This window comes from Streptomyces sp. NPDC001822 (assembly GCF_042892135.1).
Classification (GTDB): Bacteria; Actinomycetota; Actinomycetes; order Streptomycetales; family Streptomycetaceae; genus Streptomyces.
On the sequence record NZ_JBIATW010000010.1, the window covers coordinates 227,563 to 284,305 of the forward strand.

Annotated in this window: 49 protein-coding genes (2 of these 49 running past the window's edge); 33 read left to right on the forward strand and 16 right to left on the reverse strand. The window is 71.7% G+C overall.

Annotated elements, in window-relative coordinates:
* The 6 genes from ACFYY2_RS23540 to ACFYY2_RS23565 form a co-directional block, all read left to right on the forward strand.
* On the forward strand, positions 1 to 861 hold the 3' portion of the coding sequence (locus ACFYY2_RS23540) for an alpha/beta hydrolase (RefSeq protein ID WP_388745954.1). It extends 360 nt beyond the left edge of the window; 861 of the gene's 1,221 nt are visible here — the last part of the coding sequence; the start codon falls outside the window, past its left edge; it ends in the stop codon at positions 859 to 861.
* Between the two features lie 97 nt (positions 862 to 958).
* Complete coding sequence (locus tag ACFYY2_RS23545) at positions 959 to 1,861, forward strand: DUF4429 domain-containing protein (RefSeq protein WP_388745956.1); 903 nt, start codon at positions 959 to 961, stop codon at positions 1,859 to 1,861.
* A gap of 143 nt (positions 1,862 to 2,004) precedes the next feature.
* Positions 2,005 to 3,369 (forward strand): sensor histidine kinase, encoded by a 1,365-nt coding sequence (locus ACFYY2_RS23550; RefSeq protein WP_388745958.1) that lies wholly within the window; start codon positions 2,005 to 2,007, stop codon positions 3,367 to 3,369.
* A complete protein-coding gene (locus ACFYY2_RS23555) occupies positions 3,366 to 4,046 on the forward strand; it encodes a response regulator (RefSeq protein ID WP_388745960.1) in 681 nt (226 codons plus the stop codon). Before ACFYY2_RS23550 ends, ACFYY2_RS23555 begins: the two co-directional genes overlap by 4 nt.
* 167 nt (positions 4,047 to 4,213) lie before the next feature.
* The gene (locus ACFYY2_RS23560; protein WP_388745962.1) at positions 4,214 to 5,257 is read left to right on the forward strand and encodes an alpha/beta hydrolase; all 1,044 of its coding nucleotides are present in this window, start codon (positions 4,214 to 4,216) and stop codon (positions 5,255 to 5,257) included.
* A gap of 11 nt (positions 5,258 to 5,268) precedes the next feature.
* Entirely contained in the window at positions 5,269 to 6,462 is a 1,194-nt protein-coding gene (locus ACFYY2_RS23565) for an acyltransferase (RefSeq protein ID WP_388746078.1), read from the forward strand.
* Positions 6,463 to 6,543: 81 nt separating this feature from the next.
* Here the strand turns inward: ACFYY2_RS23565 and ACFYY2_RS23570 are convergent, their stop codons facing one another.
* Together ACFYY2_RS23570 and ACFYY2_RS23575 are read right to left on the reverse strand one after the other, a co-directional pair.
* Entirely contained in the window at positions 6,544 to 7,560 is a 1,017-nt protein-coding gene (locus ACFYY2_RS23570; RefSeq protein ID WP_388745964.1) for an aldo/keto reductase, read from the reverse strand.
* Positions 7,561 to 7,565: 5 nt separating this feature from the next.
* The gene (locus ACFYY2_RS23575; RefSeq protein WP_388745966.1) at positions 7,566 to 8,021 is read right to left on the reverse strand and encodes a MerR family transcriptional regulator; all 456 of its coding nucleotides are present in this window, start codon (positions 8,019 to 8,021) and stop codon (positions 7,566 to 7,568) included.
* Between the two features lie 69 nt (positions 8,022 to 8,090).
* On the opposite strand from ACFYY2_RS23575, the gene ACFYY2_RS23580 reads away from it, so the two are divergent.
* Positions 8,091 to 8,909, forward strand: a complete 819-nt coding sequence (locus ACFYY2_RS23580; RefSeq protein WP_388745968.1) for a serine hydrolase domain-containing protein — start codon at positions 8,091 to 8,093, stop codon at positions 8,907 to 8,909.
* 17 nt (positions 8,910 to 8,926) lie between these two features.
* Here ACFYY2_RS23580 and ACFYY2_RS23585 read toward each other — a convergent pair whose 3' ends face one another.
* On the reverse strand, positions 8,927 to 9,598 hold the full coding sequence (locus ACFYY2_RS23585) for a pirin family protein (protein ID WP_388745970.1): 672 nt from the start codon (positions 9,596 to 9,598) through the stop codon (positions 8,927 to 8,929).
* Positions 9,599 to 9,676: 78 nt separating this feature from the next.
* Between ACFYY2_RS23585 and ACFYY2_RS23590 the strand changes: the two genes are divergently transcribed.
* The 5 genes from ACFYY2_RS23590 to fabF all read left to right on the forward strand — a co-directional run bounded on the left by ACFYY2_RS23590 (position 9,677) and on the right by fabF (position 14,578).
* On the forward strand, positions 9,677 to 10,876 hold the full coding sequence (locus ACFYY2_RS23590; RefSeq protein ID WP_327118978.1) for a helix-turn-helix domain-containing protein: 1,200 nt from the start codon (positions 9,677 to 9,679) through the stop codon (positions 10,874 to 10,876).
* Between the two features lie 89 nt (positions 10,877 to 10,965).
* Positions 10,966 to 11,880, forward strand: a complete 915-nt coding sequence (locus ACFYY2_RS23595; protein WP_388745972.1) for an ACP S-malonyltransferase — start codon at positions 10,966 to 10,968, stop codon at positions 11,878 to 11,880.
* Between the two features lie 13 nt (positions 11,881 to 11,893).
* Positions 11,894 to 12,925 carry a ketoacyl-ACP synthase III gene (locus ACFYY2_RS23600; protein ID WP_147963269.1) on the forward strand — a complete coding sequence of 344 codons (1,032 nt, stop codon included), beginning with the start codon at positions 11,894 to 11,896 and terminating at the stop codon, positions 12,923 to 12,925.
* A 62-nt stretch (positions 12,926 to 12,987) separates the two neighbouring features.
* The gene (locus tag ACFYY2_RS23605; protein ID WP_028439857.1) at positions 12,988 to 13,236 is read left to right on the forward strand and encodes an acyl carrier protein; all 249 of its coding nucleotides are present in this window, start codon (positions 12,988 to 12,990) and stop codon (positions 13,234 to 13,236) included.
* Between the two features lie 79 nt (positions 13,237 to 13,315).
* Positions 13,316 to 14,578 carry a beta-ketoacyl-ACP synthase II gene (fabF, locus tag ACFYY2_RS23610; RefSeq protein ID WP_388745974.1) on the forward strand — a complete coding sequence of 421 codons (1,263 nt, stop codon included), beginning with the start codon at positions 13,316 to 13,318 and terminating at the stop codon, positions 14,576 to 14,578.
* Positions 14,579 to 14,831: 253 nt separating this feature from the next.
* Here fabF and ACFYY2_RS23615 read toward each other — a convergent pair whose 3' ends face one another.
* On the reverse strand, positions 14,832 to 15,326 hold the full coding sequence (locus ACFYY2_RS23615; RefSeq protein WP_329037019.1) for a DUF3145 domain-containing protein: 495 nt from the start codon (positions 15,324 to 15,326) through the stop codon (positions 14,832 to 14,834).
* Positions 15,327 to 15,689: 363 nt separating this feature from the next.
* Here ACFYY2_RS23615 and ACFYY2_RS23620 point away from each other — a divergent pair, with 363 nt between their 5' ends.
* Together ACFYY2_RS23620 and ACFYY2_RS23625 are read left to right on the forward strand one after the other, a co-directional pair.
* A complete protein-coding gene (locus ACFYY2_RS23620; protein WP_388745977.1) occupies positions 15,690 to 16,601 on the forward strand; it encodes an SGNH/GDSL hydrolase family protein in 912 nt (303 codons plus the stop codon).
* Between the two features lie 11 nt (positions 16,602 to 16,612).
* On the forward strand, positions 16,613 to 17,605 hold the full coding sequence (locus ACFYY2_RS23625) for an aldose epimerase family protein (RefSeq protein WP_388745979.1): 993 nt from the start codon (positions 16,613 to 16,615) through the stop codon (positions 17,603 to 17,605).
* A gap of 11 nt (positions 17,606 to 17,616) precedes the next feature.
* On the opposite strand, the gene ACFYY2_RS23630 is transcribed toward ACFYY2_RS23625, so the two are convergent.
* A complete protein-coding gene (locus ACFYY2_RS23630) occupies positions 17,617 to 18,402 on the reverse strand; it encodes an EI24 domain-containing protein (RefSeq protein WP_388745981.1) in 786 nt (261 codons plus the stop codon).
* Between the two features lie 111 nt (positions 18,403 to 18,513).
* Here ACFYY2_RS23630 and ACFYY2_RS23635 point away from each other — a divergent pair, with 111 nt between their 5' ends.
* From ACFYY2_RS23635 to ACFYY2_RS23665, 7 genes are all read left to right on the forward strand, one after another.
* Complete coding sequence (locus tag ACFYY2_RS23635) at positions 18,514 to 19,668, forward strand: mandelate racemase/muconate lactonizing enzyme family protein (protein WP_388745983.1); 1,155 nt, start codon at positions 18,514 to 18,516, stop codon at positions 19,666 to 19,668.
* Complete coding sequence (locus tag ACFYY2_RS23640; protein WP_388745986.1) at positions 19,665 to 20,684, forward strand: zinc-binding dehydrogenase; 1,020 nt, start codon at positions 19,665 to 19,667, stop codon at positions 20,682 to 20,684. The genes ACFYY2_RS23635 and ACFYY2_RS23640 overlap by 4 nt, the downstream gene beginning before the upstream one ends.
* A 111-nt stretch (positions 20,685 to 20,795) precedes the next feature.
* Positions 20,796 to 21,779: a hypothetical protein gene (locus ACFYY2_RS23645; protein WP_388745988.1), complete on the forward strand. Its 984-nt coding sequence runs from the start codon at positions 20,796 to 20,798 to the stop codon at positions 21,777 to 21,779.
* Between the two features lie 130 nt (positions 21,780 to 21,909).
* A complete protein-coding gene (chvE, locus tag ACFYY2_RS23650; RefSeq protein ID WP_388745990.1) occupies positions 21,910 to 23,019 on the forward strand; it encodes a multiple monosaccharide ABC transporter substrate-binding protein in 1,110 nt (369 codons plus the stop codon).
* 32 nt (positions 23,020 to 23,051) lie between these two features.
* The gene (gene mmsA / locus ACFYY2_RS23655) at positions 23,052 to 24,602 is read left to right on the forward strand and encodes a multiple monosaccharide ABC transporter ATP-binding protein (protein WP_388745992.1); all 1,551 of its coding nucleotides are present in this window, start codon (positions 23,052 to 23,054) and stop codon (positions 24,600 to 24,602) included.
* The gene (gene mmsB / locus ACFYY2_RS23660; RefSeq protein ID WP_388745996.1) at positions 24,599 to 25,843 is read left to right on the forward strand and encodes a multiple monosaccharide ABC transporter permease; all 1,245 of its coding nucleotides are present in this window, start codon (positions 24,599 to 24,601) and stop codon (positions 25,841 to 25,843) included. Before mmsA ends, mmsB begins: the two co-directional genes overlap by 4 nt.
* A 28-nt stretch (positions 25,844 to 25,871) precedes the next feature.
* Positions 25,872 to 27,029, forward strand: a complete 1,158-nt coding sequence (locus ACFYY2_RS23665) for an aldose epimerase family protein (protein WP_388745997.1) — start codon at positions 25,872 to 25,874, stop codon at positions 27,027 to 27,029.
* Positions 27,030 to 27,118: 89 nt separating this feature from the next.
* Here the strand turns inward: ACFYY2_RS23665 and ACFYY2_RS23670 are convergent, their stop codons facing one another.
* Positions 27,119 to 27,547, reverse strand: coding sequence for an organic hydroperoxide resistance protein (locus tag ACFYY2_RS23670; RefSeq protein ID WP_388745999.1), 429 nt, complete (start codon positions 27,545 to 27,547; stop codon positions 27,119 to 27,121).
* A gap of 89 nt (positions 27,548 to 27,636) precedes the next feature.
* Complete coding sequence (locus ACFYY2_RS23675) at positions 27,637 to 28,659, reverse strand: NADP-dependent oxidoreductase (RefSeq protein WP_388746002.1); 1,023 nt, start codon at positions 28,657 to 28,659, stop codon at positions 27,637 to 27,639.
* Positions 28,660 to 28,774: 115 nt separating this feature from the next.
* On the opposite strand from ACFYY2_RS23675, the gene ACFYY2_RS23680 reads away from it, so the two are divergent.
* On the forward strand, positions 28,775 to 29,209 hold the full coding sequence (locus ACFYY2_RS23680; protein ID WP_388746005.1) for a MarR family winged helix-turn-helix transcriptional regulator: 435 nt from the start codon (positions 28,775 to 28,777) through the stop codon (positions 29,207 to 29,209).
* Positions 29,210 to 29,221: 12 nt separating this feature from the next.
* Here ACFYY2_RS23680 and ACFYY2_RS23685 read toward each other — a convergent pair whose 3' ends face one another.
* Entirely contained in the window at positions 29,222 to 29,950 is a 729-nt protein-coding gene (locus tag ACFYY2_RS23685; RefSeq protein WP_388746007.1) for a hypothetical protein, read from the reverse strand.
* Between the two features lie 123 nt (positions 29,951 to 30,073).
* On the opposite strand from ACFYY2_RS23685, the gene ACFYY2_RS23690 reads away from it, so the two are divergent.
* From ACFYY2_RS23690 to ACFYY2_RS23700, 3 genes are all read left to right on the forward strand, one after another.
* Entirely contained in the window at positions 30,074 to 30,646 is a 573-nt protein-coding gene (locus ACFYY2_RS23690; RefSeq protein WP_388746009.1) for a hypothetical protein, read from the forward strand.
* A 132-nt stretch (positions 30,647 to 30,778) separates the two neighbouring features.
* Positions 30,779 to 31,816, forward strand: coding sequence for a rod shape-determining protein (locus ACFYY2_RS23695; RefSeq protein WP_388746012.1), 1,038 nt, complete (start codon positions 30,779 to 30,781; stop codon positions 31,814 to 31,816).
* An 18-nt stretch (positions 31,817 to 31,834) separates the two neighbouring features.
* The gene (locus ACFYY2_RS23700) at positions 31,835 to 33,331 is read left to right on the forward strand and encodes a GAF domain-containing protein (RefSeq protein ID WP_388746015.1); all 1,497 of its coding nucleotides are present in this window, start codon (positions 31,835 to 31,837) and stop codon (positions 33,329 to 33,331) included.
* On the opposite strand, the gene ACFYY2_RS23705 is transcribed toward ACFYY2_RS23700, so the two are convergent.
* Complete coding sequence (locus tag ACFYY2_RS23705) at positions 33,309 to 33,740, reverse strand: Lrp/AsnC family transcriptional regulator (RefSeq protein ID WP_073747141.1); 432 nt, start codon at positions 33,738 to 33,740, stop codon at positions 33,309 to 33,311. The genes ACFYY2_RS23700 and ACFYY2_RS23705 overlap by 23 nt on opposite strands.
* 228 nt (positions 33,741 to 33,968) lie before the next feature.
* Between ACFYY2_RS23705 and ACFYY2_RS23710 the strand changes: the two genes are divergently transcribed.
* The 4 genes from ACFYY2_RS23710 (at position 33,969) to ACFYY2_RS23725 (ending at position 38,860) form a co-directional block, all read left to right on the forward strand.
* Positions 33,969 to 35,108, forward strand: a complete 1,140-nt coding sequence (locus ACFYY2_RS23710; protein ID WP_388746080.1) for a nitrate/nitrite transporter — start codon at positions 33,969 to 33,971, stop codon at positions 35,106 to 35,108.
* A gap of 52 nt (positions 35,109 to 35,160) precedes the next feature.
* Positions 35,161 to 36,618 carry an acyl-CoA synthetase gene (locus ACFYY2_RS23715; protein WP_388746017.1) on the forward strand — a complete coding sequence of 486 codons (1,458 nt, stop codon included), beginning with the start codon at positions 35,161 to 35,163 and terminating at the stop codon, positions 36,616 to 36,618.
* A 16-nt stretch (positions 36,619 to 36,634) separates the two neighbouring features.
* Positions 36,635 to 37,963: a carboxyl transferase domain-containing protein gene (locus ACFYY2_RS23720; protein WP_388746082.1), complete on the forward strand. Its 1,329-nt coding sequence runs from the start codon at positions 36,635 to 36,637 to the stop codon at positions 37,961 to 37,963.
* Between the two features lie 108 nt (positions 37,964 to 38,071).
* The gene (locus ACFYY2_RS23725) at positions 38,072 to 38,860 is read left to right on the forward strand and encodes a VOC family protein (RefSeq protein WP_388746019.1); all 789 of its coding nucleotides are present in this window, start codon (positions 38,072 to 38,074) and stop codon (positions 38,858 to 38,860) included.
* A 32-nt stretch (positions 38,861 to 38,892) separates the two neighbouring features.
* Here the strand turns inward: ACFYY2_RS23725 and ACFYY2_RS23730 are convergent, their stop codons facing one another.
* Both ACFYY2_RS23730 and ACFYY2_RS23735 read right to left on the reverse strand, forming a co-directional pair.
* A complete protein-coding gene (locus ACFYY2_RS23730) occupies positions 38,893 to 40,065 on the reverse strand; it encodes an LLM class flavin-dependent oxidoreductase (protein WP_388746021.1) in 1,173 nt (390 codons plus the stop codon).
* A 415-nt stretch (positions 40,066 to 40,480) separates the two neighbouring features.
* Positions 40,481 to 41,752, reverse strand: a complete 1,272-nt coding sequence (locus ACFYY2_RS23735) for an MFS transporter (RefSeq protein ID WP_388746023.1) — start codon at positions 41,750 to 41,752, stop codon at positions 40,481 to 40,483.
* A gap of 362 nt (positions 41,753 to 42,114) precedes the next feature.
* On the opposite strand from ACFYY2_RS23735, the gene ACFYY2_RS23740 reads away from it, so the two are divergent.
* The 3 genes from ACFYY2_RS23740 to ACFYY2_RS23750 all read left to right on the forward strand — a co-directional run bounded on the left by ACFYY2_RS23740 (position 42,115) and on the right by ACFYY2_RS23750 (position 48,306).
* Entirely contained in the window at positions 42,115 to 42,498 is a 384-nt protein-coding gene (locus tag ACFYY2_RS23740; RefSeq protein WP_388746025.1) for a hypothetical protein, read from the forward strand.
* A 693-nt stretch (positions 42,499 to 43,191) separates the two neighbouring features.
* The gene (locus ACFYY2_RS23745) at positions 43,192 to 43,641 is read left to right on the forward strand and encodes a DUF2690 domain-containing protein (RefSeq protein WP_388746027.1); all 450 of its coding nucleotides are present in this window, start codon (positions 43,192 to 43,194) and stop codon (positions 43,639 to 43,641) included.
* Between the two features lie 240 nt (positions 43,642 to 43,881).
* Positions 43,882 to 48,306 (forward strand): hypothetical protein, encoded by a 4,425-nt coding sequence (locus tag ACFYY2_RS23750; protein ID WP_388746029.1) that lies wholly within the window; start codon positions 43,882 to 43,884, stop codon positions 48,304 to 48,306.
* A gap of 88 nt (positions 48,307 to 48,394) precedes the next feature.
* Here ACFYY2_RS23750 and ACFYY2_RS23755 read toward each other — a convergent pair whose 3' ends face one another.
* From ACFYY2_RS23755 to ACFYY2_RS23775, 5 genes are all read right to left on the reverse strand, one after another.
* On the reverse strand, positions 48,395 to 49,006 hold the full coding sequence (locus ACFYY2_RS23755) for a hypothetical protein (protein ID WP_388746031.1): 612 nt from the start codon (positions 49,004 to 49,006) through the stop codon (positions 48,395 to 48,397).
* Positions 49,007 to 49,239: 233 nt separating this feature from the next.
* On the reverse strand, positions 49,240 to 49,761 hold the full coding sequence (locus tag ACFYY2_RS23760) for an SMI1/KNR4 family protein (RefSeq protein WP_388746033.1): 522 nt from the start codon (positions 49,759 to 49,761) through the stop codon (positions 49,240 to 49,242).
* 225 nt (positions 49,762 to 49,986) lie between these two features.
* Positions 49,987 to 50,700: a hypothetical protein gene (locus ACFYY2_RS23765; RefSeq protein WP_388746035.1), complete on the reverse strand. Its 714-nt coding sequence runs from the start codon at positions 50,698 to 50,700 to the stop codon at positions 49,987 to 49,989.
* Positions 50,697 to 51,326, reverse strand: a complete 630-nt coding sequence (locus ACFYY2_RS23770; RefSeq protein ID WP_388746037.1) for an RNA polymerase sigma factor — start codon at positions 51,324 to 51,326, stop codon at positions 50,697 to 50,699. The genes ACFYY2_RS23765 and ACFYY2_RS23770 overlap by 4 nt, the downstream gene beginning before the upstream one ends.
* Positions 51,327 to 51,780: 454 nt before the next feature.
* Complete coding sequence (locus ACFYY2_RS23775) at positions 51,781 to 54,084, reverse strand: N-acetylmuramoyl-L-alanine amidase (protein ID WP_388746039.1); 2,304 nt, start codon at positions 54,082 to 54,084, stop codon at positions 51,781 to 51,783.
* 1,340 nt (positions 54,085 to 55,424) lie between these two features.
* Here ACFYY2_RS23775 and ACFYY2_RS23780 point away from each other — a divergent pair.
* On the forward strand, positions 55,425 to 56,743 hold the 5' portion of the coding sequence (locus tag ACFYY2_RS23780; protein WP_388746041.1) for a DNA cytosine methyltransferase. It continues 31 nt past the right edge of the window; only the first 1,319 of its 1,350 coding nucleotides appear in the window; the start codon lies at positions 55,425 to 55,427; its stop codon lies beyond the right edge, outside the window.

The following is a 56,743-nucleotide window of genomic DNA, read 5'->3' on the forward strand; positions in this document are numbered from 1 at the left end:
CAGCGCGCGAAGGACGTGCGGCTCTCGCCGGACGGACGCCGGCAGGCCGTGCTCCGGCTGGAACGCTTCCGTTCCCTCCTCGCGGGGGACCGCCAGATCCTGGCCTTCGACCCCTCGGGGCGCGGCCGGGCGGCCGAGGTCTTCGGCGACCTGGACCGCGCCGACCGGGTCTCGGTCGTGGTGCCGGGGGTCGACACGAATCTGCTGACCCTGGAGCGCACCGGCCCCAAGACCAACGCGGCGCCCGTCGGCATGGCGCGGTCGCTGTACGGCGCGGAGCGCTCGGCGCGCCCCGGTTCCCGTACGGCGGTCATCGCATGGGCGGACTACACGGCACCTGCCGGCATCGGCATGGACGCGGTGCTGGGAGGACTCGCCAAGGAGGGTGCCGAGCGGCTGAACGCGCTGGTGAGCGGGCTGCCGGGGCTCTCGGACGTGACGCTGGTCTGCCACAGCTACGGTTCCGTGGTGTGCGGGGTGGCCGCCCGTCACCTGCCGTCCAGGGTGTCCGACATCGCGGTCGCGGGAAGCCCGGGGATGCGCGCGGACAACGCGGCCGCGCTCCACACCCGGGCGAGGGTCTGGGCGATGCGGGACAGCGGTGACTGGATCGCCGACGTGCCCAATCTGGAGGTCGGCGGACTGGGGCACGGTGCCGATCCGGTCGATCCGGACTTCGGCGCGCGGATCGTGTCCGCGAACGGCGCGGTCGGGCACAGCGGCTACTTCGAGCCGGGCACGGAGAGTCTCGACAACTTCGCCGCGATCGGCGTGGGCGCCTACGACTCCGTCAGTTGTGCGCGCAGCGATCAGGCGTGCCACCGGGAAATCTCCGGCGACGCGGACGGCCGACGCGCGTAGAAACTCGTGCGACGCGCGTGACGACGGCGAACGGCCTGCCCGATTTCGCCTGTACAGAGGGGGGACGTGCGAGGCCGTGCCACATACGATGAGGCACATGGGTGATGTGCTGGCCGGAATTCATGCCACCTGGGAGTTCGACACGGACTCCTTGCTCATCCGCTTCGAACGGGGGATCCGCACGCCGAGGCTCCTGCAGAGCCTGCGTGAGCGCCGCATTCCGTACGCGGCGCTGTCGTCGGTGACGCTGACCCCCGGCAAGCGGAGCACGGTGGTCCTGCACGCGGTGCCGAGACCGGGTGCCGATCCGCTGCTGGAGGCCGCGGCCGGGCAGCTCAAGGAGGCCTGCGACCCCTACCGCCTGGTGCTGCCCGCCGAGCGGGAGACGCTGGCCGACTACTACGCCGACGAACTGCGGGCCCTGCTGGGCCCCGAGGCGTCCCGGCCCGCGGAGCGCTTCATGGTGTCGGCCCCCGAGGCGCCGATGCACTTCAAGGCGTACGACGGCCGGGCGGGCTTCGACGGGACCCTGGTCTCCTTCCGCTGGTACTGGACGGGCGCGTCCAGCGCCAAGTGGAAGGCCGGCGACCAGACGTTCCCGGTGGCGGACCTGGGCGGGATCGAGTGGCGCTCCCCCGAGGCGTTCGAGGGGTATCTCCGGCTGCTGCCGCGCGGCACCGACGCGGGCACCTCCGGGGCCGACGAGGCACCGCACCCGGCCGCGCCGCGCGTGCAGCCGGACCAGGACCCCGCCTCGGTGGTGTTCGGCCTGGGGTACGGGCAGGTCCACGAGTCGCTGCCGTTCGCCGCGGCGGTCCTCGAGTCGGTCCGCCGGACCCAGTCGGTGCCGGTCGCGACGGCGCCCGTGCCCGTGGGCGGCCGGCGCGACCCGGCGGACATCGCGGAGCGCATACGCCACCTCGGCGACCTCCACCGGGCGGGTCTGGTCACGGATGCCGAGTACACCGCGAAGAAGACGGAACTGCTCGCCGAGCTGTAGACGGGCGCCGTCGGCCGCCCGGTAGCGCCGGCACCCCGGCTCCGGGCCCCGGAACCCCTACTCAGGTAGGGGTGCCGGAGCCCGTGGAACGGGCCCGGGGCAGGACGCCGGCCATGGTGCTCCGCGCCTACCCTGACCGGATCATGACCACGTCTCCCCCCGGGCCGACGCCCCAGCCCCAGCCCCCCGCAGGCGCTCCGCCGAGCGCGGCCCTCCGTCATCTGCGCGAGCTCGCCCACGGGCTGTCCCACGCCTCCCGTCCACCGGTGCCGCCGTTCGCGGACTCACCGAGCCGCTGGCTGCGCCTGCTGCCGTACGCGGTGGTGACCGCCCTCGCGGCCGTGTTCATCCCCGTCACGATCCAGGTGCTGGCCAACGACTACCACGTGGGCGGCGGGGTCGCCGGGGCGCTGGCGGTCGGGCAGGCCGCACCCCTGCTGATGCTGGCGCACCGCCCGCTGCAGGCCTGGTGGATCGTCTTCACCGCCGATGTCGTGGGTGCCCTGGTACTGCTGGGACAGCCCCGTGACCCGGGTGTCATCTGGCCGTGGCCCCCGCCGACGCTGATCGGATACCTGTTCGTGCTGCTGGCCCTCGGGCTGCGCGAGCGCCGGCCCACGGTGATCGGCGTCTGGCTGGTGACGGCACTGGCGGGGCTGCTGCTGCACCTGTCCGCGCCCGCCCGCAGCGACGGCGGCGCACTGCTGCTCCTCGTCCTCGGCGGGGTCGTGCTGGTCATCGGCGCGGCGGTGCGCGAGCGGAGCGACGCCCAGCGCAGGCTCGTGGAGCAGGAGGTCATCAGCGAGGCCGAGCGCGCGCAGCGCACCCTGCTGGAGGAGCGCACCCGGATCGCCCGTGAGCTCCACGACGTGGTCGCGCACCACATGTCGGTGATCACGGTGCAGGCCGATTCGGCGCCGTACCGGGTCGCCGGGCTCTCCGACGAGGCGCGTGCCGAGTTCGCGTCGATCGCGGCCGGCGCCCGGGAGTCCCTGGCCGAGATGCGGCGGCTGCTGTCGGTGCTGCGCAGCGACGGCAGCCGGGGTGAGCTTGCCCCGCAGCCGGGGCTCGACCGGGTGCAGCAGCTGGTGGAGGCGACGGTACGCACGGGGCTCCCGGCCGAGCTGTCGCTCGCCGCTCGGGTGCGGGAGGCGGTGGAGCGGGGCGAGGTGCCGCAGGCCGTGGATCTGTCGGCGTACCGCATCGTGCAGGAAGCGCTGGCCAACGTGGTGCGGCACGCCCCGGGTGCGCGGACCCGGGTGTCGGTCACGGCGCGGGACGGCCACCTGACGGTGCTGGTGGTCAACGGCCCCGCACAGGGGCCGGGTTCGCCCCTGGAGGCGTCGGGGACGGGACACGGGCTGGTGGGCATGCGCGAACGCGTACGGTTGACCGGCGGCAGCCTCGACACCGGCCCGCTGCCGGACGGGGGTTTCCGGGTGGCCGTCCGGCTCCCGCTGCCGCCGTCCCGGCCGCCCTCGGCGGCACCGACCCCGGAGGACCTGTGAGCATCCGCGTGATCATCGTCGACGACCAGGCCATGGTGCGGGCGGGTTTCGCCGCCCTGCTGGCCGCCCAGGCCGACATCGACGTGGTGGGCGAGGCCCCGGACGGGCGACGGGGCGTGGAGGTCGGCAGGACCACGCGTCCCGACGTGGTGCTGATGGACGTCCGGATGCCGGAGATGGACGGACTGGCCGCGGCCCGCGAGCTGTTGAGCCCGCCCGCCGGGGTGATCCACCGGCCGAAGGTCCTCATGCTCACCACGTTCGACGTCGACGACTACGTCTACGAGGCGCTGCGCGCCGGAGCCTCGGGCTTCCTGCTGAAGGACGCCCCGCCGGCGGACCTGATCTCGGCGGTGCGCGTGGTGGCGGCGGGCGACGCGCTCCTCGCGCCGTCCGTGACCCGGCGGCTCATCGCGGACTTCGCGCGGCAGCGCCCGGCGGTGGCGGCCGGCGGCCCCGCGCTGCGGCTGAACGGCCTGACACCCCGGGAGAGGGAGGTCCTGGAGCTGATCGCCCGGGGCCTGTCGAACCAGGAGATCGCGGCGCGGCTGGTGCTGGCCGAGCAGACCGTGAAGTCGCACATCGGCCGGGTGCTGGCCAAGCTCGGCCTCCGGGACCGGGCGCAGGCGGTGATCTTCGCGTACGAGTCGGGGCTGGTGGCCCCGGGCGAGCGGTAGCCGGGGGCCACTCCCCCGCGCGGTGGTGGGGGTCTCCCCCCGTACGCCCCCTACCCCGGTATCACCGCACAGTTGGCTCCCCGGGGTGACGCCCTGTCACCCGTCGCCCTCCTACCTTCCTCTCCGGCACGCCGACCGGTGTGCTCACACCGGAGGGGGAGGGCACGATGCGACGGTTCGCGAGGACGCTGACCACGGTCGCGCTGGCGGCCGCAGTGGTGGCGGGGACGGCGGGATGGGCGTCCGGAACCGCCCAGCGGGCGGTCACGGGGCCGCCGCCCGGCAGCGCCGCATGGCGTGCCGACGGGTCGCTGGGGCGGGAGCTGCCCGACCCCGGGGACGCGACACCGGCGCAAGTGGCGCTGTTCTTCGCCGGGTTGAGTGTGCGGGAGCAGCATCTCCTGACGGAGCGGCACCCGTTGGTCGTCGGCAATCTCGACGGGGTGCCGCTGGAGCTGCGCTACCGCGCCAACGCCCGTGCGCTGGGGGCCTCCCCCGACCCACGGCTCGCCCGTCTCGCCGCGCCCGGCCGGCGGATCCTCGCGTTCGATCCCCGAGGGCGCGGCCAGGTCGCGGAGGTGTTCGGGGACCTCCGCTCCGCGAGGCACGTGTCCGTCGTCGTACCCGGGTCGGACATCGACGCGGGGACCTTCGACCGGAAGAACGACGTGTACGGCACCCCGGCGGGCATGGCGAAGTCGCTGTACGCCGAGACGGGTCCGGGCAGCGCGGTGATCGCCTGGGCGGGTTACACCACCCCGGTCGGACTCGGCCTGGACGCGGCGACCGGCGGGCTGGCCGAGGCCGGTGCCGGACGGCTGACCCGGTTCACCGAGGGGCTGGCGGCCGACGGCCTGCCCTCGCCCGTCGTGTTCTGCCACAGCTACGGCTCGGTGGTGTGCGGGCTCGCGGCCCCGCGGCTCGGCGCCACCGATCTGGTGGTGCTCGGCTCCCCCGGGATGCGCGCCGACGACGTGGCCGGTCTGCACACCGGGGCGCGCGTCTGGGCCGCCAAGGACGACACCGACTGGATCGACGACGTGCCGCATGTCCGGGTGGCGGGTCTGGGGCACGGCGCCGATCCCGTCGGCGAGGCGTTCGGGGCCCGCCGGGTGCCCGCCGAGGACGCGAAGGGCCACACCGGGTACTTCGCTCCCGGCACGGACTCGCTCCGCGCCTTCGCCGCCATCGCCGAGGGGAGCTCCCGGTGAGCGTGCGGGGGATGGTCTCGCGGATCGACGGGGCCACCCCGGCGCACCGCGACCGCGCGGTCGACGGTCTGCGGGCCCTCGCGCTGACGGCCGTGCCCGCGGGTCACTGGCTACTCGGAGGATTCACCCGGGACGGCGACGGCGCCCTGCACAACGCCAGTCCGCTGTCCTCGTTCGCGGGGTTCGCGCCCGTGAGCTGGGTGCTCCAGACGCTGGGCGTCTTCTTCCTGGTCGGCGGCTACGCCTCCGTCCTCTCCTACCACCGCAGGCCGTCCACCGCCGGAGCGTGGCTGCGCGGCCGGATGGTCCGGCTGGGCAGGCCGGTGCTCGGGGTGACGGCCGTGTGGGCGCTGATGATCCCGGTGCTGTACACCGCCGGCGTGCCGGAGGCCACCCTGCGCACGGGGGCGAAGCTGGTGATCCAGCCGCTCTGGTTCGTCGGGGTGTACGCGGTGGTCACGGCGCTCACGCCCTGCTGCGTGCGTCTGGCGCGGAGGTGCGGAGGCTGGGCGGCGGCCCCGCTGATCGGTTCGGTCGCCGTGGTCGACTTCCTGCGCTACGGGCCGTACGCGGACGCCGTGCCGTCCTGGACCGGGCTGCTGAACATCCTGCCCGGCTGGCTCTTCGCCTACCAGCTCGGTGTCTGCTGGGGGCAGGGCCGCCTCTCCCGGCACGCTGCACGGCTCCTGCTCGCCGGTGGCACCGCCCTGTTCGCCCTGCTGCTGCTCGGCCTGCACTACCCGGCGTCGATGGTCGGCGTACCGGGCGAGGCGCGGACCAACTCCCATCCGCCGTCGCTGCTGGTCCTCGCACTGGCTTCGGCGCAGGGCGGTGCGGCGGTCCTGCTGCACGGCCGGATCGGCCGGGCGCTGCGCCGCCCCGCCCTGTGGGCCCCCGTGGTGGTGACCAACCTGTCGGCCATGACGATCCTGTGCTGGCACCAGACGGCGCTGCTGGCCACCGCGGTCCCGGCGTCGTTCGCCGGAGTGGTGCCGGGTCTGACGACGACCCCGGACTCGGCCGCCTGGATCGCGGCGCGAGTGGCGTGGATGCCGGTGTTCGCCGCTCTGCTGGTGCTGATCGCGCGGTACGCCCGCCGGTTCGAGGAGCCCCGGGAGCCGGGAGGCCGTGCGGGAAGGGTCCGCCGGGCCGCGGCCGGGCTGCTCGCGGCGGGCTTCGCGGTGTTCGCCCTGCGCCTGGCCTGAGGCGCCCCGGCCCGGACCCCGATCGCCCGAGGCCCTCGGCCGCGGGGCCGGAGGGCGCCGGGCCGGAGGGCGCCGGGCCGGCTACTCGCGCGCGGTCGCCGTGCTGCTCATGTCCGGGTACCGGTCGCCCGCCACCTGCCCCGCGAGGGGCTCCAGCGCCTGGAGTTCCAGCTCGGTCAGCCTCAGCCTGGTCGCCCCGGCGTTCTCCAGCAGGCGGCTGCGCTTGCGCGTGCCCGGGATCGGCACGACGGACAGGCCGTGCACGTCGGCCCGCTGCTGCACCCAGGCCAGGGCGACCTGCGCGGCCGTCGCGCCGTGCGCTGCCGCGATCTTGCGCACCGGCTCCAGCAGGGCCGCGTTGGTCTTCGCGTTCTCGCCGGTGAAGCGGGGCTGGTGCTTGCGGAAGTCGCCCTCGCTCAGCTCCTTGCCCGCGTCCGCGAACGCCCCGGTCAGGAATCCCCGCCCGAGCGGGGAGTACGGCACGAGGGTCACCCCCAGCTCGGCGGCCGCCGGGACGGCGCTCCGCTCGACGTCCCGGCTGAAGAGCGACCACTCGGACTGCAGGGCGGCGATCGGGTGCACCGCGTGCGCCTCGCGCAGCTCCGCCCCGGTCACCTCGCTCAGCCCCAGCTGCCCGACCTTGCCCTCCCGCACCAGTTCGGCCATCGCGCCGACCGATTCGGCGAACGGCACGAGCGGGTCGCGGCGGTGCATGTAGTACAGGTCGATGACATCGGTGCCCAGCCGGCGCAGGCTCGCCTCGACGGCCCGACGGATGTACGCCGGGTCGTTGCGTACCCCGCGGTAGTGCGGGTCGTCGGTCCGCTCGATGGCGAACTTCGTGGCCAGCGTGATCTCGTCGCGGTGCGCGGCGACGAACGGCGCGAGGAACGTCTCGTTGGCGCCGCGGCCGTAGACGTCCGCGGTGTCGAACAGGGTGACGCCCGCTTCCAGCGCGGCCTCCAGGGTGTCCCGGGCCGCCGCCTCGTCGGTGTCGCCGTAGAACTCGCTGATCCCCATGCAGCCGAGGCCCTGCACGCCGACCCGCGGGCCTCCGGCACCGAGCTCCGCGGTCGCGATCCTTCCGGTGTCACTCATGTCGTTCAGACCCCTTCCGACGCCGTGCGGGCGCCGCCATAAAAGTCGATCTTGAAGTCGAGCACGGCGAGGGTGCCCTGGAGTTCCGCGATGCGCGCCCGTACGTCGCGCCGGGTCGACTCCAGCAGCTCCTGCCGCTCGGCGAAGGTGTGGTCGCCCTCGCGGACCAGTTCCGCGTACCTGACCATGTCGGCGACCGGCATTCCGGTCAGCCTGAGCTTGCCGACGAAGGCCAGCCAGTCCAGGTCGCGGTTGGTGAAGCGCCGCTGGCCGGTGTGCGAGCGGTCGACGTGCGACATCAGCCCGATCCGCTCGTACCAGCGCAGCGTGTGGGCGGTGAGCCCGCTGAGGGCGACGACCTCGCTGATGGTGTAGCGGTCCTGGCCCTCGGGACGCGGATGCGCCCTGGGGGCGGAAGCGCAGGTGTCCGTCCGTGCGGAAGTGCTCTCCATCACCGTCATGCCCCCACGCTAGAACCTTGGAGTGCACTCCAGGCAAGCGCGGCCGGGACAGCCCTTAGGCTCGTACCCATGCAGAGCCTCGCGATGATCGAGAACTGGCCCGTACCCACCGCGGCCGCCGCTGTCGTCACCGCCGACGGCGCCACGGCCGGCACCCACGGTCCCACCGCGCACCGCTTCCCGCTGGCCTCGGTCAGCAAGCCGCTCACGGCGTACGCGGCGCTGGTGGCGTACGAGGAGGGCGCCGTCGAGCTGGACGAGCCGGCCGGGCCCGAGGGCTCCACGGTGCGCCACCTCCTCGCGCACACCAGCGGCCTCGCCTTCGACGAGCACCGGATCACGGCGGCGCCCGGCACGCGCCGCCTCTACTCCAACGCGGGCTTCGAGGTTCTGGGCGACCACATCGCGAAGGCGACGGACATCCCGTTCCCCGAGTACGTGCGCCAGGCGGTGCTGGAACCGCTGGGCATGACCGCCACGACGATGGAGGGCTCGCCCGCCAAGGACGGCGTCTCGACCGTGGACGACCTGGCGCGCTTCGCCGCGGAGGTGCAGGCGCCGCGGCTCCTCGACCCGCGCACGGTGCTGGCGGCACAGACCGTCGTCCACCGCGGTCTCAAGGGCGTGCTCCCCGGCTACGGCCACCACAACCCCAACGACTGGGGTCTGGGCTTCGAGATCCGTGACTCCAAGGCGCCGCACTGGACCGGGTCCTCGTCCTCCCCCGCCACCTTCGGGCACTTCGGCCAGTCCGGCACCTTCCTGTGGATCGACCCGGCGGCCGGCGCGGCATGCGTCGCGCTGACGGACCGGGCCTTCGGGCCGTGGGCCGCGGAGGTCTGGCCGGAGTTCACCGACGCGGTGCTGGCGGAGCTCGCCTCCCGCTGACGGGAGCGGTCCCGCCCTCACACCGAGGCGAGCTCCCAGACCAGGGTCTCGGACCGCTCCAGCGCCTCCAGCTCCAGACCGTTCGCCCCCGTGATCCGCGCCGAGTCGCCCGGACCCAGCTCCTCGCCCCCGAGGAGCACCCGCCCGCGCACGACGTGGACGTAGACGCCCACCGCGTCGGGCACGGCGGTGCGTTCGCCCTCGGACTGGCGGCGGACGTGGAGCATCGCACCCGCCTCGGGAAGGGCGTACGGGGTGGAGTCGGCTATCCCGGCGACATGGGTGTACGCGGGTTCCCCGCCGGGTTCCAGAGGGGCCAGCCACATCTGAATGAACGTCAGCGGCCTTGCGCCGTCGTTGCGTTCGACATGCCGCACCCCGCCGGCCGAACTGAGGTGCTGGACGTCACCGGCCCGTACGACGGTGGCGTGTGCGGCCGAGTCCCGGTGGGTGAGTTCGCCCTCCACCACCCAGGTGACGATCTCGGTGTGGCTGTGCGGATGCTCGTCGAAGCCGGCGCCGGGGGCGAGACGCTCCTCGTTGCATGCCAGGATCGGCCCGAACCGCAGGTTGTCCGGGTCGTAGAACCGCCCGAAGGAGAAAGCGTGCAGCGTCTCGATGCCCGCGGAGTCACCCGTGGCCTGGTCCCCGCCGCGGAAGCGGTCGCCGGAGCGGCGTACGTCCATCACGCGCCCACGGTATCCCCGGTGGGCGCTCGGCCGCCCCGCCCCTGCGGGTCCGTGTCCCGATAAGGCAGTCTTGTGTGCGTGCCCCGACCCGATCCTGAGCAGCCCGCCGCGAACGACGCCCATCTCCACGCCGCGACCCTGAAACGCCTGGAGCAGTCCTCCGGCCGGCTGGCCGCCAACGCCATCGCGCGCATGGACGAGGCGCTGCCGTGGTACCGGGCGATGCCCCCCGAGAACCGTTCCTGGATCGGCCTGGTCGCCCAGGCCGGTATCGCCGCGTTCACGGAGTGGTTCCGTCACCCCGAGACGCCGCAGGCGATCTCCACCGACGTGTTCGGCACCGCTCCGCGCGAGCTGACCAGGGCCATCACCCTGCGGCAGACCGTGGAGATGGTGCGTACGACGATCGAGGTCATGGAGGCCGCGATCGACGAGGTCGCGGCACCCGGCGACGAGTCGGTGCTGCGTGAGGCGCTGCTCGTCTACGCGCGCGAGATCGCCTTCGCCACCGCCCAGGTGTACGCGCAGGCGGCCGAGGCCCGTGGCGCGTGGGACGCCCGGCTGGAGTCGCTCGTCGTGAACGCCGTGCTGTCGGGCGAGGCGGACGAAGGCGCCGTGTCCCGGGCGGCGGCGCTCGGCTGGAACTCCCCCGAACACGTCTGCGTCGTGCTCGGCACCGCCCCGGAGGGGGACAGCGAGCTCACCGTGGAGGCCATCCGGCGGGCCGCGCGGCACGCGAAGCTCCAGGTCCTGACCGGCGTGCTCGGTCACCGCCTGGTCGTGATCGCCGGTGGCAGCGACAACCCCCTGAACGTCGCGAAGTCGCTGATCGGCCCGTACGCAGCCGGTCCCGTCGTCGCCGGTCCGGTGGTACCCGACCTGCTCGCGGCCACCCGGTCCGCACAGGCGGCCGCGGCCGGCCTCAAGGCTTGTTCGGCGTGGCAGGACGCACCGCGCCCCGTGTTGTCGGACGATCTCCTTCCGGAGCGCGCGATGGCGGGTGATCCCGCCGCACGCGATCAGCTGGTGGAGGAGATCTACAGACCGCTCGAAGAGGCGGGCTCGGCACTTCTGGAGACCTTGAGTGTGTATCTGGAGCAGGCAAGCAGCCTGGAGGGCGCGGCACGGATGCTGTTCGTGCACCCCAATACCGTGCGCTACCGGCTGCGACGTGTGACCGACGTCACCGGATGGTCGCCCTCGGACGTGCGTTCCGCGTTCACGCTGCGGATCGCCCTCATCCTGGGGCGCTTGGCCGACGGCGACTCCCAGCTCTAGACTTTTGTCGAACTTCAACAATTCCCCTGACGGTTCTTCGTCCCTGTCCCCACGGGCGTCCGGGGCCGTCCACAAGAGAGAGTGTGAGGGTGCTCGTACTCGTCGCTCCCGGCCAAGGCGCTCAGACGCCCGGCTTCCTGACTCCCTGGCTCGAACTCCCCGGTGCCGCAGACCGCATCGCGGGCTGGTCCGAGGCCATCGGGCTCGACCTCGCCCACTACGGCACGAAGGCGGACGCGGACGAGATCCGCGACACGGCGGTGGCCCAGCCGCTGCTCGTCGCCGCCGGTCTCCTCTCGGCCGCCGCCCTGGACGCCACCCCCGACGTCGTCGCGGGCCACAGCGTCGGTGAGATCACCGCCGCCGCGCTCGCCGGTGTCGTCGAGGACGAGGCGGCGCTCCGTTTCGTCCGCACCCGGGGGCTCGGCATGGCCGAGGCCGCCGCGATCACCGAGACGGGCATGGCCGCGCTCCTCGGCGGCGAACCCGAGGTGACGGTCCCGCACCTGGAGAAGCTGGGGCTCACCCCGGCCAACGTCAACGGCGGCGGGCAGATCGTCGCCGCGGGCACCGCGGCACAGATCGCCGCCCTGCTCGACGACATGCCGGAAGGCGTGCGCCGCGTGGTTCCCCTCAAGGTGGCGGGCGCGTTCCACACGCACCACATGGCTCCGGCCGTGGACAGGCTTCGCGACGCCGCCGCCGCCCTGAAGGTCACCGACCCGAAGGTGACGTACGTGTCGAACGCCGACGGGAAGACGGTCGCCACCGGCGACGAGGTCATCTCGCGGCTCGTCGGCCAGGTCGCCAACCCGGTCCGCTGGGACCTGTGCATGGAGACCTTCAAGGCCCTCGGTGTCACGGCCATCGTCGAGGCCGCGCCCGGTGGCACGCTGGTCGGGCTCGCCAAGCGCGCACTGCCCGGCGTGAAGACCCTCGCGCTCAAGACCCCCGACGACCTCGACGCCGCCCGCGCGCTCATCTCCGAGCACGCGGGTGCCTAAGGAGCCCGCGAGCATGTCGAAGATCAAGCCCAGCAAGGGCGCCCCGTACGCACGGATCATGGGTGTCGGCGGCTACCGCCCGACCCGTGTCGTGCCCAACGAGGTGATCCTCGAGACGATCGACTCGTCGGACGAGTGGATCCGCTCCCGCTCCGGCATCGCCACCCGGCACTGGGCCTCCGACGAGGAGACCGTGTCGATGATGTCCGTGGAGGCCTCGGGCAAGGCGATCGCCGACGCCGGGATCACTCCCGAGCAGATCGGCGGAGTCATCGTCTCCACCGTCTCGCACTTCAAGCAGACCCCCGCCGTCGCGACCGACATCGCGCACCGGATCGGCGCGGGCAAGCCCGCCGCCTTCGACATCTCGGCCGGCTGCGCGGGCTTCGGCTACGGCCTGACCCTCGCCAAGGGCATGATCGTCGAGGGCTCGGCGGAGTACGTGCTCGTCATCGGCGTCGAGCGGCTCAGCGACCTCACCGACCTGGAGGACCGCGCGACGGCCTTCCTCTTCGGCGACGGCGCGGGCGCGGTCGTGGTCGGCCCGTCCCAGGACCCGGCCATCGGCCCCACGGTCTGGGGTTCCGAGGGCGACAAGTCCGAGACGATCAAGCAGACCGTGGCGTGGAACGACTTCCACATCGGCGACGTCTCGAACCTGCCGCTCAACGAGCGGGGCGAGGTCAAGTTCCCGGCCATCACGCAGGAGGGCCAGGCGGTCTTCCGCTGGGCCGTCTTCGAGATGGCCAAGGTCGCCCAGCAGGCGCTGGAAGCGGCCGGGATCTCGCCGGAGGACCTGGATGTCTTCATCCCGCACCAGGCCAACATGCGGATCATCGACTCGATGGTGAAGACACTCAAACTGCCGGAGCACGTCACGGTCGCGCGTGACGTGGAAACCACCGGCAACACGTCGGCCGCCTCGATTCCGCTCGCTATGGAGCGGCTTCTGGCGACCGGCCAGGCAAAGAGCGGCGACACGGCGCTCATCATCGGCTTCGGGGCGGGTCTCGTCTACGCCGCGACGGTCGTTACCCTCCCCTAGGCACACCGGACCTTTCGTCCGCACGCCCGAACCCTGCAGAAACACATCGAAGGAGCGCCAACATGGCCGCCACTCAGGAAGAGATCGTCACCGGTCTCGCCGAGATCGTCAACGAGATCGCCGGTATCCCGGTCGAGGACGTCCAGCTGGACAAGTCCTTCACCGACGACCTGGACGTCGACTCGCTGTCCATGGTCGAGGTCGTCGTCGCCGCTGAAGAGCGCTTCGACGTCAAGATCCCCGACGAGGACGTCAAGAACCTCAAGACGGTCGGCGATGCTGCCGAGTACATCCTGAAGCACCAGGGCTGATCCCAGCCCGTTCCGTGTGTCGCCACCCGGCGGTGGCGCCGCTGATTCACGACCCTCTACACGTGGAGAAGATTTTCCAGTGAGCCCGACCAATCGCACCGTGGTCGTCACCGGTATCGGCGCAACCACTCCGCTGGGTGGCGACTCCGCATCGACCTGGGAAGGTCTGATGGCCGGCCGTTCCGGCGTCAAGCCTCTCGAGGGCGAACGTTTCGCCGAACTGCCCGTCCGGATCGCCGCTCTCGCGGCCGTCGACCCGAGCGAGGTTCTGCCCCGCCCGCTCGCCCGCAAGCTGGACCGCTCGGCGCAGTTCGCGCTGATCGCGGCCCGCGAGGCGTGGGCGGACGCGGGCTTCACCGGCAAGGCCGGTGAGGACGAGAAGATCCAGCCCGAGCGTCTGGGCTCGGTCATCGCCTCCGGCATCGGCGGCGTGATCACCCTGCTCGACCAGTACGACGTGCTGAAGGAGAAGGGCGTACGCCGAGTCTCCCCGCACACCGTGCCCATGCTCATGCCCAACGGCCCGGCGGCCAACGTCGGCCTCGAGGTCAACGCCCAGGCGGGCGTCCACACGCCGGTCTCGGCCTGCGCGTCGGGTGCCGAGGCCATCGGGTACGCCGTCGAGATGATCCGCACCGGCCGTGCCGACGTGGTCGTCGCCGGCGGCACCGAGGCCGCGATCCATCCGCTGCCGATCGCCGCGTTCGCCAACATGATGGCGATGTCCAAGAGCAACGACGAGCCCGAGAAGGCCTCGCGTCCGTACGACACCGGCCGGGACGGCTTCGTCCTCGGCGAGGGTGCCGGCGTCGTGATCCTGGAGTCCGCGGAGCACGCCGCCGCGCGCGGCGCCCGGGTCTACTGCGAGGTGCTGGGCCAGGGCCTGTCCGCCGACGCCCACCACATCGCGCAGCCCGAGCCCAGCGGGCGCGGGATCGCCGCCGCGATGCGGAACCTGCTGGACTCCACGGACCTGAAGCCGTCCGAGGTCGTTCACCTGAACGCGCACGCCACGTCCACCCCGCAGGGTGACATCGCCGAGATCAAGGCGCTGCGCCAGGTGCTGGGCGACGACCTGGACCACGTCGCGATCTCCGCCACGAAGTCGATGACGGGTCACCTGCTGGGCGGCGCGGGCGGTATCGAGACCGTGGCGACCGTGCTGGCACTGCGGAACCGGATGGCACCGCCCACGATCAACGTCGACGAACTCGACGTGGACGTCGACGCCGACATCGTGCGCGGCGAGCCGCGCGCCCTGCCGGAGGGTTCGATCGCCGCGATCAACAACTCGTTCGGTTTCGGCGGCCACAACGTGGTGCTCGCGTTCCGCTCCGTCTGACCGTCCTGTCGGTGCAGGGCCCGCACCCCACCCGGTGATTCTCCGGCCGGGGGTGCGGGCCTCTCGCGTTTCGCGGCCCCCGGGCCGTGCAGGCCTCCGGCATGCCGCGGACCGGGGTGGACGGGGCGGACCGGGGGCACGCCGGGGCGGGGGCCGGCGGCCGGCGGCCGCGCGAAGGTCCATGGGTGCGCGCCGGCGCGGGGCCGCGCGTGCGCGCAGCGGGACGGGCGGGCTTGTGCCTGCGCCGGCCCGGTCAGACGACCTGGTGCAGCCAGCGGACCGGGGCGCCCTCGCCCGCGTGCCGGAAGGACTCCAGCTCGTCGTCCCAGGGCTTGCCCAGGAGCTTGGCGACCTCGGCCTCCAGGTCCGTCTCGCCGCTCACCGAGCGTGCCAGGGCGGCCCGCAGCCGGTCCTCGGGGATCAGGATGTCGCCGTGCATACCGGTCACGGCGTGGAAGATGCCGAGGCCGGGCGTGGAGCTGTAGCGCTCGCCCTCGGCCGTCGGGCAGGGCTCGGCCGTCACCTCGAAGCGCAGCATGTCCCAGCCGCGCAGGGCGGAGGCCAGCTCCGAGGCGGTGCCGGCGCGGCCCTTCCAGGAGAATTCGGACCGCCAGGTGCCGGGCGAGGCCGGCTGTCTGATCCAGTCGAGCTGGACCCGCACACCGAGCACACCCGCTACCGCCCATTCGACATGCGGGCACAGCGCGCGCGGTGCGGAGTGAACGTACAGGACTCCACGTGTCGTCACCGGGACCTCCAGTGTGGGACGAGGTTCGCCTTCCCCAGCGGCCTCGCGCCCGTACCGCCTCTTCCCGGCCGGCTCCCGAGGTTGTCATCAGTAAACAGCATCGGGAGTGAATCTCCTGAAAAGGGACAGTATGTGACGTGAGATAACTTACCGGACCCCGCCGATTCATACGCGGGCCGGTCGGGCGCCACTGGTTCGACGGGGAAAAGCTACCGTGCGCCGGGGCCGGGCGTGTGACGTACCGTCGGTCCCGGGCCCATGATTCCCTCAGCATTCACCCGCGAGGGCGCGCGGGCCCGCCACCTGGGGCTGTCCGGTTGTGCCAGGGGCACAATCACCCGTGTGACCTGAGGGGAGACAGTGATGCGCGAGCGTTCGTCACACCGTCGCGCACGCGGCGGCGGTGTCACTCTGACGGCGGTCGCGGTCGTCGCGGGCATCGCGCTCACGGGATGCTCGTCCTCCGGTCAGGCCGGTGCCGCACCGGGCGCCGCCGGGCCGCGCAGCCCCTCGCCCTCGCCGGCGTGGGACGCGAGCCCCGCGTCCGTCGCGGCCGTCGGGGACTCCATCACCCGGGGCTTCGACGCCTGCTCGGTCCTGGCCGACTGCCCCGAGGTGTCCTGGGCCACCGGGACCGACACCGGGGTGCGGAGCCTCGCCGTACGCCTGCTGGGGGCGTCGAAGGCGCCGGCGCACAGCTGGAACCACGCCGTGTCCGGCGCACGGATGGCGCAGCTGCCGGAGCAGATGGCGCTGGCCGCGAAGGAGGACCCCGCACTCGTCACCGTGATGATCGGCGCGAACGACGCCTGTCGCGACTCGGTGCGGCTGATGACCCCCGTGGCCGATTTCCGGGCGTCGTTCGAGGCAGCGGTACGGCAGCTGCGCGCCGGGGCCCCCAAGGCCCAGCTGTACGTCTCCAGCGTCCCGGACCTCAAGCGGCTCTGGTCGGCCGGGCGGGCGAACCCGCTCGGCAGGCAGATCTGGAAACTGGGGATCTGCCGGTCGATGCTGGGCGACGCGGACGACATGGGTGCGGCCGCCGTCGCGCGGCGCGACGCGGTGCGGGAGCGGGTCGTCGCGTACAACGAGGTCCTGCGGGACGTCTGCGCGAGGGACAGGCTGTGCCGTGACGACGGCGGGGCGGTGTTCGACTACCGCTTCACCGGCAAGCAGCTCAGCGAGTGGGACTGGTTCCATCCGGGCCGCAACGGCCAGGCCAGGCTGGCGGAGATCGCCTACCGCAACGTCACGGCGGCCGGCCCCCCGGCGTAAAGTTCTTGATCATGACGACGGGTGCGGCGGTACACAGCGAAGACTTCTCCACGCTCGCGGACGGCACGCCGGTCCGTCGCTGGACCCTGGAGCGCGCGGGCGTCCTGGTGCGGCTGTTGACGTACGGCGCCGTGGTGCAGTCGGTGGAGGTCCCCGGCAGGGACGGCGACCGGGCGGACGTGGCCCTGGGGCTGCCGGACGTCAAGGGGTACGAGACGCACACGGGCCCCTACTTCGGCGCCGTGGTGGGCCGGTACGCGAACCGGATCGCGGGCGGCTCCTTCGTCCTGGACGGGCGGACGCACCGGGTCACCAGGAACGAGGGCCGCAACACGCTGCACGGCGGTGGGCGCGGCTTCGACAAGCGCGTCTGGGACGCCGAGGCGGTGCCGGACGGCGTGCGGCTCTCCCTGGTCGCGGAGGACGGCGAGGAGGGCTTCCCGGGGCGGCTCGCGGTCGGCGTGACGTACACCCTGGACACGGACGGCGCCCTGCGGATCGGCTACCGGGCGACGACGGACGCGCCGACCGTGCTGAACCTGACGAACCACACCTACTGGAACCTGGCCGGCGCGGACAGCGGCAGCGCGCTGGGGCACGAACTGCGGCTGGCGGCCGGACGGATCACGCCGGCGGACGCGGAGTCCCTTCCCACGGGCGAGCTGGCGCCGGTGGACGGCACCCGTTTCGACTTCCGCGAGCCGAAGCCGGTGGGGCCGGGCTACGACACGAACTACGTGCTGGACGAGACCGGCGGGGAGCCGGTCGCGGAGCTGTACGACCCCGCGTCCGGACGTCTGCTGACGGTCCGCACGACGGAGCCGGGGCTCCAGCTGTACACCGCGGACCACCTCGACGGAGACCCGTTCGGGCCGTGCGCCGGGATCGCGCTGGAGACCCAGCACTTCCCGGACTCCCCGAACCGCCCGGAGTTCCCGGGCACCGTGCTGCGCCCGGGCGAGGAGTTCGTCTCGACGACGGTGTACGGCTTCTCGGTGCGCTGACGCCGGGGGGCTCAGCCCTTGCGCAGCGAGTGCGGGGCCGGCGCGGGCTCGGGGGCGGCGGGCGGAGCCGTCAGGTCGCGGGCCAGCAGCGTCGCCCCGGCGACGGCTCCGGGCATCAGGAACACGGCGACGAGCGGGACCACGAAGGCGAGGGCGAGCGGGACGCCGAAGCCGAGCACCGCCATCCGGCGGCCGCGCAGCAGCACGAGCCGGTCCTTCAGGACCATGCCGCGGCGCTGGAGGGCGACGGCGGTCAGTTCCTCGGCCAGGAAATAGCCGGTGACGCAGAAGCCGAGCGCCGGGATCACGGTCTGCCCTATGACGGGGACGAACCCGAGGGCGAAGAGCAGCACCCCGTAGAAGGCCACGCGCAGCAGGATGCGGACGGAGTCGCGGGCGGAGATCCAGAGCTCCCGCCAGAGGGGCAGTCCGGACTCGGGCACGTCGCCGCCCTCGCTGCGGTCGACCTCCTCGGAGAGCGACTCGTAGAACGGCTGGCCCACCAGGAGGGTGACGGCGGTGAACGTGACCACCGCGAGGAACAGGCCGAGGACGAAGACCAGCACGACCAGGGTGTTGCGCAGGAGCCCCTGCCAGGGTGAGGACCAGTCGTCGGCGAACGGGGTGACCCAGCCGGCGAAGTCGTCGGCGCCGTAACCGAGTCCGACGAGCGCGCCCGCGTAGACGACGAGGGTGATCAGCGCGGGCAGGAGACCGAAGCCGAACCACCGGCCGTGCCCGAAGGCCCAGCGTTGCCCCTTTATCAAGTACCCGAAACCCGCCCCGAGATCACTCATGGCGTCAGCGTACTTGCGCGAACCATTGACACCGCCCCTGGCCCGTCATTACGGTCACGCCAGCATTTCGAACGAGTGACGAAATACCGAACACCACGAGAGGCAACACCCGTGCGCATCACCGGAATCAGCACGCATGTCGTCGGCACGCCGTGGCGGAACCTCACCTACGTCCAGGTCCACACCGACGAGGGCCTCACCGGTGTCGGTGAGACCCGGATGCTGGGCCGCACCGACGCGCTGCTCGGCTATCTGCGGGAGGCGACGGCCAACCACATCGCCGGGTCCGACCCGTTCGCGGTCGAGGACCTCGTCAAGCGGATGAAGTACGGCGACTACGGGCGGGCCGGGGAGATCGTGATGTCCGGCATCGCGGTCATCGAGATGGCCTGCTGGGACATCAAGGGCAAGGCCCTGGGCGTCCCGGTGTGGCAGCTGCTCGGCGGGAAGGTCACCGACCGGGTCAAGGCCTACGCCAACGGCTGGTACACCACGGAGCGCACCCCGGAGGCCTACCACAAGGCCGCGCAGGGCGTGGTGGAGCGCGGTTACCGCGCGCTGAAGATCGACCCCTTCGGCACGGGCCACTTCGAGCTGGGCCAGGAGGAGACGCGCTACGCCGTGTCCCTCATCGAGGCCGTGCGGGACGCCATCGGTCCCGACACCGAGCTGATGCTGGAGATGCACGGGCGGTTCAGCCCGTCGACGGCGGTGCGGATCGCCCGCGAGATGGCACCGTTCCGCCCGGCGTGGCTGGAGGAGCCGGTGCCGCCGGAGAACCTCAAGGCGCTCGCCAAGGTCGCGGAGAAGGTGGACCTGCCGATCGCGACCGGTGAACGCATCCACGACCGGATCGAGTTCCGTGAGCTGTTCGAGTCGCAGGCCGTCGACATCATCCAGCCGGACGTCGGCCACATCGGCGGCATCCTGGAGACCCGCAAGCTCGCGGCGACCGCGGAGACGCACTACACGCTGATCGCACCCCACAACGTGGGCGGTTCGGTGCTGACCGCGGCCAGCCTCCAGGTCGCCGGCTGCACGCCCAACTTCAAGATCCTTGAGCACTTCAACGACTTCGCGGACGCCGACATCAAGAAGGTCGTCAAGGGCGCCCCGGTCGTCGACCCCGCCACCGGCTGCTTCGAGCTCTCCGACGCCCCCGGGCTCGGCGTGGAGCTGGACGTGGAAGCGGCGGCCGAGTTCCCGCAGCAGCAGGCGCGGTTCGACCTGTGGGCGGACGGCTGGGAGAAGAGGCAGCCCAAGTGAGCGTCGTATCACGCGCGTTGGTCGTGGAGCGGCCCGGCAGCCACCGGCTGACCGAGGGGCCGCTCCCGGAGCCGGGCCCCGGCGAGGTCCGGGTGCGGGTCGCGGCGGCCGGGGTCTGCATGAGCGACCGCGAGCTGTACGACGGCCACCGCGACCCGGCCTACGTGCGCTACCCCGTGGTGCCCGGACACGAGTGGTCCGGGACGGTGGACGCCGTGGGCGAGGGCGTCGATCCCGCGCTGGAGGGACGGCGCACGGTCGCCGAGGGCTTCCGGGCCTGCGGACGCTGCGAGCGGTGCAGACACGGCGAGACCTCCCTGTGCACGGCGGGCTACGACGAGACGGGGTTCACCCGGCCCGGTGCGTTCGCCGACCACGTGGTCGTCCCCGCCCGACTGCTCCACCCGCTGGCCGACGACGCGGACCTGCGGGCCGCCGCCCTGCTGGAGCCGGCCGCGGTGATCGCGGCCGCGGTGCGGGCCGGGGCTCCGGAGCCGGGTGAGCGGATCGCCGTGCTGGGCGCGGGCACGCTCGGGCTGCTCGCGGTCCAGCTGCTGGCCGCGGTGTCGCCCGCCGAACTCACGGTGATCGACCCGCGGGAGCAACGGGCCTCCAGGGCCCTGGACTTCGGAGCGGGCGAGGCGCTCGACCCGAAGGAGGCGGAGGAGGTCCGGGGCCGCTACGACCTGGTCGTGGAAACGGCCGGGGCGCCGTCCACCGCCGCCGATGCGTGCCTGCTGGCGCGGCGCGGGGGTCGGGTGGTGCTGACGGGGATGTTCACCCCGGGAGCCGTGGGGATCGACCCCGTGCACCTGTCGCTGAGCCAGCTCACCGTGCGCAGCGTGTTCGGGGCGCCGTCGGCGGCCTGGTCCCACGCGGTGCGGGCGTTCACGGCCGGGCTGCTCGACCCGGCGCCGCTGATCACCCACGAGTTCCCTCTCGACCGGTTCGCCGAAGCGGTGGCGCTGGTGGGCAGCGGGGCTCCGGACACCGGGAAGGTGCTGCTGCGGCCCTGACCGGCCCTCCTTGAACCGTGCGCCGGTACGGCGGCGCCCTGACCGCCTCCGTACCGGCGCACACCCCGAGATCCGAATGTCGTCCGAAATACCGAACATGAAGGACCTGTCGTGAACGACGCGCTTGCCCCCACCCCCGGCACGGCCGGCCCCCGCCGCCCCGGCGAGGCCGTGCTCCCCGCGCTGGGCCTCGGCCCGGCGCCCCTGTCCCCGGCAGACGCCTCGCCGCACGCCTTCCCCGACGGAGGGAGCTGGCGCACCGAGGTGCCGTCCGTGGAGGGCCCGGAGGCCCTGGGCGTCGTACTCAAGGAGTCCGCCAGGCTCGACGTGCCCGTGCACCGCATCAGCCAGGGCAGCGGCATCTGGATGCTGACCGACGCGGAGATCACCGAGATGGTGGAGGGCTGCGCCGAACGGGACATCGAGCTCTGCCTGTTCACGGGACCGCGGGGCACCTGGGACACCGGCGCCTCGGTGCGTACGGACTCCGGTGGCGCGGGCCTGCGGGCACGCGGCCACGACGCCCTGGCCGGCTGCGTCGAGGACGCCCTGCGCGCGACCGGGCTGGGGGTGAAGTGCCTGCTCGTGGCCGACGAGGGAGTGCTCTGGACCCTGCACCGGCTCCGCGAGCAGGGGGCCCTGCCCGCGGACACCACCTTCAAGGTGTCCGCGTTGATCGGGCCCGTGAACCCGGCGTCGTACGCCGTGTTCGAAGGACTGGGCGCCGACTCGGTCAACGTCCCGTCCGATCTGACCCTCGCTCAGTTCACCGAGATCCGGCGGGTTTCGGGGGCGCCGATGGACGTCTACATCGAGGCTCCGGACGACCTGGGAGGTTATGTGCGGATGTACGAGGTCGCCGAACTGATCAGGCGCGGCGCCCCGCTGTATTTGAAGTTCGGCCTGTCCAAGTCGCCCGGCATCTACCCGTACGGCCAGCACCTGCGGGAGCTGACACTGGCCACCGCGAAGGAGCGGGTGCGGCGTGGCCGGCTCGCCCTGGACCTGCTCGCCCGTCACGGGGCGGACGGAGGCATGGCCGCGCTCGGCACCCGCCTGCCGGGCTCGCTCAACCGCTTCGAGATCTCGTCATAACGTTCCGGAAACAGTCTCCCCAAAAGACGACACAGCCGCGCACAATCCCACACACCCGTTCTCGGTAGATCCGCTTCCAGCGTTCCGGTGTCTCCGGACCGAGCCCTGACCCACACCAAGGATGATGACTATGCGCAACCGCAGAGCCGCACTTGCCGCCATCGCCTCCGCCGCCTCCCTCGCCCTCACCCTGACCGCCTGCGGTCAGAACAGCGAAGGCGGCAGCGACGAGAACAAGGGAGGCAGCGACGGCGCCACCATCGGCATCGCGATGCCGACCAAGTCCTCCGAGCGCTGGATCGCCGACGGGGCCAACGTCGTGAAGGAGCTGAAGGGCAAGGGGTACAAGACCAAGCTCGCCTACGGCGAGGACGACCCGGACCAGCAGGTCTCGCAGATCGAGAACATGATCACGCAGGGTGTGGACGCCCTGATCGTGGCCGCGATCGACAACAAGTCCCTCGCCAACGTGCTGCAGCAGGCCAAGGACGCCGACATCCCGGTGATCTCCTACGACCGGCTGATCCTCGGCTCTTCGAACGTCGACTACTACGCCTCCTTCGACAACGAGAAGGTCGGCGAGCTGCAGGGCACGTACATCGTGGACAAGCTCGGCCTGGGGAGCGGCAAGAAGGGCCCCTTCAGCATCGAGCTGTTCGCCGGTTCCAACGACGACAACAACACCAAGTACTTCTTCCAGGGCGCGATGAACGTCCTCAAGCCGTACGTGGACAAGGGCGAACTGGTCGTCAGGTCCAAGCAGACCGCCCTCAACCAGGTCACCACCCTGCGCTGGGACGGCGGCACCGCGCAGAAGCGCATGGACGACCTGCTGACGTCCAGCTACCGCAGCGCCCGGGTCGACGCCGTGCTCTCGCCCTACGACGGCATCTCCATCGGCATCCTCTCCGCCCTGAAGTCGGACGGCTACGGCACCAAGGCCAAGCCGATGCCGGTCGTCACGGGCCAGGACGCCGAGGTCGCCTCGGTGAAGTCGATCATCACGGGTGAGCAGACCCAGACCGTCTACAAGGACCTGCGCCAGCTCGCCAAGGTCGCCTCGAACATGGTCGACGCGGTCCTGAACGACAAGAAGCCCGAGGTCAACGACACCAAGTCCTACAACAACGGTGTCAAGGTCGTCCCCGCCTTCCTGCTGCAGCCGGTGAGCGTCGACAAGGCCAACTACAAGGAAGTCCTCGTGGACGGCGGCTACTACACCGAGAACGACCTCAAGTAACCGGGCTCCCTCAAGGATTGGAAGGCAAGACCATGGCGGGACCCGTCCTGGAAATGCGCTCGATCGTCAAAACCTTTCCCGGCGTCAAAGCGCTCTCGGACGTCACACTGACCGTCCGGCAGGGCGAGGTCCACGCCATCTGCGGGGAGAACGGCGCCGGCAAGTCGACCTTGATGAAGGTCCTCTCGGGTGTCCACCCGCACGGCAGCTACGAGGGGGACATCCTCTTCGAGAGCGAGACGTGCCGGTTCAAGGACATCCGGGCGAGCGAGCAGCACGGCATCGTGATCATCCACCAGGAGCTGGCGCTGGTGCCGTACCTCTCCATCGCGGAGAACATCTTCCTCGGCAACGAGCACGCCAGGCGCGGGCTCATCAACTGGAACGACACCCTCAGGCACGCGGGCGAACTGCTGCGCCGGGTCGGTCTCGACGAGCACCCGGAGACCCGCGTCGCCGACATCGGCGTGGGCAAGCAGCAGCTGGTGGAGATCGCCAAGGCGCTGTCGAAGAAGGTGAAACTGCTCATCCTCGACGAGCCGACGGCGGCGCTCAACGACGAGGACAGCGGCAAGCTCCTCGACCTGATCCTGCAGCTCAAGGACCAGGGCATGACCTCGATCATCATCTCGCACAAGCTGAACGAGATCCGCCGGGTCGCCGACTCGGTCACGATCATCCGCGACGGGCGCTCCATCGAGACGCTCGACGTGAAGGCGGCGGAGACGACCGAGGACCGGATCATCAGCGGGATGGTCGGCCGCGACCTGGAGCACCGCTTCCCGGAGCGCACCCCGCACCACCCGGAGGAGGGGGCCGCCCCCGCCCTGGAGATCCGCAACTGGACCGTGCACCACCCCATCGACCAACAGCGCAAGGTCGTCGACGACGTCTCGATCGAGGTGCGGCGCGGCGAGATCGTCGGGATCGCCGGTCTCATGGGCGCCGGCCGCACCGAGCTGGCGATGAGCGTCTTCGGCCGCTCCTACGGCCGCTACGCGGGCGGCACGGTCCTCCGGGACGGCACCGAGATCCGTACGAGGTCCGTCCCCGAGGCGGTGAAGCACGGCATCGCGTACGCCACCGAGGACCGCAAGCACTACGGCCTCAACCTCATCGACACCATCAACCGGAACATCTCGCTGACCGCCCTGGGCAAGGTCGCCCGGCGGGGTGTGGTCGACGAGCACGGGGAGCGGCAGGTCGCCGAGGACTTCCGCAGGTCCATGAACATCAAGGCGCCGACCGTCTTCGAGCCGGTGGGCAAGCTGTCCGGCGGCAACCAGCAGAAGGTCGTCCTCAGCAAGTGGATCTTCGCGGGTCCCGAGGTGCTGATCCTGGACGAGCCCACGCGCGGCATCGACGTCGGTGCCAAGTACGAGATCTACACGGTCATCGACCGGCTGGCGGCCGAGGGCAAGGCGGTCGTCTTCATTTCCTCCGAGCTGCCGGAGCTGCTCGGCATGTGCGACCGCATCTACACGATGGCCGCGGGGCGGCTGACGGGCGAGTTCTCGCGGGCCGAGGCCTCGCAGGAAGCGCTGATGCGTCAGATGACGAAGGACAACGAGGTAACCCGATGAGTACGGACCTGACCGACAGGACCCCGGCCCCCGCACCGGCCGGCAAGGGCGGGCCGGCCTCCGGCGACGGCCTGCTGCAGCTGGTGCTCGGCGGTATGCGCCGCAACATGCGCCAGTACGGCATGCTGATGGCCCTGGGCCTGATCGTGGTGCTGTTCGCGGTGTGGTCGGGCGGCGACCTGCTGCTGCCGCGCAACGTCTCCAACCTGGTGCTGCAGAACAGCTACATCCTGATCCTCGCGATCGGCATGATGCTCGTCATCATCGCGGGCCACATCGACCTCTCGGTCGGCTCGCTGACCGCGTTCATCGGTGCGATGGCCGCCGTGCTGATGGTCGAGCACGATCTCCCCTGGCCGCTCGCCGTGGTGCTGTGCCTGGCCATCGGCGCCGTCGCGGGCGCGCTGCAGGGCTTCTTCATCGCCTACCTCGGCATACCGTCGTTCATCGTGACCCTCGCGGGCATGCTGCTCTTCCGCGGTCTCACCGAGATCTTCCTGAAGGGCCAGACCCTCGGCCCCTTCCCGAAGGACCTGCAGGAGATAGCCAACGGCTTCCTCCCCGAGGTCGGCCCCAGCACCAACTACCACAACCTCACCCTGCTGCTGGGCTTCGCCCTGATCGCCTTCGTGGTGTTCCAGGAGGTGCGTGACCGCAAGCGCCAGCAGGAGTTCGCGCTCGACGTGCTGCCGGCCAAGCTGTTCCTGCTCAAGCTGGTGGCGCTGGTCGCGGCCGTCCTCGTGGTGACCCTGCTGCTGGCCAGCTACAAGGGCGCCCCGGTCGTGCTGCTCATCCTCGGCGTGCTCGTCGTCGGGTTCGGCTACCTGATGCGCAACGCGATCATCGGCCGCCACATCTACGCGATCGGCGGCAACCTGCCCGCGGCCAAGCTGTCGGGCGTGAAGGACAAGAAGGTCACCTTCCTGGTCTTCCTGAACATGGGCATGCTCGCGGCCCTGGCGGGTCTGGTCTTCGCCGCCCGCTTCAACGCGGCCTCGCCCAAGGCGGGCCTCAACTTCGAACTGGAGGCCATCGCAGCCTCGTTCATCGGCGGCGCCTCGATGAGCGGCGGTGTCGGCACGGTCCTCGGCGCGATCATCGGCGGTCTCGTCCTGGGTGTGCTGAACAACGGCATGAACCTCGTCGGCATCGGCACCGACTACCAGCAGGTCATCAAGGGTCTCGTCCTGCTGGCCGCGGTCGGCTTCGACGTCTGGAACAAGCGCAAGGTCGGCTCGTAACACTTCGCCTTCGAGAAGGAGTTGTTTCATGACCGGTACCAGCAGACGCACCGTTCTGGCGGCCACGGCCGCCACCGGGCTGGCGGTGGCGGCGGGCTCCCCGGCCGCCCACGCCACGCCCGGCGGACGCACCCCGTCCCGGGAGCACTTCGGCACGCTCGCCGACGGGACGAAGGTGTACCGCTGGACCCTCGCCAACGGCGGGACCCGGCTGAAGGTCCTCTCGTGGGGCGGTGTCGTCCAGTCCCTGGAGACACCGGACCGCAGGGGGCGCACGGCGAACATCGCGCTGGGCTTCGGCGGCCTGCCGGACTACGTGGCGAAGTCGCCCTACTTCGGCGGCCTCATAGGCCGGTACGGCAACCGCATCGCCGGAGGCCGCTTCACCCTCGACGGGGTCACGCACCAACTCCCCCTCAACGACGGCCCCAACAGCCTCCACGGTGGCGACCAGGGCTTCGACAAGCGGATCTGGCACATCGAGCCCTTCACCTCCCGAGGTGAGGTCGGGCTGGTCCTGACCCGGACCAGCCCGGACGGCGAGGCCGGTTATCCGGGCGCGCTCGCCGTCCGTGTCGTCTACGCCCTCACCTCCCGGGGCGAGTGGCGCATCGACTACACGGCCACGACGGACCGGGCGACCGTGCTCAACCTGACCAGCCACACCTATTTCAACCTGGCCGGCGAGGGCGGCGGGAGCGTCGACGGGCATCTGCTGGAGCTGGCGGCCCGGCGCTACACGCCCGTGGACGCGACCCTCATCCCGACCGGCGAACTCGCCCCGGTGACCCGCACGCCCTTCGACTTCCGGCGCGCCCGTGCCATCGGCGACGCCGTCCGCACCCCGCACGAACAGATCGGCCACGGCAAGGGGGTGGACCACAACTTCGCGCTGGACAAGGGGATCACGTCCCGCCCGCAGTACGCGCTGACGGTGACGGACCCCGGTTCGGGACGCGTCATGAAGATGTACACGACCGAGCCGGGCATGCAGGTCTACACCGGGAACTTCCTGGACGGCACGCTCACCGGGACGTCGGGCCGGGTCTACCGGCAGGGCGACGCGTTCTGCCTGGAGTCCCAGCACTTCCCGGACTCCCCCAACCAGCCGTCGTTCCCCTCGACGGTGCTGCGTCCGGGCGCGACCTACCGGTCCACGACGGTCCACGCCTTCTCGGCGCGCTGACCGCCGCACCGCGTCGCCATCACGTCCGAGGGCCGCACCCCCTGCGACAGGGGGTGCGGCCCTCGGACGTGTGCGAGCGGGCTGCCGGATCAGGCGACGGTCAGCTCGACCTTGATGTTGCCGCGGGTGGCGTTCGAGTACGGGCACACCTGGTGCGCCTTCTCGACGAGCGCCTGGGCGGTGGCCCTGTCGACGTTCGGGATGGAGGCGCTGATCGCGACCTCCAGGCCGAAGCCGCCCGCCTCCGTCTTGCCTATGGAGACCGACGCGGTCACCGTCGAACCCGAGATGTCGGCCTTCTCGCTGCGGGCGACCACACCGAGCGCGCCCTGGAAGCAGGCGCTGTAGCCGGCCGCGAAGAGCTGCTCGGGGTTGGTGCCCGCGCCGCTGCCGCCCAGCGCCTTCGGCGGGTTGACGACGACGTCGAGGTTGCCGTCGTCGGAGGAGACGCGGCCGTCACGGCCGTTCTCGGCGGTGGCGACGGCGGTGTAGGCCACGTCTATGTGCTGGATGGTCATACGGGTGATTCCTCCTGCTGGTGCGCCGCGGCTCGCGCCCACGACCGCGACGGCCTGGGCCGAGCCTAACGGCTGAGGTCGGGAAACGGTCAGGCGTCGAGCGAAACGACCATCTTTCCGGTGTTCTCGCCACGCAGCATGCCCACGAAGGCGTCGTAGCCGTTCTCGATGCCCCGGACGTTCGTCTCGGTGTACTTGAGGGCTCCGGATGCGATCCAGCCGGCCACCTCCTGCACGAACTTCGGCTGGAGCGCCGCGTGGTCGCCCACGAGGATGCCCTGCAGGCGCAGACGCTTTCCGATGACGAGCGCGAGGTTGCTCGGGCCCGGGGTGGGCTCCGTGGCGTTGTACTGCGCGATCATCCCGCACATGGTGACGCGGCCGTGCAGGTTGAGCGTGGAGAGCGCGGCCTCCAGGTGCTCACCGCCGACGTTGTCGAAGTAGACGTCGATGCCGTCGGGTGCGGCCTCGGCGAGCTGCTCCCGGACGGGGCCCTTCTTGTAGTTGAAGGCGGCGTCGAAGCCGTACTCCTCGACGAGGAGCTTGACCTTCTCGTCGGAACCGGCCGAGCCGATGACCCTGGAGGCGCCCTTGATCTTCGCCATCTGGCCGACCTGGCTGCCGACCGCGCCGGCCGCGCCGGAGACGAAGACGGCGTCGCCCTCCTTGAACGAGGCGACCTCGAACAGGCCCGCGTAGGCGGTGAGCCCGGGCATGCCGAGCACACCGAGGTAGGCGGACACGGGAGCCAGCGAGGCGTCGATCTTCACCGCGTGCTCGGCGGGCACCTCGGCGTACTCGCGCCAGCCGAGGCCGTGCAGGACGTGGTCGCCGACGGAGAAGCCCTCTGCGGCCGACGCCACGACCTCGCCGACCGCGCCGCCCTGCATCGGGTGGTCGAGCTTGAAGGGCGGAGCGTACGACTTCACGTCGTTCATCCGGCCCCGCATGTACGGGTCGACCGAGAAGTGCAGGTTGCGGACGAGGACACGGCCCTCGGCGGGAGCGGTCACCGGCGCCTCACGCAGCGCGAAGTCCTTGGCCTCGGGCCAGCCGTGCGGACGGGCGACGAGGTGCCATTCACGGCTCGACGTGGGAAGTGCTGCGGACATGGGCTCGGGTTCTCCTCGGTGTCGGACGGTGCGGGAAGCCGAAAAGCTTCAGGACATGAAACAACCATGCGTCGCGATATTTCACCTTGTCAAGTAATTCGGTACGCTGGGTGTCATGGCCACCTCGCACACGGACCCCGTGACCCTCGATGTCATCCGGCTCATCGGCGGCGTCGTGGCGCGCTACCACGAGGAGTACGACCGGGCCGCCGCCGCCCACGGCCTCACCGGCGCGCAGGCGCGCGTGCTCGGGCTGCTCTCGCTGGAGCCGATGCCCATGCGCAGGGTCGCCCGGAAGCTGAAGTGCGAACCGTCCAACATCACCGGGATAGTCGACCGGCTGGAGCTCAGGGGGCTGGTCGAGCGGCGCCCGGATCCGGCCGACCGCCGGGTGAAGCTCGCCGCGCCGACCGACGAGGGCGTGCGGACCGCCGCCCAGCTGCGGGACACCCTGGACTTCGCCCGGGAGCCACTGGCCGAGCTGTCGACGGCGGAGCGGACCGTGCTGCGCGACCTGCTGCGCAGGATGCTCGGCGAGGAGACCGTCTGAGGCCCACAAGCCTCAGACGCACCACCAGAGCCACGGCGTGCACGTCTTGGAGGGGGACGGGGTGGGCGTCGGAGCGCCGCTGGGCTCCGGACTCGCCGGCCCTTCCGTCGGCCCGGTGGAGCCCGACGGCTCCACCGGTCCACCGGTGCCACCGGGCCCGTCCGGACCGGAGGACGAGGCGGACGGCGACGGGCTCCCGGGGCGCGTGGCCGAGGCGGAGGGTCCCGGCGTCGCGGAGCCTTCGTCCCCGTCGTCCTCGTCCTCCCCCTTGGTGCCACCGGAGCGGGAGGCGGTCACCGGGACGACGGTGGGAGCGTCCACCGGCCCGGCGTCGTCCGGCCCCGCGCCGGAGGACGCCGACGGCGCGCTCTCGGTGGCCGTGTCCGCGGCCTCGCTGACGTATTCCGCCGCGCCGCTGTCGCCCCCGGGCTCGATGGCGAGCTCGGCCAGGCTCAGGGCGCCGACGGCCAGCACGACACCGGTGGCCGTCAGCAGCAGCGTGCGTCCGCGACGGCGGTGACCACGACGCCCCCGGCCGCGCGGGGCGGCTTCCTGGGCACGACGACGGTGTCCGGTGGCCCTGGGGGAACCGGAGGTCTCGCTCGCGGGCCCCTCGTCGGGGCCGGGACGGGCCGGGGCCGCGGGAACCGCGTAAGGGGCCAGCGCGTCGGCGGGTGTTCCGCAACCGGCGCAGGCCAGGGCCCCGTTGAGGTGCCGTTGGCACGGGTGGCAGTAATCCATCGCGCCCGCAGACTAAGCGCGCGGGGAACACCACAGGAAGCCGCACACGTGAGGATCCTGTGTGGAATCCCGAACTCCGGGGCACGCCGTCCGATACGCGTGACACGCGGCAGGATGGGCCCCATGACCCCTCCCGCCCCGTTCGGACCGCTCCAGTTCCAGCTCGTCCTGCTGCGCCGCATGGCCGACCACCGGCCCGGCCTCGTCGAGGACGCCCGCATCGAACTGGGCGCCTCCCTGGCCCAGATGCGCGAGGCGAACCGCCGCTGGCAGGCCATGCTGCGGGCCCCGCGCGGCCGGGGCGCGCTGCGCCGCTACCGCTCGGTGCTGGGCGAGCCCGAGACGTCCCTGCGCCGCACGGTCGGCGACCTGGAGTGCGACGCGTTGCTGTGGCGACTGCCCCTCTGGCCGGACCTGCGGTTCGAGGTGATGGCGGGGCCCGGCGGGGCCGTGTGGAACGAGTGGCTGGTGCGCGCGCCCGGCGTGGCGGGACCCGAACTGAACGGTGCCGGGGACCTGCTCCCGTGGTCCTGCACCGTCGACGAGGTGGCCAGGGCCTTCGCCCCGGTGAGGCCCATGGAGGGCAGCGCACCGACCCGCTGGGCCCTGTCCTTCACCGACCCGGCCGACGGCCGGCCGCTGGTCGCCGAGTTCACCTGGGGCCTGTTCCAGCGCCTGCTCCCGGGCCGGCCCTGACACCTGTCACGCCGTCAGCTCCGGGTCCCCCCTACGGCTCACCCAGCGCGCGCCGGGCCCTCCGCGGCGCGACGATGCCAGGAGAGCCGGCTGCCGCCGGTGCCCCCGCCAGCGCTCTCGGGAGACCCTGCCGTGACCGTCAGTCTCGATCAGTTGCGCCGTTGCCATGTCGCCGTCGATCTCGGGGCCGCGAGGACCCGTGTGTACGTCAAGGGAGTCGGGCTCGTCGTGGACGAGCCCAGTGTCGCCGCCGTGAACACACGCACCGGCTCGCTCATCGCGGTCGGCGCCCTGGCCGAGCAGATGACCGGCCGCACGCCCGCGTACATCCGGGTGGCCCGCCCGGTGTCCGGCGGGACGGTCGTGGACATCGACATGGCCCAGCGCATGCTCCGCCACCTCCTCGGCGAGAAGCTCCGCCGCCAGCTGCGCCGCAAGCCCCGGCTGCGGGCCGCCGCGTGCACCCCGCACGACGCCGATCCGCTGGCCCAGCGGGCGACCGTCGAGACCCTCGTCGGGCTCGGGGCGCGGCGCGTCGAGCTGGTCGACACCCTGATCGCGGCCGCCGTCGGCTGCGGGCTCCCGGTCGAGCAGCCGACCGCCACCATGATCATGGTCTGCGGGGCCGCCACCACCCAGATCGCGGTGCTCTCGCTCGGCTCGATCGTGACGGCCGTACGCATCCCCATCGGCGGGGAGGCCATCGACCACGCGGTGATCCAGCACCTGCGCCAGCACCACGAGCTGATGCTGCCCAGCCAGTCCGTGCGGCCCCTCCAGCTGGCGCTCCGGGGCAACGGTCTCACGCTCAACGGGCCGGCGATGACTGAGATCCACGGCCGGGACGTCGCCACCGGCCTGGCCCGCTCGGTGCAGGTCGACACCGCCGCCGTACGCCAGGCGATCCACACGCCGCTCACCGCCGTGCTCGACGGACTGGGCAAGGTGCTGCGCGACTGCCCGCCCGACCTGGTGGCCGACATCGCGGACTCCGGGATCATGATGGTCGGCGGCAGTGCCCTGCTGCCCGGACTCGACCAGATGCTGCGCGAGGCGACGGGCGTGCCGGTACACATCGCGGAGCGGCCCGACGTGTGTTCGGTGCTCGGGCTCGGCGCGATGCTGGACGGCATGGTCCAGCCGCTGGTCCTCGCCCCGATCGCCGGCTGAGAGCCGCGGGGCACGCCGGTGGCGGAGACGGGGCTCGACCTGCGGACCACTCTCCAGCACATCGTGGACACCGCGGCGGCGCTGGCCGGGGCACGTCACGGCGCCCTGGCCCTCCTCGATCCGGAGGACCGCCACGTCACGGACCTGTTCACGACGGGCATGACCGACGCCGAACGCCTGGGCACGGGTCCGCTCCTCGACGGGCGGACGGGATTCCTCGGGGCCCTCGTCGACGACGCGCAGCCGGTAAGGGTCGACGACCTGCCGCCCCGCCCGGCCTCCGACGGCGCTCCGCCCCTGATGCGCTCGTTCCTCGGGGCCCCGGTGCGGGTGCGCTCCGAGGTGCTCGGCAGCCTCTGCCTCACCGCGGAGGAGCCCGGGCGGTTCTCCGACACCGATCTGGCGCTGCTGCGACTGCTCGCCTCCCAGGCAGCCGCCGCGATCGGCGGCGCCCACCTCTACCGGGCGGCCCGGCAGCGGGAGCGCTGGATCGACGGGGCCGCCGCCGTCACCCGGGCGCTGCTGACGGGCGCCGGCACGACCGACGCCCTGACCACCGTCGCCGAGCGGGCCCGGGTGCTGGCCGGTGCGGCGGCCGGGGTGATCCTCCAGCCGACCGACGACGGCGGGATGGAGATCGTCGCAGCCTCCACCCTCGACGATCCCGCGGGCCTCGTCGGTACCGCCATCGCGCCGGGCTCCCCCGTCCTCGTCCAGCTGCTGAGCGGTGAGGAGGTCTTCATCGACGACTCGTCGACGGATCCCCGGATGACGACCCCGGTCCGTTCACGGTTCGGCCCCAGCATGATGCTGCCGCTGCAGAGCGGCGGGCGGCTCATCGGCACGCTCGCCCTGCCCCGGCGCAGGGGCGGGCTCCCGTACACGGACATGGACCGGCTGCTGGCCTCGCAGTTCGCCTCCCAGGCCGCGCTGGCCCTGGTGATGGCGGACGCGCAGCACTACCGGGAGCAGCTGGCGGTCTACCAGGACCGCGACCGCATCGCCCGTGACCTGCACGATCTCGTCGTACAGCGGCTGTTCGCGACGGAGATGATGCTGGAGTCGACCCGCCGCAAGGACCTGGAGGGCGACGCGGAGACCGCCGAACTGCTCACCCGGGCCGTCGACGAGCTGGACTCCACCATCCAGGAGGTCAGGACGGCGATCTTCGCGCTGCAGCAGCCGCCGGCCGAGGCCCCCGCCACCTTCCGGGGCCGGGTGCTGCGGGAGACCGGTGGCGCCGCGGCGGTGCTCGGCTTCCAGCCGTCGGTGCACTTCGCGGGTGCGGTGGACACCCTGGTCGTGGAGCCGGTGGCCGGCCGGCTGCTCGACGTCCTGCGCGGGGCGCTGGCCGCCGCCCACCGCCGGGCGGCCGTGTCGGCGATCGAGGTGGAGGTGGACGCGACGGCGCGTCAGCCCGACGGGCGTGCGGCGGTGCGGCTGGTGGTGGCGGACGACGGGCGCGGCGAGGACGGCGCACGGTCGCCGACCGTCACCTGGCAGGTGCCGCTCTGAGCGCGATGCGGGTGTTGGAGTGGGCGACTCCCGCGTCCTTCTTGAGCCGGCGCAGCAGGGCGTCCAGCGAACCGGGGTCGGCTGCCGTGGCACGCACCAGGTAGTCGTGACCGCCCGTCACGTGCACCACCTCGGTGATGCCGGGCAGGGTGAGCACCGCGCGCTCGAACTCCTCGTTCGTCGTGTCGAGGCGCAGCGACACGTCGATGAAGACGACGAGCCCCGAGCGGGTGTCGGCGGCCGGGTCGACGATGACGGTGAAGCCGCGGATCACTCCGTCGCGGCGCATGCGGCGTACGCGGTCGCCCGCCGCGTTGGCGCTGAGCCCCACGCGTACACCCAGATCGCGGTACGAGATCCGGGCGTCCTCCTGGAGGATGCCGAGGATCTCTCTGTCCAGCCGGTCCATAAGCACGAGTGTGGCAGCCGGGGCCCGGAAGCGACCGTCGGGAGACGCCCGGACCCGTCGCCGGGGCCCCTCGGCCCTAGGGGCGTCTACGCCGGAGGGCCTTACCCGGATGGCTCAGTCCACCGCGCCCCGCCGACGGGCCGGCTCTTGACTTGCGGTGTGGACACCGTCGGCAAGGCCCCTTCCCCGGAGCGGACCCGGTCGACCGCCGCATACCGGAACCTGGTCATGGCGACGGTCGGATTCACCCTCACCTTCTGGGCCTGGAACCTGATCTCGCCGCTGTCCGGGGACTTCAAGGAGAGGCTCGGGCTGAGCTCCTTCCAGCAGTCGCTCCTGGTCGCTGTGCCGGTGCTCGTGGGCTCGCTCGGCCGCATCCCCGCCGGCGCCCTGACCGACAGGTACGGCGCGAAGCTGATGTTCCCCGCGGTCTCCGCCCTGACGATCGTCCCGGTGCTGCTGCTCATCCCGGCGAAGGACTCCTACGGGGCGATGATCGCCGTCGGCTTCCTGCTCGGCCTGGGCGGCACGACGTTCGCCATCGGCATCCCCCTGGTCAACTCGTGGTTCGCGCCCGCGAAACGGGGGCTCGCGCTCGGGGTGTTCGGCATGGGCATGGGCGGCGTCGCGCTGTCCGGGTACTTCACGCCCCGGATCGCCGACCAGCACGTGGACCTGCCGTTCTGGATCGTCGCCGGAGCGCTGGCCGTGTACTCGCTGCTGGCCGCGGTCCTCATCACCGACCACCCGGACCGCAAGGTGCCTGCGGACTCACTGGGCCACCGGCTGGGGCAGGCGGGCCGGCTGCGCGTGACGTGGGAGCTGTCCGCGCTGTACGCGATCGGCTTCGGCGGCATCGTCGCGTTCGGGGTGTACCTGCCGACGTATCTGAAGACCTGGTACGAGATGTCGCCGACCGAGGCGGGCACCAAGGCCGCCGGTTTCGCGCTGGTCACCGTCGTCTTCCGGCCGGTCGGCGGCTGGCTGTCGGACCGGATCCATCCCGCCCTGGTCACGGCCGCGGCCCTGCTGCTGGCGGCGCTGATGGCCATCGTCCAGGCCTTCGACCCGCCGCTGGACCCGCTGGGCACGATCGCCCTGCTGTGCATGGCGGCCGGGCTCGGCACCGCGAGCGGCAGCGTGTTCGCCCTGGTCTCGCAGGTGACCCCGCAGGCCAAGGTGGGCAGCGTGACCGGCATCGTCGGTGCCATGGGCGGCCTCGGCGGCTTCGTGCCGCCGCTGGTGATGGGCGCGATCTACAGCGCCAAGGGCACGTACTCGATCGGCTTCATGCTGCTCTCCGACCTGGCGCTGGCGGGGTGCGTGTACGCGTACGGCCGCATGCGGAACGTCCGGCGCGACGCTTGAGGCGAGCCCGGCTCCAGGTACGTTCCGGCGCGTACCGCCTAGGCTTCACAGGGTGACCTCTCTTCTGCCCGCGCTGAGCGGAGCGTCCCGCGAGCCGGATTCCCCCGAGGCTGTCCGGTTCGGCGAACACGTCCTGACCTACGCACAGTTGGACGAGGCCTCGGCCTCCCTGGCCGCCCGGATCGCGGGCGCGGGGCGCGTCGCCGTCTGGGCCACTCCGACGCCGGAGACCGTGGTCGCCGTGGTGGCGGCCCTGCGCGCCGGGGTGCCCGCCGTCCCCCTCAACCCGAGGACGGGTGAGCGGGAACTCGCACACATCGTCGCCGACAGCGAGCCCCGGTGGGTGCTGGCCGGGCCGGACGACGAACTGCCGCCCGCGCTCGGCGGTACGGAGCGGCTGGTCGTGGAGGCGGCCGCCGGGGGCGAGGAGCGGGCCCTCCCCGAGCCCTCCCCCGACTCCCCCGCCCTGGTCGTCTACACCTCGGGCACGACCGGTCCGCCCAAGGGCGCGGTCCTGCCGCGCCGGGCGATCGCCGCCTCGCTGGACGCGCTGGAGGACGCCTGGCAGTGGACGGGTCAGGACGTCCTGGTCCACGCCCTGCCGCTGTTCCATGTGCACGGCCTGATCCTGGGTGTCCTCGGCCCGCTGCGCCGCGGCGGCTGTGTGCGGCACCTCGGCCGGTTCTCCGCGGAGGGTGTGGCGCGCGAGCTGCTGTCCGGGGGCACGATGCTCTTCGGGGTGCCCACGATGTACCACCGGCTGGCCGCCGCGCTGGAGGACCCCGCGTCCTCCGCGGACCTGCGGAAGGCCCTGGCCGGCGCCCGGCTCCTGGTCTCCGGCTCGGCGGCACTGCCGGTCCACGACCAGGAACGGATCGCGTCGGCCACCGGCCGCCGGGTCATCGAGCGGTACGGGATGACCGAGACCCTGATGAACACCGGGATGCGGGCGGACGGCGTACCACGTGCCGGGACGGTCGGCCCGCCGCTCCCGGGGGTGGAGCTCAGGATCGTCGAGGAGGACGGCAGCGTCGTCGGGGACCCCGCCTCCATCGGCGAGATCGAGGTGCGCGGCCCGAACCTCTTCACCTGCTACCTGAACCGGCCGGACGCCACGGCGGCCGCCTTCACCGAGGACGGCTTCTTCCGCACGGGCGACATGGCCACCGTCGACCCCGACGGATACGTGCGGATCGTCGGACGCAAGGCCACCGACCTGATCAAGAGCGGCGGCTACAAGATCGGGGCGGGCGAGATCGAGAACGCCCTGCTGGAGCACCCCGGGGTGCGGGAAGCGGCCGTCACCGGGGAACCGGACGCGGACCTCGGCGAGCGGATCGTCGCCTGGGTGGTGCCGGCCGCTCCGGGGGCACCGCCGGAGGCGGCGGAGCTGGCGGATCACGTGGCGAATCTGCTGGCCCCGCACAAACGCCCGCGCGTGGTGCACATGCTCGACGCGCTGCCCCGCAACGACATGGGCAAGATCATGAAGAGGTCGCTCGGTGTCTGACACCCGCGGCGGCCGCATGTCGGCCCGGGACGCCGTCGCCGCCGTCGCCGGGCGCTTCACCGAGCACCACCCCGACGCCCGGCCGGCCGCCGCGGACGGACCGCTCGGCTGGTCCGGCTACGCCGGGTCCAGGGCGCGTGCCGTCGAGAGGACCGGCGAGGAGGAGTCCGTCCTGTACGGGACCGCCGAGGTCGGCGACCGGGAGTGCGTCCTGGTCTCCTTCGAATTCGGCTTCCTGGGCGGCTCGTTGGGCGGCCGCACCGGGGACCGGCTGGAGGCCGCCTACGCGTTGGCGCGGGAGCGGCGCCTGCCCCTGGTCTCGCTCGTCGCGACCGGGGGCAGCCGGATGCAGGAGGGCATGATCGCGCTGATACAGCTCCAGCGTGTGGCCCGGGCCTCCGCCCAGCTGCGGGCCGCCGGGCTGCCGCAGATCGCGGTACTGCGGGACCCGACGACCGGGGGCGGCTGGGCGACCGTCGGTGCGGGCGCGGACGTGGTCCTGGCACTGCCCGGGGCACAGATCGGATTCGCGGGCTCCCGGGTGCGCCCGGCCGGCGCCGATCCGTACGCCTACACCGCCGAGGGGCAGTTCGAGGCGGGATCGGTCGACGCCGTCGTCGCGCCCGGCGAACTCCCCCGCGTGCTGAACCGCTGGCTGACCCTGCTGACCGCGACGGCCGCGGCCGGGGCGGCCCCCGTCCCCCGCGCGCTGTCGGCCACCGGGCTGCCCTCGACCGGCTGGGACGCGGTGGAGCAGGCGCGTGCCGCCGGCCGCCCGCGGGCCGGGGCCTATCTGGACGCGTACTTCGCGTACCGGCTGCCGCTGACCGGCGACCGCTGCGGGGGGACCGACCCGGGGCTGCTGGCCGGTGTCGGCCTGCACGACGGGCGGCCGGTGGCGTACGTCGCGCAGTGCGGCACGGCGACCCGCCCGGCGGGCTACCGCACGGCGGCCCGGGTCGTCCGGCTCGCGGACAGGCTCGGCCTTCCGGTGCTGACGCTCGTCGACACACCCGGCGCGGCCAACGACGCCGAGGCGGAAAGGGCGGGCGCCGGCGCGGCCATCGCCGATGCCTTCGCCGCGGTCGCCTCGGCCGGGGTGCCCGTGACCACGCTCGTGATCGGCGAGGGCGGCTCGGGTGGCGCGCTGGCGCTGGCCGCCCCGGGCAACACCCACGTCACCTCCGACAGCTACTTCTCGGTGATCGCTCCGGAACTCGCGGCGGCGATCCTGAAGCGCGGCCCCGGCGAGGTGCGGGCCACCGCGGACCAGTTGCGGCTGCGCCCCCAGGACCTGGTGGACCTCGGAGTGGCGCGCTCGGTCGTCGGCCCGGCCGGCGCCTGACGCCCACGCGACGCGACCGCGCCCCGTGGGCGACCTGCGCGCCCCTCGAACGGCTGTTGGTTAGCGTGACGGCAGGGACCATCCACCGAGTGAAGAAAGGTCCGAGTCATGGCCGCAGAATCCGAGGGCACTCCCTGCTGGGCCGACGGGACGTTCGGCGATCTCGAGGGGGCGAAGCGTTTCTACGGCGAGCTCCTGGGCTGGTCGTACGGCGACTCGATGCCCGAGTACGGCAACTACACGCAGGCCTACGTGGACGGCAAGGCGGTCGCCGCCCTGTCGCCGCCCATGCCCGGCCAGGAGGTGCCGTCCGCGTGGTGCCTGTATCTCTCCACGCCGGACGCCGCGGCCGTCACCGGGAGGATCCGCGAACACGGCGGCCAGGTGCTGGTGGAGCCCATGCGGGTGGGTGACTTCGGGACGATGGTGCTCGCCCTCGACCCCGGCGGGACACCGTTCGGGGTGTGGCAGAAGGGCACTCACCAGGGGTTCGAGGCACAGGCGGTGCCCGGCGCCTTCTGCTGGGCCGAGGTCTACACCCGCGAGCCGGAGAAGGCGGACGCCTTCTTCTCGGCCGTCTTCGGGTACGGCGTCAAGCACCTGGAGGACGACGCCATCGACTTCTCGCTCTACGACCTGGGCGCGGACCCGGTGCTGGGCAGGATGAAGATGACCGAGGAGTTCCCGCCCCAGGTTCCGGCTCACATGAACGTCTACTTCACCGTCGCCGACTGCGACGCCGCGGTGGAGAAGGCGAAGTCGCTCGGGGCGGAGCTGCGGTTCGGCCCGATGACGATCCCGTTCGGCCGGTTCGCCACCCTGACGGACCCGCAGGGCGCGGTGTTCTCGATGATCGACGTCACGACGACCGCGGGCGAGATGCCGAAGGTCTCGTAGGCGCGCCGGCGGGGCCGGGGCGGCGGCGGTCGTCACGACGACGCCCCCACCCCCGCGTCCCCGCCTGCTCCCGCCCCCGCCCCAGCCCCAGCCCCTGCTCCGGCTCCGGCTCCGGCTCCGGCAAGTGCCCGCAGGCGGGGTGCGACCTCCTCGCCCACCCGGTAGGCCTCCTCCAGGTGGGGGTAGCCGGAGAGGATGAACTCGTCGATGCCGAGGCGGTGGTACTCGAAGAGCCGCCGGGCGACCTCGTCGTGCGACCCGACGAGCGCCGTACCCGCCCCTTCCCGTACGAGTCCGATGCCCGCCCAGAGGTTCGGGGCGACCTCCAGGTCCGTCGCGTCGGCGGATCCGCCGTGCAGCGCCGTCATCCGGGCCTGCCCGGTCGAGTCCATGCGGGCGAAGCGCTCCTGGCTCGCCCGTACGGCCTCCGGATCGAACCCCGCCAGGATCCGGTCCGCCTCGGCCCACGCCTCGGCGGCGGTGTCGCGGCTGATGACGTGCAGCCGGAGCCCGAAGCGGAGGGCAGGGGCGGTGGCGCGCAGGCGGCCGATGCGCTGGGCGAGGGCGGCGGGCGGCTCGCCCCACAGGAGCTGGACGTCGGCGCGGCGGGCGGCGACCGCTTCGGCGGCCGGGGACGCGCCTCCGAAGTAGAGGGGAACGGGGTGCTGGAGAGCCGGTTCGTGGAGCCGGGCGTCCTCGATCCGCAGGTGCTCCCCCCTGTGGTCGACGCGCTCGCCCCGCAGGAGGTCCCGCAGGACGGCCATCACCTCGTCGGTGCGCGCGTAGCGCCGGTCGTGGTCCAGATCGTCGCCGTACGCGCGCTGCTCGGCCGGATCGCCGCCGGTGACGACGTTGAGACGGAGCCGTCCGCCGGCGAAGCGCCGGAAGGCGTCGGCCTGTTGGGCGACGAGCGTCGGGCTGGCCAGTCCGGCGCGGAAGGCGACCAGGAATCCGATGCGGTCGGTGTGCTGGGCGAGGGCCGCCGTGAGGATCCACGGATCGGCGCAGCCGAGCCCGACGGGTGTGAGCAGCGAGTGGAATCCGGTCTGCTCCGCGGCGCGTGCCACCTGCGTGAGATAGCCGATGCCGGCGGGACGGCGGGTCGCGGCGGACGTCCTGCCCTGCACGGCGGTGACCCCGCCGGGGTCACGGCCGTCACCGCCCGTGGGCAGGAACCAGTGGAGCAGGAGCGGGTCTTCGGGCATGACGGATCCTCGTGGGACGGCAGCGGGGAACTCACCACGGGACGGGCGCACGGGCGTACGGGGTACACGGGTGCGGCGGCGTGCCGGGGTGTCCGGGAGATCGGGTACGCGGACGCGTCAGCGGGCCGACGGCGAGGGCCGGCGACGCGGATGTGTCAGCGGGCGGCCGACGGCGAGTGCCGGCCGGAGAGCCGGGTCAGCGACAGGTCCGACAGCGGCGGGAGTCGGCCCGACAGAGCATGGTCGAGACACGCAGGAGATCCACGTGGCGACGCGATACGAGGGCAGGGGCCATGCGGGCATCCTGGCCGCGCCTCCGGCATGACAACAAGCCCCTGCCCGCATGGCGGACAGCCCCGTATCGGTGAATGGACGGGATGGGCGGTCCTCAGGGCCTGGACGGGATGGGCGGTCCTCAGGGCCTGGGGTCGAGCGCGTCGTACCGCGCGAAGCCGCGCCAGCGCAGCCCCAGCAGACAGACCGCAAGCACGCAGGCGAGGCCTCCCCCGGTCACGGCCACGGCCGGGGACGTCAGATCGGCCACGGAACCGGCCATGAGGTCGCCGAGCCGCGGACCGCCCGCCACGACGACGATGAACACGCCCTGCAACCGGCCCCGCAGCTCGTCGGGCACCGCGGTCTGGAGCATGGTGTTGCGGAAGACCATGGAGATGGAGTCGGCGCATCCGGCGAGGGCGAGCAGGACCAGCCCCGGCCACAGCTGCCGGGTGAGCCCGAACACGGCGATGGCGGCGCCCCAGCAGGCCACCGATATCAGCACCGCGAGCCCGTGCCGGCGGATCCGGCTCAGCCATCCGGAGAAGACGCTGCCGAGCAGGGCGCCGAACGCCGGTGCGGCGACCAGGAGTCCCGTGGTCTTGGCGTCGCCGCCGAACCAGACGACGGCGACCACGGGGAACAGGGCGCGCGGCTGCGCCAGCACCATCGCGCTCAGGTCGCTGAAGAAGGTCATCCGCAGGTTGGGCCTGGTGCCCAGGAAGCGCAGGCCGTCCAGCACCGAGGCCCTCCCCGCCTTCCCCTGCTCCCCCTCCCCGCGCTCGGGCAGCATCGAGGGCAGCCGCCACATCGCGTACAGCGAGGCGGTGAAGGTGACGGCGTCGACGGTGTACGCCGCCCGGTAGCCCCACCAGCCGACGATGATCCCGCCGAGCATCGGCCCTGCGAGACCGCCCGTGGTGGAGGTCATCGCGTTGAGCGCGTTGGCCGCCGGGAGCTGCCCGGGCGGGAGCAGCCGGGCGATCATCGAGCTGCGGGCGGGCGAGTTGAGCGCGAAGCAGACGGCCTGGAGCGCGACGACCGCGTAGAGCAGCCCGACGTGCTCGACCCCGGCGAAGGTCACGGCGGCCAGCACGACGGAGAGCACGAACGATCCGCCGGCACTGAACAGCCCCAGCTTGCGGCGGTCGACGGTGTCCGCGACGGCACCGCTGTACAGGCCGAGGAGCACGAGAGGGACGAGCGAACAGAGACCGATCAGGCCGACGGAGAACGCGGACCCGGTGATGTCGTAGACCTGCAGGGACACGGCGAGCGCCGTCATGCCCTGCCCGATCCAGGACACGGTGTTACCGAACCAGAGCCGCCGGTAGTCGGGGGAGGTCCGCAGCGGCGTCAGGTCGGCGAGTATGCGTGTGCGGGATACACGCGGTTCGGCTGTTTCGGTCACACGGGATGATAACGGGCCTGCCCCGGGGCAGGGACGGCGGACGTCCGGAGGCCGGGGCGGGCTGCCGGTCGAGCCGTCCGCAAGGCCGGCTCGGACACCGGGATAGGGGCACGTACGCCTTGTTCCGGACGCTCGTCATGGCCTGTTCCGGCGTGGGCGCGAGGGCAACCAGGACGTGGTCCGCGCGGTGGGGATCGAATGGACGGATGAACGGCGCGTTCGAGAATGTTCCGGCGGTTCTGATCCGGGCCCGGGGCTCCCCTGAGGGCTGCCCCGTGAGATGCAATGGGGTGGGTGATCCGATGGGCCACCCACCCCTTCTCCTGACCTCATGGCGAAATGACAGCAGGCAGCAGGTAGCGATGATCAAAAAGGCGAGCAAGGCGGAGATCGCCGAGCGGGACGATCTGGCCGGCAGGGTGGCCGAAGCGTTGGCGATGGCCGGGTTCACCGTGCATCAGGACGTCCACCAGGCGCCTGCCGCGCCGGGCGCGCTGGTCTGGGTGGACCCGGCAGATGACTCCAGGGGAGGGGTCTTCGTCAGGTGGCTGATCAGCCCGTCCCTCGATCGCGCTGCGGCGGAGCGTGCGCAGAAGGGCGAGATCCAGTCATCGGTATTCCGGCATTTCAGCTTGGTGACTGAGCACATGTACGCGACGCTGATCGCAATTCTCGGATCCGCGGGCTTTCGGGCCGGCGATGCCGACGACGACATGAGCCCCTACCTGATCCGCATTGAAGGCTGAACACAGAATGCGGCGGGGTTCGCCACATCGAGAAGTAACCCTTCTACCGCACAAACCCGCGCATGAGCGACGGAGTTGGGACTCGCCACATTCACGAAGGCGTGTTCGGCGCCCTGTCGGCCGAGATGGTCCGCAAGTCCGTTCCGGGCAGGGCGATACGGGCGGCCCGGTCGACCAGCACCACCGTCGACGGCCACGGCCCGCCCGGCCGCCTCGGCAGCGGCGCCGGGACCGGGCCGCCGCGCAGCTTCCCGCGGCCACAGCGCGAGGCCCCTCACCCGCCCGGCACTCTCCATGGTCTGTTTTCAGACACCCGATCAATTCCAGCCAGACATTTGCCGTTTCTGTGCAAAATCTATGCACGGCACACCTTCCTTGCCCCGATAAATCTGACATGTCCAAAACATTTTCTCTGGTCGGGCCGACCGCGCCGAACTAGGGTCAGCCGCGGACGTCGGGGGGATCACGGGCGTCCACCGCTCCATGGGGCGGTTCACGGGGGAAGGCGACACGCGGGCTCACCGCGCTCTCCGCGGCATGCCCGCCAACGGCGACGGGCGCGGGCCGCGGGGCAGGCGGGTGACCGCTCCTCACCGCATCGGTGGGTCGGCCGGCTCTCGCGACGACTGGTCCGCTCATCGCCGGTCCGGGGGCACGCGCCCGGCACGGGGCCGGCTCGCCCAGGAGAAACACATGAAGACCGCAGTCACCCGCCTCGCCACCATTTCCGCCGCCACCGTCGCGCTCGGCCTCATCCCGCTCGCCGGCACGTCCTATGCGGCCAGCTGCAGCGGCACCGGCTGTGACAACCAGGGACCCCGCGCGACCGCGTGCGAGACCTCCAGCGTGACCACCCAGCGCACCATCACCAACAACTCGCGCAAGGCCGAGCTCCGGTGGTCCGCGGGCTGTTCCGCCGCCTGGGTGCGGGTCACCGACGACTCCGGCAACTCGATCTACAACTCGTTCGGCTACATCGAGAAGTACGACTCGGCCGGCAAGCTGATCCGCTCGCTGAGCGTCGAGATCCCGCACAACGGCAGTGACTGGTCCAACATGCTCGGCGGGGCCTCCTACTACTACCGGGTCTGCGTCAAGTTCCAGGGCAACGAGTACCCCATGACCTGCAGCACCAAGTTCTGACCGGCCCTCAGGCCCGCTGACTCCCGGGGGCCGCACATCGCGGCTCCCGGGCGCCCCGCACCACCTGCCCCACCCCCGGCCCCGGCGAGCACTCCCGCTCCGGTTCCCGCCTCCCCATCCCTTCTCCGCGCGAGCGGCTCCACACCCGTGTGCCCGGCACACGGGTGTCCGCGTTCTGCCCGCGCCCGGCGGGACCACCGGCGTCCGGCTGTCCGGTGAACTTCACTGAAAGGCACATTCATGCGTCATCGCCTGTCCAGACCACGGGCATCGTGGGCGGCTCTCACAGCCGCCGCGGTGCTGAGCGGCATCCTGTCGGGCGCTCCTGCCGGAGCGGCCGAGCCTTCCGTACCGCCCGCCCCCGCGGCCTCGCCCGCCACCTCGAACCCCACCTCCGTACCCACGTCGGAACGCTCCTCGCTCCTCGGCCGGCAGTGGAAGTCCTCACAGGACGTCGCATGGACGACCAGCGGAGACGCCGACGGCTTCCACCTGCTGACGGCCACCGGTTCCTCCGGCTACGGGTGGAAGACGCTGGCCACGCTCAGCGAGCCGGGTTTCGACGCGGACGCGTGGATCGGCAACGCCTGTGTGACCGGTTCGGGCCATCAGGCCGTCGTCGTCTACGCGCCGCGCACCTTCACCAACAAGCCGGAACTGATGGCCCGCGGCGGCTTCACCGCCGTGGTGAACCTCACCACGGGGGCGGTGCGCAAACTGCCCGTCCTCTCCTCGCTCTCCTACTACAACCCCGGCTGCGGCAACGGTGACACCGCGGTGCTCACCCAGTCCGGCAGCGAGGCGCGACCCGGCACCCGGCTGCTCCGCCTGGACGCCCGCACGGGGCGGACCGCCTCCCCCACCACGGTGAAGGGCCAGGTCACGTCGGCGGTCCCGGGTCCGGGCGCCACCACGCTCGCGGCCCGCGGCGCCCAGGTGATCTCCCTCGACGAGAAGGGACGCGCCACCACCGTCACCCGCACCGACGGCGTCCCCTTCCGTCTGGCCCCGGACGCCAACGGCGGCCTGCTCTACCTGGACCACCGGGGCAGCACCGCGACCGCGCGCCATCTCGGCGCCGAGGCGCTGACGCGCCCCGATGCCTCGAAGGCACGGCCCGCCCAGGTGGCCGTCGGTCCGCTGAGCCGGCTCGGAGTGACCCGTAGCCGTAGCACCGTCTACGTGACGGGTCCCAGCCGCGCCCCGCGGACCGCCGTCCCCGCGGGGGTGGCGCGGGCACCGGAGGCCGGCAAGGACGCCCAGGTGTCCACCCTGGGAACCGCGCTCGTCTCCCACCAGCGGTGGGCCGACGGCAAGGGCACCCTGCTGCAGCCGGGCGAGAGCACCACCGGCCGGCCCGTCGACCTCGACCTGACGGTCCGGGAGTCCGGCCGGACCCGGACGCTTCGAGCCGTCACCGCCAAGGTGTCCTCCCGTCACTCGGCCGAGGGGCGCTCTCTCTCCCCGGGCATACGGACCTCCGCCGCACCCCGGACCGGCGGATCCACCGCGGCCGGGCGGACGGCGGCAGCCGTAGCGGCGGCGAGCTCGCCGAGCGACCCGGTGGAGGACGAGCGGACCTGCTCGGTGCCCCGCAACGACCCGGGGAACCAGGCCATGCAGCCGAAGCCGCGTCAGGTGGAGTGGGCCGTCGACCAGGCGGTGCAGGGTTACCTGAACACCCACATCTCGCGTCCCGCGAACTGGCAGAGCCTGGGCATGCCCGCCTACAGCCCCCAGAGCCTCTTCCTCAACCCCGCCCTCGAAGGCGGCGGCCGGGCGATGGCGCAGGTCATGCTGGGCGTGACCACGCAGGAGTCGAACATGTGGCAGGCGGCACGCGAGGCCGTGCCCGGGGTCACCGCGAACCCGCTGATCGGCAACTACTACGGCATCGACCTCTACGACGGCGACAGCTCGAACGACTGGGACGTCGACTTCGCCGAGGCCGACTGCGGTTACGGCATCACACAGGTCACGGACCACATGCGGATGGCCGGGCGCGAGGACGGTCACGGCGGCGCCGCCTGGGACTACCAGAAGCAGCGCGCCGCGGCGCTCGACTACACCGCCAACATCGCCGCCGGCCTCCAGATCCTGGTCTCCAAGTGGAACGAGACCCGGGCCGCGGGCATGATCGCCAACCACGGGACCAGCGGCCGCCCGGAGAACTGGTACTTCGCCCTGTGGGCGTACAACTCGGGCTTCCACCCCGATCAGGGCAACGGCGCTCCCTGGGGACTCGGCTGGGCCAACAACCCCGCCAACCCCGAGTGGGATGCCGGGCGCCTGCCCTTCATGGAGAACGCCGCGGGCGGCGAGGACGCCAGCGCGGCGGCCCGGCCGCAGAACTGGCCGTACCAGGAGAAGGTCCTGGGCTTCGCCGCCCACCCGCCGGCGTTCCTGGAGTCCCCCGGTGTGATGGTGGCCGCCTTCCGTCCCGCCACCTGGAACGGCACGAACGAGAGCGTCTCCACCAAGGGCAGCGCCTTCTACAACCGCGCCCATCTCAAGGCGCCGGAGGACGCGTTCTGCGAGCCAACGTCCAACGACTGCTTTCCCGGGCGCATTTCCGACAGCGCCTCCAACGACAACGGTTCGTCGGGCCCGTGCGGGCGCGAGGACTTCATGTGCTGGTGGCACAAGCCGGTCACCTGGAAGACGGACTGCGTCGACACCTGCGGCTACGAGTTCATCCGGTTCTCGACCAGCATGGGTGAGGAACCGAACGGCACGGCCTACCCGCCGGTCTGCACCACCACGGGCCTGCCGTCCGGCGCGCTGATCGTCGACGACGTACCGCAGGGCACAGCCGTCCACCGGCCGGGCTGCGACAACAGCGGCTGGACCGGCAAGGGCACCTTCTCCTTCGACTTCGGCAACAACGGAAGCGAGAGCGTCTATCCCTCCAAGGTCGATCTGCACCAGCTGGGCGCCGGCTTCGGAAGCCACTTCTGGTTCGGTCACACCCGCCAGGACGACGCCAAGGGCAACCGTCTGAAGATCACCGGGAGCTGGAAGCTGAACCAGACGCTCGACAAGGACGCCAGGGTGTGGGTGCACCTGCCCGACCACGGCGCGCAGACGAAACAGGCCGAATACCAGATCAGGACCAAGAACGGCTGGTCCACGAAGACCGTCTCCCAGCCCGGCAGCGGCAATCGCTGGGTGAACCTCGGCGCCTACCGCACGAAGGGCATCACGCCCGAGGTCAGGCTCAGCACCGTCACCGCGGACGGCACCGGCGACGAGGACATCGCGTTCGACGCCGTCGCCTTCGAGCCCGGCAACTGGAGCACCACGCCCGACATCGTCATCCCGGACGCCGTCGAGGACGCCCCCGATCCGGAGTGGGAGGACACGGACCGCCAGAAGCAGCCCGCACCCGATGGCGTGACCTCGGTGTCCAGGCTGGCCGCGACGCCGAAGGAGACGTGCAGGGACACCGACCACGAGGGCACCCGGCAGTGCATCACGCTGGACCCGGACATCGACCAGTACGCCACCCCCGAACAGCAGAGGTCGCTGGACCGGGCGGCCGCCCTGGACACACCACTGGTCTCGTGGTGCGACAACGCCGATGTCTCCGGCTACACGCTCACCCGGCGGGAAGGCTGCCACAAACTGGCAGTGCTGATCCGCTGGGAGCACGACGGCAAGACCGTCGGCACGGCCGTGTTCATGGTGCGGCAGGAGATCCTTCTGGAGAACAAGGCGGCCTCCCGCGAGAAGCTCTTCATGGGCGCCCTGTCCATCGACACGACGCTGGGCCCGGTGACCCTGGACTACTGGGACGCCACCTGCAGCCCGAACTGCGACACGACGTACAACGGGACGTGGAGCGGTCCGACCGTGTGGGAGCCGGTGGTGGACACGCACTGGGTGTCGGCCACCCGGACCTTCACGTGGAAGACGCCGGTCTCGGGTACGACGGAGGAGTTCGACCGCGGCACCTTCCTCGGCTTCACCTCGGCCGCGGCGGCAGCCGCCGGCGCGGTGAAGCTCAAGGAACCGAGCTGGGTGTTCTGGGGACAGGTCAGGTGCGACAACTCCGTCAACGTGCCCAACTCCACGGGCTGCGTCTTCCCGAAGCACGTGCCCACCTGGGAGACCAACACCAAGCGGTACCCGGCGGCGGCCACCTACTACTGGGTGATGCGGGAGGAGCTGTCGACCCACCCGGGCAGCCGGTCGCGCGGGAAGCCGATGCACCGCTTGGCGGACACCGCCGCCCAGGAGTACAACCGCAACACGATCTGCCGGAAGACCGGCCCGGGTGCCTTCGTCCCGCACGGCGACGCCACACCCGACGCCAAGGGTGAGGTCCAGTGCGACGAGTTCCCGTTCGCCGCGGCACAGGAGAGCGGCGGCCAGTGGCTTCCGGTGCGCAGTGGCGGCGTGTGCGCCCAGCTGTACGCCAAGCAGCAGCCGGACGACACCTGGCGCCTCTTCGACGACGACAACTACGACCCGCCGTCCTGGAACGAGCCCTGCGGGCGGGCCAGCATGGCCGGCAAGCAGAACATGGATGCCGGTCGCGGCCCCGGCCTGTCCGGGTTCTACACGAAGGCGCGCGTCGCTGACGGCGACGCCTTCTACATGGACGTGCCGGGTGTCGAGGGCTGCACCCTGACCGACGTGTGCACCGTGCGTCCGCCGGCCTAGCGACCGGCGTCCTCACGGACGGAAGACCGCCTGCGGGCCCGCACCGACCGAGGTGCGGGCCCGCAGGTGCGCGCGGGCGGGGGCGGGCTCAGCCGTAGTGGACGTCCCAGACGACATGGGCCAGCGGCACCCCGTCGGCCTCGATACGGGGAACGGCCTTTCGCCCGGTGGCCGTGGGGACCGGAGAACCCTCGGTCAGCGCGTCCAGGACGGACGTGAAGAGGTGCGACAGGCTGTCCCAGCGCTTCACACCGTTCAGGCCGACGGACGGATCCAGCTCCAGGACGGCGCCGAACCCGGGCCCCTCCCGGTGGTCGACCACGAGCTGGCCGCCCGTGTGGTTGAGCGCGACCGGGAGCCAGCGCACATCCGCCGTCACGCCGACGACGTATTCCGCCTCGTCGTCCTCGACGGCCCTGGCGACCTCCTCCTCCATGTCACGCAGCCCGTCGGACATGCGGGCCGCACCCAGGAGCGGGAAGTCGGTGGGCACGAAGGCACCGGCGGCGATCACCCGGTCGATGACGGAACCGTCATGCAGGTCCAGCCAGGACCGGACGTCCGGGTGCAGGTCGAACCGGTTCCCCGCGACGGCGTCGGCCAGTCGGGGATCCGCGGGCGGAGCGAGCTGGCTGAAGTCGCCCGGGGCGTGTTCCTGCAGCCACCGGTCCAGACGGGCCACGGTATGGACAAGACTCACGGGTTGGTCCCCTCGTCATGCGCGGCGGCTCCCCCGCCCCGCGCGTACGGACATGCGGTCACCACATCTTGCGGTCCGCGGTGGCGCGGCGCGCAGGGGGTGGCCGCCCACGCGGCGGGATCGGTCGCGAAGCGCAACGGAGCCCCACCATCCGAGGGCGGGGCTCCGTTGTGCTCACGGAAGGTTCATGCGGTGGCGTCCCCTGTCACCGGGACAGGAACCACAGCATTCATTCAGGGCAGGGGCTCGAAGAACGGCCCGTCGGGCGCGGAATTGCGAGAACACAACGTCACGTCGCTGCCCCTGAGATAGGCCAGCAGCCACTCACCGAACGTCATCTCGTGGAGAGTCCCCGCCGGGCTGTCCATCTCCTGCACGACCACGCGCCAGGGCAGCGAGGGTCCATCAGGAATGCGAAGGAAGATCCATTCCCCCGTCATGGCCGACGCCACCGGAAGCAACTCACCGGGGTTCGTTCCTGCCGGGCCCGGCAGGAACGGCGCCATGTCCTCCTCGCGCCAGAACTCCAGATTCTCCCTGACGGTTCTTCCGAGGCTGTGCAGAAGATGCCCGGCGGGGTGTTCGAGATACAACTGGCCGTTGATCGTGATCGAACCGTAGGCGTCCGCGATCTCGCGGAAATCCGCCGGGAATTCGATACCGAGTTCGTCTTCGAGCTCGATCCACGGAGCCGGGTCCGACCAGTTGAACCGAGGTTCGCCCAACAGGGCTTGGATCTCGGGGAGAGTTGCCACCACTAGGCTCCTTCTAGCACTTCGAGCCGATGCCGGTCGGCAAGTTGATGGAGACCGGGATCCCCAGGGCGCCGACCGCGAGGCCTCACCTTCGGCAGTGAACACATCCAACGTGGCACCGCCACGGGCGCGTTCGGCCGGACCGCGTGCGGCAGATGACCTCCCGCACCCGCGGTACGCACGGTCGCCGGAGAAGCCGCGTGACACCTTCGACTCCTCGAACGGCTACTCGTGCTTTCCGGCACTACGAGCGTGCTCCGCGCTCCTGCCTCGCGAGAGAGAGACCGTCGGGGGCTTGTTCGGCTGCTCCGGCACCGTCCTCCCGGCCTGCTTCCCCGGCGATGACGGAGCCGTATCCCCCGCACCGGACAGAGCGGCACAGTAGGACTCCACGGCGGACTCTCCTCCTGCGGCATCGGCCAGTCGCTGAAACGCCTTGCCCCGGTGCTGACCGTTTCCGCTGCCCCACGCGTGGCACAGCGCCGCCTGGCTCCGGGGTGCCCGAGCAGGAGCGGGGGGCGACGACGCCGGTGGCGGACTGCTCCGGTCCGCCTCCTTCCCGCCACTGCCGGGGAGTCGCGGGGCGTCCACGCCCGGCGACGGCCGGGGGCTCTCCACGGCGCCGTCGCCCTTGCCGAAGGGGACGTGCAGGGCACCGGTGCCGACCGCCAGCGCGACGCCGCCGAGAGCGAGGGTCGCGAGTGCCGCACCGAGCGCCGCCTTCAGGGATGCCGAGACGGGGGAACGGCGCGACGGGCGCCAGTCGTCGCGCCTTCGGGGGCGCTGCGGGCCGGCCCCTTCCGCAGCACGGAATTCACGGAACGCCGCGAGCGCACGTTCGGCGCCCTCCGGTTCGGCGTGGCCTCGCACGGCATCCGCGAGCGCCTCGAACTCCGGTGCGCGGAACGTCGCTTCACCGTCTTCCGCCTTGCGTCTCATGTCTCATCCCTCGGTGCGCCCGGCGCCACGGACACAGTGCCTTCCGCCCGGTTTCCCGAGGTCAGCTGTCCGGCCAATCGTCGCAGCCCCCGGTAGGCAGCTGTCCGCACGGCCCCCGGCCGTTTACCCAGAACCCGTGCGGCAGCCGGCCCGTCCAGAGCGACGACCACGCGCAACAGCACCGCCTCCGCCTGGTCCGGCGGCAACCGCCCGATCTGTGCGAGCGCCCACTGCGTGGACATCGACTCCAACACCTCATCCACCGTGTCCGCCCGCCCGGGGAGTTCCAGGACGTCACGCTCGATCAGTGACGTCCTGGGGCGGCGCTTCTGCTTGCGGATGTGGTCCAGTGCCCGGTGCCGCGCGATGGTCGCCGTCCAGCCCCGAAAGCCCGCGCCGTCCCCCCGGAATCGCTTCAGGTCCCGCGCGATCTCCAGCCAGGCGTCCGAGGCGACGTCCTCGGCATCGTCCCCGACCAGCCCGCGCATGTACCCGAGGAGACCCGGGTGGACGAGCCGGTAGGCAGTCGCGAAGGCCTCCTCGTCCCCCTGCTGAGCGCGTGATACGGCCAATCCCAGCTCCGCGTCGTACGCCGGTGCACGACGCTGGTCCCCACCCCTGCCCACACGTGCCTCTTCACTCGTCCAAGAACCTTCCCCACTCCTTCTGCGCCCTGGCACACGGAAGCGTCACAGCCGGGGGCTGCCGCGCTTCGGCCGGGTCCGGCCGGCGAGCTCATCCCGCCGGCTTCGTCGGTACACGTCCGTGGAGCAGCAAGTACATCTGCTGGGCGGACTCCTCCGGTCCGACGGCGAACCGCTTCGACACCTTGCCCACCGGATTCCGGCGCAGGGGCAGCCGGTCCGGTGTCCGCGCGCCCGCCGCCCCCTGTGATGCATCCGGGTCCGGAGGCGCTCATGTACTGGGCCCGGACACTCCGGTCCCCCTTAGGAGCGACCCCGACCGACTGGCCGGGCAGGTAGCGGGAACGCCGGCCGCGGGCCCCGGGGGGCCTGCGGCCGGCGTTCGCCCGGACACCCGGAACCGGGTGCCGGGCGCGGGACGGCGTGCTCCGAGCCGTTACCTGAGGTAGACCAGGCCGTCGGTGGTGACGGCCGGGCGGCCGCTGGTACCGACGACGACGATCTTGATGACGTGTTTCGCGCTCGTGGTCCAGGACTTGGTCCAGATCGCGTCGCGGTACTTGGTGGTGGAGGACTTCAGGTCGACGGTAGCGGTCTTGACGCCGTCGACGTAGACGTACGCCTGTCCGGAGGTGGAGGCGCGGGAGACCACCCAGGCTGCCGACTTTCCGGTGAAGGTCCAGGTGAGGCTCGCGCTCTTGGAGGAGCTCGAGTAGGACTTGCCGCCGAGGTAGCTGGTGGAGGACTTCGTGGTCCAGGTGCCGGACCGGGCGGCCGAGGACTCCTGCAGGATCGTCGGAGTGCCGGCGATGGATGCGGCCCCGGTGTTTCCGGCTCGGTCGTAGGCCGTCATGGACCAGGTGGTGGCCGCGCCCGACTTCGCGCTGTGGGCGGCGCTGTAGGTGGTCGGGCCGTAGGTGGCGGTCACCGGCGCCGTCAGTCGGACGTCCTTCAGCGCGGCGCTGTCGGTCGCCTTCCAGCTCAGGGTGAGGGGGACGGCGGCGGTGTTGACGGTGCCGGTGCGCAGAGCGAGGGCCGGCCTGGTGGTGAACGTCGGTGCGGTGGTCTCCGCGACCACGGTCGACGCCGCTGTCGTCGTCGTCCTGCCGGACTGGTGGACCGCACGGACGCTGACCTTGTGCGAACCGACGGCAAGGGTCGCCTTGGCGGAGGTGGCCGCGCCCGGGGCGGTGGCGACGACCTTGCCGTCCACGAGCAGCTCGTACTTCGAGATCAGTGAGACCGGCGTGGTGGCCGACCAGCTCACCGTGATGGGGGCCTTCGTGTAGTACGTCGTCCCGGATACTCCGGCACCGGTGATCGACTTGACCGCCAGGCCGGTGACGGGGCCGGCGGCCCAGGAGCGGATCGTGCCGAGCTGGGCGTAGAAGGCGTTGCCGGGGCACTGCGTGTTGTAGCCGTCGCGGTGGCCGTGTATGACCGGGAAGGACAGCTGCGCGCCCTTGGCCCAGGTCTTGCCGAAGTAGTTGAGGCCGCTGTCACCGGCGGTGAGCGTGGTGGTGCCTGCCGGGTCGACACCGTACTGGCCGAGTTTCCACGCGGCGATCCGGGCGACCGAGGCCATCGCGGCCTGTGGCGGTGCGGCGTCGGTGTACGTGCCCAGGACCGAGATTCCGGTGGTCTCCGTGTTGAAGCCGTAGGCATGCGCACCCAGTACGGGGCGGTCGATGCCGCCCTTGCGGCCCTCGTAGACCGTGCCGCACTTGTCGACCAGGAAGTTGTAGCCGAGGTCCTTCCAGCCCAGTTGCCGGACGTGGTAGGCGTAGATGCCGCGGACTACCGCCGGGCCTTCGGCGCAGGTGTAGGAATTCGACTCGGCGGTGTGGTGCACCACCACGGCCTTGATCTTCCCGCCGGGCAGATAACCCGGCTCCTCCGGGCTGATCGACTCGTCCGCTCCCCAGCCGGCACGTGACGTGATCGGCGGCTGCGGCGCGGTCGACGGCGGCGCGGGCGGCACACTCACGGTCGGGGTGGGGCTCGCCGTCGCGGAAGCGGACGGCGAAGGCGACGGCGGCGGCGTTGAATCGCTCGGCGCCGGTGGCGTGGTGGGCGGCTCGCTCACCGGAGGCTCGGTGGGCGGCTCACCACTCGCGGGAGTCTCGGGGGGAGTTGTGCCCTGCGTCGGCTGACCCGGGTCGGACGGCGGATCCGCGGGCGTGGGCTCGCCGCTCTCGTCGACGGCGAACGCCGCGGGCTCCAGGCCCGTGGTCCTGCCGCTCCCGGGATCGACCATGTCCAGCCGCAGGCCCGCAGGCAGTCCTGCCGACGTCGACGCTCCCGATCGCACCCGGGCCTCGACGCCGTCGGAGGCGCCGACCCACGCGGGCTCGGTGCCGCCGCGTGCGGCACCGCCCTCGCCCTGGCCGCTGTCGCCGTCGAGCCGCGTCCAGCGGGACCACCGCCCCGACTCCGCCGACCGCGTCCGCACCTCGATCACGCCGGGGACGTGCAGTGCGGGATCCGTCCACGTCACCCCCACCATGCTGAAGGGCTCTGCGTCCCGCCGCTCCAGGGCGGCGGACCGGCCGTCGTCGCTCGTGGCCAACTGCACCGTCCTGGCGCGTGCCTTGACGGGGGCGCCTCCCCCGTCCGCCTGGACACCCGCCCCCGTACCGCCGGTGGCCCCTTGGAAGACCAGCACTCCGGCCAGCCCCGCCACAGCCGTGGCCGCGGTCACCCATATACGACGCTGCTTCACGCAGCCCCACCCCCACATTGATCCGTATGACTCGGCTCATCAAGGCTCCGAGCCGCATGTACCGATGGCGGACGACACCGAGCGCTGGTCGCAAACCCGGCCCCGATGCCGTCCGTGGAGACTGGCGAGATCCGCCCTCGGAGAGTGAGGGGCCAGTCGTCCGACACGTCCTTCTGCCGGTCATGCCATGTGATGATCCGCCTTGGGCCTGCGGGTGCGAGCCCAGGACGGACCGGCCGGCATCCTGATGCGCTGGATGTGTTCACTCATGCAGCGCCACCACCGCCCCAGGTGTCACACCCCGGCCGCAAGGACCCCGCCGCAGGAGCGCCGCAGAGGCAGGCCCGACCCCTACCAGGCGCCTGTGCCCCAGCCCGCCTCGCCCACCGGGCACCGCACCGACCGTCGTGGGAGCACCCGCGCCCCCGTCAAGGAACGCAACGCTGGAGAAAGGCCGGGTCACGGCGTCGTGAGGCTTGTCGCACCCGCTCCCGCACCCGAGCGTCTCGTTCGCTGTCATCTCACGACCGCGTCCGCCGGACGCAAAACGCCTTCCAAACGCGCGTTTCCCCAGGTCAGAACGATTCTGCCTGGGGATGCTCGGTGGGGCGGGTGGGACTCGAACCCAAAAGCGTGACGCCCCTCACCTGCGACGATGCCAAAACAACGGACAAAGCCACCCGTTTCCATCCGGCTACATCCCCCTCGATCCCGCTCGGACGGGGATCGGTTAGGCGTTCGCCACACCGCCCTCCAGCACTGCCGTCCTCTGTGAATGGGCGGTAGAGGCGACTTTCCCATGTAACGCCACTGGAGCGGCCCGGGCCAGAGGAGCCCTCCAACCTTCGTCGCCGACGGCTCCCCCAGGCAGTCACGTTCCGTAGCGGAAAGCCCGGACATTCACTCACGCGGAGAAACCGAGACCCCGGCGTCCAGCAAGGTCAGGCTGTGAGTTCGGTCAGGAAGTCGGCATTGGCCTTCACGTCGTGTCCCAGCGTGCGCCCGTGGCGGGGCAAGCCGTTGAGGGTCCGGGCGAGCTCTTCACGCACCTCTCAACGACCGGGAACCTCGTCGGGAGCGAGCCAAAACACGTCAAGGTAGCGGTCCTCGGTGCCGGCGGTGAAGAAGTCGTCGTCCGTCAGCCCGCGGCCTCGCCGACCACGGCGGGAGCGGCGTCCTACTGGACGGCGGAGAACGGGATGCGGGTGGCCTTTCCTTCGGTCGCCAGGGTGAGGCCGAGCCTCGCCCATCCGTCAGAGCTACGACATCACAGGGGTTTCTTTTGACCGATCGGTAACAAGTACCACTGCTCCGCGGTATGGTTTTCCCTGCGCTGAACTGCTAGGAGTGGGTAAACTATGGAACGTACGTCGGTAGAGCTCTTCGCGGGCGGGGGCGGGCTGGTTCAGGCCAGCACGAACACCGGGTTCCGGCATGTGCTGCTCAACGAGTTCGCCAAGAGGGCGTGCGAGACGCTTGAGGGGAACCGCTTCGACGCGTATCCCGAGGGCGTTGACTCCGAGGTGCTGGTCAAGGTGCTGCGTGAGATCGACAAGCAGCGGGCCAATGGAGTCGGGAGCGGGGGCCCCGACGAGAAGCCGCTCTACCCACCTCTGGTAACCGGTGATGTCCGCATGCTGGACATGACGTTCCTCAAGGACCGCGAAGTCGATCTCCTGGCGGGAGGTCCTCCGTGTCAACCGTTCAGCCTTGGTGGGATCGCGAAGGGCGACGAGGATGAGCGAAACATGTTCCCTGAGATGTTCCGGGCCGTTCGCGAGATCCGCCCCAAGGCCGTTGTCTGCGAGAACGTCCGAGGACTTCTTCGCCCGTCCTTCAGGCCCTACTTCGAGTACATCAAGCGCGAGCTCACTCTGCCGTTCGTGCGGCGTCGAGAGGGCACTTCGTGGCAGAAGCACGACCAGGCTTTGCGCGATCGGATCAAGGCGAAGGACACCGATCCGGCGGAGACCTACGTGGTCACTCAACATGAGGTGAACGCGGCCGACTACGGAGTGCCGCAGATCCGTAACCGCGTCATCCTCCTTGCGTTTCGCGCTGACCTGGGCGTGGATCCTGGTCTGGTCAAGCGTGCTGTCGCGCGTACCCACTCCCATGCGGCCCTCGCGCGAGCGATCCTCGACGGCCCCTACTGGAGCCGTCACGAGGCGGAGGGCGCCAAGATTCCGCAGCGGGTCATCGACCTGGTGAAGACGCGCTACGAGAACGAGCAGCTGACGTTCGAGAGCGGGGATGAGGAGCTCCAGCCATGGCTCACCCTTCGGGACGCGGTACTGGGGCTACCCAAGATCAACCCTCGCGCGCTGGACAAGACGACTGAGCAAGGTGGTTTCCCTGACCACATCGGGTGGCCCGGTGCGAGGATCTACCACGGGCACACTCCTAACGAACTCGACAGGCCAGCCAAGACCGTCAAGGCTGGAGTGCATGGTGTCCCCGGCGGCGAGTCGGTAATGCAGCTCGACAACCTGGTGCGCGACGAGAACACGGGCCTGATGCGCCCCGAACACCGGTACATGACCGTGCGCGAGGCCGCCCGGGTCATGACGTTCGGCGACCAGTGGAGCATGGCTGGTCCGCGCGGTGAACGGATGCGGCAGCTCGGCAACGCGGTTCCCGTGAAACTGGGCGAGGTCTTCACCAGCGCTGTCGCGAA

Excerpts from the sequence above, each read along its gene's own strand:
- ACFYY2_RS23775 (WP_388746039.1), bottom strand. The coding sequence starts at position 54,084 with ATGTGGGGGTGGGGCTGCGTGAAGCAGCGTCGTATATGGGTGACCGCG.
- ACFYY2_RS23705 (WP_073747141.1), bottom strand. The coding sequence starts at position 33,740 with ATGGACCGGCTGGACAGAGAGATCCTCGGCATCCTCCAGGAGGACGCC.
- ACFYY2_RS23600 (WP_147963269.1), top strand. The coding sequence starts at position 11,894 with ATGTCGAAGATCAAGCCCAGCAAGGGCGCCCCGTACGCACGGATCATG.
- mmsA (WP_388745992.1), top strand. The coding sequence starts at position 23,052 with ATGGCGGGACCCGTCCTGGAAATGCGCTCGATCGTCAAAACCTTTCCC.
- ACFYY2_RS23560 (WP_388745962.1), top strand. The coding sequence starts at position 4,214 with ATGCGACGGTTCGCGAGGACGCTGACCACGGTCGCGCTGGCGGCCGCA.
- ACFYY2_RS23580 (WP_388745968.1), top strand. The coding sequence starts at position 8,091 with ATGCAGAGCCTCGCGATGATCGAGAACTGGCCCGTACCCACCGCGGCC.
- chvE (WP_388745990.1), top strand. The coding sequence starts at position 21,910 with ATGCGCAACCGCAGAGCCGCACTTGCCGCCATCGCCTCCGCCGCCTCC.
- ACFYY2_RS23765 (WP_388746035.1), bottom strand. The coding sequence starts at position 50,700 with ATGAGACGCAAGGCGGAAGACGGTGAAGCGACGTTCCGCGCACCGGAG.
- mmsB (WP_388745996.1), top strand. The coding sequence starts at position 24,599 with ATGAGTACGGACCTGACCGACAGGACCCCGGCCCCCGCACCGGCCGGC.
- ACFYY2_RS23730 (WP_388746021.1), bottom strand. The coding sequence starts at position 40,065 with ATGCCCGAAGACCCGCTCCTGCTCCACTGGTTCCTGCCCACGGGCGGT.
- ACFYY2_RS23675 (WP_388746002.1), bottom strand. The coding sequence starts at position 28,659 with ATGTCCGCAGCACTTCCCACGTCGAGCCGTGAATGGCACCTCGTCGCC.
- ACFYY2_RS23575 (WP_388745966.1), bottom strand. The coding sequence starts at position 8,021 with ATGACGGTGATGGAGAGCACTTCCGCACGGACGGACACCTGCGCTTCC.
- ACFYY2_RS23605 (WP_028439857.1), top strand. The coding sequence starts at position 12,988 with ATGGCCGCCACTCAGGAAGAGATCGTCACCGGTCTCGCCGAGATCGTC.
- ACFYY2_RS23710 (WP_388746080.1), top strand. The coding sequence starts at position 33,969 with ATGGCGACGGTCGGATTCACCCTCACCTTCTGGGCCTGGAACCTGATC.
- ACFYY2_RS23685 (WP_388746007.1), bottom strand. The coding sequence starts at position 29,950 with ATGGATTACTGCCACCCGTGCCAACGGCACCTCAACGGGGCCCTGGCC.
- ACFYY2_RS23545 (WP_388745956.1), top strand. The coding sequence starts at position 959 with ATGGGTGATGTGCTGGCCGGAATTCATGCCACCTGGGAGTTCGACACG.
- ACFYY2_RS23565 (WP_388746078.1), top strand. The coding sequence starts at position 5,269 with ATGGTCTCGCGGATCGACGGGGCCACCCCGGCGCACCGCGACCGCGCG.
- ACFYY2_RS23670 (WP_388745999.1), bottom strand. The coding sequence starts at position 27,547 with ATGACCATCCAGCACATAGACGTGGCCTACACCGCCGTCGCCACCGCC.
- ACFYY2_RS23745 (WP_388746027.1), top strand. The coding sequence starts at position 43,192 with ATGAAGACCGCAGTCACCCGCCTCGCCACCATTTCCGCCGCCACCGTC.
- ACFYY2_RS23665 (WP_388745997.1), top strand. The coding sequence starts at position 25,872 with ATGACCGGTACCAGCAGACGCACCGTTCTGGCGGCCACGGCCGCCACC.
- ACFYY2_RS23550 (WP_388745958.1), top strand. The coding sequence starts at position 2,005 with ATGACCACGTCTCCCCCCGGGCCGACGCCCCAGCCCCAGCCCCCCGCA.
- ACFYY2_RS23725 (WP_388746019.1), top strand. The coding sequence starts at position 38,072 with ATGGCCGCAGAATCCGAGGGCACTCCCTGCTGGGCCGACGGGACGTTC.
- ACFYY2_RS23750 (WP_388746029.1), top strand. The coding sequence starts at position 43,882 with ATGCGTCATCGCCTGTCCAGACCACGGGCATCGTGGGCGGCTCTCACA.
- ACFYY2_RS23625 (WP_388745979.1), top strand. The coding sequence starts at position 16,613 with ATGACGACGGGTGCGGCGGTACACAGCGAAGACTTCTCCACGCTCGCG.
- ACFYY2_RS23680 (WP_388746005.1), top strand. The coding sequence starts at position 28,775 with ATGGCCACCTCGCACACGGACCCCGTGACCCTCGATGTCATCCGGCTC.
- ACFYY2_RS23740 (WP_388746025.1), top strand. The coding sequence starts at position 42,115 with ATGATCAAAAAGGCGAGCAAGGCGGAGATCGCCGAGCGGGACGATCTG.
- ACFYY2_RS23690 (WP_388746009.1), top strand. The coding sequence starts at position 30,074 with ATGACCCCTCCCGCCCCGTTCGGACCGCTCCAGTTCCAGCTCGTCCTG.
- ACFYY2_RS23630 (WP_388745981.1), bottom strand. The coding sequence starts at position 18,402 with ATGAGTGATCTCGGGGCGGGTTTCGGGTACTTGATAAAGGGGCAACGC.
- ACFYY2_RS23620 (WP_388745977.1), top strand. The coding sequence starts at position 15,690 with ATGCGCGAGCGTTCGTCACACCGTCGCGCACGCGGCGGCGGTGTCACT.
- ACFYY2_RS23570 (WP_388745964.1), bottom strand. The coding sequence starts at position 7,560 with ATGAGTGACACCGGAAGGATCGCGACCGCGGAGCTCGGTGCCGGAGGC.
- ACFYY2_RS23720 (WP_388746082.1), top strand. The coding sequence starts at position 36,635 with ATGTCGGCCCGGGACGCCGTCGCCGCCGTCGCCGGGCGCTTCACCGAG.